The following is a 57,294-nucleotide window of genomic DNA, read 5'->3' on the forward strand; positions in this document are numbered from 1 at the left end:
AGGCCTTGCCGAAGGCCTGCAGCGAGAAGCCCCCCTCCGGCCCGGTAAAGGCCGAGATCAGCGAGAAACTGAGCGGGTAGATGAACAGCGCGGCCACGAGCGCGAGGCCGGGCGCGATCAGCAGCAGGGCGAGATTGCGTTGGGAAAGGGACATTCTTTGGTTCCGGCTAAACCAATCGCGGCGGCGGAAAATGCCGTCATGGTCGGGCTTGACCCGACCATCTCGGAAACCAGAGCGAACTGGTCATGAGATCCTCGGGTCAAGCCCGAGGATGACGGAGGATGAGGCCCGGGACGACGTGGTTTCCCACGCCGCCCCAGCAGGCGAATCTCAGTTCGCGACCTTCTTCTCGTAGCCCTCGAGGATGTCGTTGAAGTAGGGCGCGATCGGGAAGGGCTTAGCGTTCTTGGACAGGTCGGCCGGGGTGATGTCGGTGAACAGCTTGTCCCAGGCGGCTTTGTCGAGCTTGCCTTCGAGGTTCTTGGCGTCGATGCCCGGATACCAGTTGAACTTCTTGACGATGCCGTCGGCCTGGACCTGCGGGCTGGTGGCGAGCGCGATGAACTCCTCGGCCAGCTTCTTCTGAGCCGACTTCTCCGGAACCGAATAATACATCGGCTGGCCGGGCATGCCGGGCGAGGCGAGCTTCAGCTTCATGCTCGGCGGCAGCTTGCCGTCGGCCTGCCAGGAATAGAACATGTCGACCCAGACCGGTCCCATCGCGATCTCGCCGCGGTTGAGCATGTCGAGCGTGCCGGCATTGCCGGGGGTGATCACGGCGTTCTTGTTGAACTCCTTGAGCTCTCCGAAGGCGGCGTCCCACTTGGCTTTCTCGGCCGCGTCATAAGGGCCCTGGATCAGCTTGTTGGCGTCGCCGCCGAAGGCGTAGACCCAGCCGGCGACGAAAGCGACGCCGGACATGCCGCCCTTGATGCCGTTATAGCCGAACTGCTTCGGGTTCTTCTTCACCCACTCCTTCAGCTCGGTGAAGTTGGCGGGCGGGTTCTTCAGCATGTCGGCGTTGTAGGCGAGCGCCGTCTGCGACTGGAACATCGGCATGACATAGCCGGAGACGTCGGAGCCGAGCGAGTTCTTCGCCGTCTCGCTGGAAACGAGCTTCGAAGTGTCGACATTGGCCGTGTACTTGGCGAGCAGGCCTTCCTTGACCATCTGGCCGGCGGCCTTCTGGTGGATCACGACGACGTCGAAATCGGTCGTGGCCGAACCCTTCTGGGCGTCGAGCTTCTCGTAGATCTTCTGCGAGCCGGCATCGCCGGGGCCGGTGCCGACAGAGACGACCTTCACGCCCGGATGGGCCTTCTCGAACATCGGCCCGAGATAGTCCTTGACGTAATCGACCATGTTCTGGTCGCCCGCGGAGGCGACGTTGAGGGTCTGCGCGGATAGCGGCGATGCCACAATCAGCGCAGCGAGTGAGCAGGCAAGCGTGATAATGCGCATGTGTCTGACTCCCTGTCAGGCGGCAATCCCGGCCTCGGTCGCCGGGAAGATGTGAAGGCGCTGCAGCGGAATGCGCAGACCGACCTTCGTTCCGAGTTCGTGACGGCCGACATCGTCGACCGTGATCTGGCGACCGGCGGCTTCCACCTTGTAGCGGTAGATGCCGCCGGGATAGGCGCGTGCGGCGATGGTGCCGGGGACGACGAGATCGCCCCCCGAAGCCGGCGCATCGAGGTTGCCCAGGCTTGCGACATCGTCGCGGAAATAGGCGAGCGCCTCGCCGGCCGGCAGTGCGGCGGCGGCTTCGCCGGCAAGCGTCGCACGGGCGTCGCCGGCAGCGATGGCAGCCTGCCCCTCGCCGCGCTCCACATGGAGCGGCAATACGTTCTCGGCGCCCATAAAATTGGCGACGAAGGCACTGGCCGGGCGGTCATAGACCTCCTCGGGCGTGCCGACCTGCGCGATATGACCCGCCTGCATGATCACCAGCCGGTCGGCCATGGTCATGGCCTCCTCGCGATCATGGGTGACATGGACGGCGGTGAGGCCGAGCCGCTGCTGGATGGCCCTGATCTCATGGCGCATCGTCATGCGGATCTTGGCGTCGAGATTGGAAAGCGGCTCGTCGAGCAGCAGGATGCCGGGGTCGATCGCAAGCGCGCGGCCCAGCGCGACGCGCTGGCGCTGGCCGCCCGACAGCGCCGTGACCTTGCGCTCCTCGTAGCCGGACAAGCCGAGGAAACTCAGCACCTCGGCGACCCGGGCGGCGATCTCCGCCTTCGACTTGCCGCGCAGCTTGAGGCCGTAGCCGATGTTCTGCAGCACGGTCATATGCGGCCAGAGCGCATAGGATTGGAAGACCATCGCCATACCCCGCTTCTCAGGCGGCAGGCCGGCGATATCCTTGCCGCCGACGACGATGGAGCCGGCCTCGACCGGAACGAAGCCGGAGAGGGAGCGCAACAGCGTGGTCTTGCCGCAGCCGGAGGAGCCGAGCAGCGCCGTGAAACTGCCGGGCGCGAAGTCGAGATCGATGCCATGCAGCACCCGCGTGCCGCTATAGGCGACCTCGAGACCGCGCACGCTGATCGCCGCGCCGCTGCCGGTTTTGGGCTGCGTTTCCACCTGCAAGACAGCTACTCCCTGGCCCTTCCCCGGCCGCCGGCGAACTGGAATATTTCTTCCATTGCCGATCCTTTTGAAATAAATGTTACGTACGGGGCGCAGTCTATGCAAGAGCTTTGTGAAACTTGGATGACAGCTAAAATTCATTCCCTCTGGCTTCTGCCGGCCGCCGATGACGAGGCGATGATGGCGGCTCTCGTCGGCGAATTGTCGGGCCGTTTCGGCACGCCCATCTTCGCCCCGCATCTGACGCTGCGCGGCGACACGCCCACGCCCCCTGCCGCCCTGGAACGCGCGGTGGCGGAGGCCGCGGCGACGGTCGAAGCCTTTGCGGAACCGGTCGCCGTCGTCGAGGGAAGCGACGCCTTCTTCCGCTCATTCTACGCGCGTTTCGCGGTCTCGTCGCCGCTGGCGAAGCTCAAGCGCGCGCTCGATCCCGACAGCCTCGACAGCTTCATGCCGCATGTCTCGCTGCTCTACGGCCCGGTCGTGGCAGCGGCGAAGGCCGAAGCCATCCGGGAGGTGAATGCGCGGCTCGCCGGACGCAGCATCCGCTTCGACCGGATCGGCGTCGTCACCTCGGGGCAGGATGTCCCGATCGCGGAATGGCGTGTGGTTGCGCAGGCAAGCCTGCGCTCGGCCTGAGCCGGCGGCTTCTCAGATCATCGGCGGAAAAGGGAAGGCAGGCTACTCGCCCGTCAGCTCGCGGTTGCGGCGGCTGACCTCTTCGCTGTAGCGCTTGATCGCATGCGCCTCGCTGAGGATGCCGACGAGGCGCCGGCTCTCGCGATCGGCCACCACCGGCAGCGCCTCGCTCTCCGCCTCGTCGAACAGCTTCAGCGTGTCGCGCACCGACATGTTGGCGAGGAGCATCTTGTCGCCGTTGCGCAGGAGATGGCGCACGGTGCGCGGCGCCGGCTCGGCCGCGGCCTGCTCGTCGAGCGCGGGGTCGGGCTCGTAGAGCGCGCCCGGCGGGATCATGCCGGCATAGGCGTCGTTCTGGCCGACGGCGACGAGATAGTTGATTGAACCGGGCGGATATTTCAGCCGGGCCTCGGCGATCGGCGCGTCCGCCTCGATCTTCGGCACTTCGAGACGCATCATGCTGCCGGCGGTGAGATCGCGGATCCAGCCGACATCATAGGCGCCGCGGATGCTTTCGCCGCGCAGATGGAAGCGCCAGGTGGCGAAGGAGTAGCCGAAGAGCCGGCGTGTCACCAGCGAGGCGGCGCCGGCCGCGCCCATCACCGCCAAGGTGAGCTTGAGATTGCCCGTCATCTCCAGCGCCAGGAGCGCCATCGTCATCGGCCCGCCGACGATCGAGACGGCAAGCGAGCTCATCCCCACCAGCGCGAACAAGGTCTCGTGGCCGACGAGATTGGGGAAGAATGGGGTGAGCAGGCCGATGAAGAGCCGGCCGGTCAGGACCCCGAGCAGCAGCGAGGCGAAGAACAGGCCGCCGCGGAAGCCGGAGCCGATCGAGACCGAGGAGGCCAGCGCCTTGGCGACCAGCACCAGCGCCAGCAGGCCGAGGCTCGCATCCATGCCGAGATAGAGGTTGATGGCGCCGTGACCGGCGGAGAAGACCGAGGGAATCCAGATGGCGAGCGCGCCGACGACGAGGCCGCCGAAGGCCGGTCGCAGATAGGTCGGGATGCGCGAGCGGCGGAAGGCCGCCTCGACGAAGGCGGCGGCGCGCATCACGACGATGCCGACGAGGCCGCAGGCCGAGCCGAGCAGGACGACCAGCGGCAGGTCCGAGATGGTGATCGAGCCGATCGCCGGCACCTCGACCGAGAGCAGGGCCGGCGAGAGCAGATCATGCGTGACGGTCGCCATGAAGGTCGCGGCCATGACCGGCACGAAGACCGCGATCGAATAGCTGCCGAGGATGAGCTCGAAGGCGTAGAAGGCGCCGGTCAGCGGCGCGTCGAAGGCGGCGCCGATCGCACCGCCGGCAGCGCAGCCGACGATGAGCCGCATATCCGCCCGGCGCAGGCGCAACCGGCGTCCGATATGGGAGGCGAGCCCGCTGGCGGCCTGCGTGTAGCCGGCTTCAAGCCCGACCGAGGCACCGGAACCGCTCGAGCCGATGGTCTGGAGCGCGACGATGATGCTGTCGCGCATCGACATGCGCCCGCCATGCAGCGCGTTGGCCTCGATCGGGTCGACCGGCTGGCTGCGACGGCGGAAGAAGAACCAGGAGGCGAAACCGACGACGAGGCCGCCGGCCACCGGCCCGGCAATGGCCCGCCAGGGCGGAATGCCGCTCGCGATCGAAAGCCGCTGGCCGCTGGCGATCCCGAAGATCAGCTCGTGCAGGAACTGCGTCGCCAGCGACATCGCGACGACGACGATGCCGGCCAGGACGCCAACCACCGACGCCAGGACGACGATCCCGATTTCGCTGGACCGGATCAGCGCGCGCAGCCCCTGCGGCGTATCGGGAGACGACGTGTCGGGAGGGGTGGCTTTGACGGTGATCAAGGCAGCGGCCCGTGAGGCGGGTTTGCGTTGGCCGGCGGTCGCATATTGCCGTGGCGATAACAAGGGCCGGGCGGTCGCCCGATGCGATCATCATGCTTTCGGGTGAAGTGGTTTCAAAAAGATGTCCGTTTGCATGCCCTCGACGCATGACGGCCGCGCTCGATGCGCGGTTGATTGTCATCGTTCTAAAGTGAAGTTTCGGCGATGTGGTCCGCGGCGCTTCGCCGCAGAAGACCAGCCCAGCGAGGCCCGTCTATGCCGTCCCTCTCTCCCAGTCGGCGCCAGTTTCTTTCCTCCACCAGTATGTTGCTGCTGATCGCCTCGGCTCCCGGGGCGCGCGCCGCGGAGCATTCCGGTTCGCTGCCGTGGAAGCCCTTCGCGGCCCTGCCTCCCGCGACGCTGCCCGGCGGGCGCTGGTACGTCTTCACCCCGGAGGAAGCCCGCACCGTCGAGGCGATCGTCGACCGGCTGATCCCGGCCGACGAGCTCAGCATCGGCGGCAGGGAGGCCGGCTGCGCAGGCTTCATCGACCGGCAGCTCGCCGGCAGCTACGGCTCCTCGGAACGACTCTACACGCAAGGCCCCTTTGCCGCCGGGCTGCCGACGCAGGGCTATCAGGGCAGCGCGGCGCCGACCCGGCGCTATCGGGAAGGGCTCGACGCACTCAACAAGCACACAAGGGCGAACTTCGGCGGCAAAGCATTCTTCGATCTCGGCGCCGCCGAGCAGGACCAGGTGCTGAAGGACTTCGAGACCGGCAAGGTCGACTACAAGCCCGCCGCCGGCTTCTTCAACCTCGTGCTGCAGAACACCATGGAAGGCTTCTTCGCCGACCCGATCTATGGCGGCAACAAGGACATGGCGGGCTGGAAGTTCATCGGCTTCCCCGGCGCCCGCTACGATTATCGCGATTACATCACGGCCCATAACCAGCCCTTCCCCCTGCCGCCGCTGTCGATTGCGGGCCGGCCGGAATGGAAGACGGGCGACAAGTAGGCGGGAAGCTGACAGATGGCACGCAAACTCCCCCGCAAGGATGTCGTCATCGTCGGGCTCGGCTGGACCGGCTCGATCCTGGCGCATGAGCTGACGGATGCCGGCCTCGACGTCGTCGCGATCGAGCGCGGCCCCTGGCGCGACACCGCGACCGACTTCAACGTCGCCTACGCCCCCGACGAATTGCGCTATGCCGTGCGCAAGGACCTGTTCCTGCAGCCGGCGCAGGAAGCGATGACGATGCGTAACAACGTCACGCAGACGGCGCTGCCGATGCGCGACTACGGCTCCTTCCTGCCCGGCACCGGCGTCGGCGGCGCGGGCACGCACTGGAACGGCCATACCTGGCGCTTCTTTCCGAGCGATTTCACGCTCAAGACGCATCTGACCGAGCGCTACGGCGCGGACCGGCTCTCCGAGCTTCAGATCCAGGACTGGGGCGTGAGCTATGACGAGCTCGAAAGCGCCTTCGACCGCTTCGAATATCTCGCCGGCATTTCCGGCAAGGCCGGGAACCTCAACGGCACGATCCAGCCGGGCGGCAACCCCTTCGAGGGGCCGCGCAAGCGCGAATACCCGCTGCCGGCGATGCAGATGACCTATGCGCCGACGCTGTTCGCGGAAGCCGCGCGGTCCAGGGGGCTGCACCCCTTCCCGACGCCCTCGGCCAACCTGTCCAAGGCCTATGTCAACCCGCTCGGCATCGCCATGGGGCAATGCACCGCCTGCGGCTTCTGCGAGCGCTTCGGCTGCGCCAATTATTCGAAGTCGAGCGCGCATACGACCGTGCTGCCCGTCCTGATGCGCAAGTCGAATTTCGAGGCGCGCACCGAATGCGAGGTGCTCAAGATCAACCTGGCGCCCGACGGCAAGACCGCGACGGGCGTCACCTATATCGACGTCAACGGCGAAACTTTCGAGCAGCCGGCCGATATCGTGCTGCTCAACGCCTACGGGCTGCACAATGTCCGGCTGATGCTGCTCTCGGGCATCGGCAAGCCCTACGATCCCGCAACCGGCGAAGGCGTGGTCGGGCGCAACTACTGCTACCAGACCAATGCCTCGGCGCAGGTCTTCTTCGAGGGCAAGTCGATGAACCCGTTCATCGCGGCCGGCGCGCTCGGCCAGACGGTGGACGACTACAATGGCGATGCCTTCGACCATGGCGCGCTGAACTTCGTCGGCGGCGCCGGCATCAACTGCATCCCGACGAATGGCCGCCCGATCCAGTACCGGCCCGTGCCGCCCGGCACGCCGCGCTGGGGCTCGGCCTGGAAGAAGGCGACCAAGCAGTATTACAACAACACCCTGACCTTCTCGTCGCAGGGCTCCTCCTATGCGACGCGCGGCAACTATCTCGACCTCGACCCGACCTATAAGGACCGCTTCGGCCGGCCGCTGCTGCGCGTCACCTTCGACTTCCCGGACAACGACATCCGCATGTCGAACTGGGTGAGCGACCGGATGCAGGAAATCGCCACCGCGCTCGGCGGCAAGCAGGCGGTCGTCGGCAAGCAGCAGAAGGGCTGGAACTCCGTGCCCTATCAGAGCACGCACAACACCGGCGGCGCGATCATGGGCACGGACCCGAGGACCAGCGCGGTCAACCGGCACCTGCAGAGCTGGGACGTGCCGAACGTCTTCGCCATCGGCGCCTCGGCCTTCCCGCAGAATGCCGGCAAGAACCCGACCGGGCCGGTCGGCGCGCTTGCCTTCTGGGCCGCGGATTCGATCCGCAACCACTATCTGAAAAACCCCGGCAAGCTGGTGGAAGCATGAAGAAGGCAGCGCTCCTCGCCGGCCTCGCGGCCGCCACGCTCTTCGGGGCGAAAGTCCTCGCCTCCGACCTGTTCGACCGCATCAATGCCGGCCGCTACCAGGCGATCCTGGCCGATTGCGCGGCCTGCCACACCAAGCCCGGCGGCAAGCCCTTCGCCGGGGGCGCACCGCTGCAGACGCCCTTCGGCGCGCTGGTGCCGTCCAACATCACGCCAGACCTCGAGACCGGCATCGGAAGCTGGACCTATGCGGATTTCCGCAGCGCGGTGAAGACCGGCGTCGGCAAGGACGGCAAGCGTCTCTATCCGGCGATGCCCTACCCGGCCTATGCGACGATGAAGGATTCCGACGTCGCCGATCTCTGGGCCTATTTCCAGAAGGTCGAGCCGGTCTCGAACCGCGTCGTCTCGAACCAGCTCCCCTTCCCGTTCAATATCCGGGCCTCGCTGATCGGCTGGAACCTCCTCAATTTCTCGCCGAAGGAGTTCCAGCCCGACGCCAGCAAATCGGCCGAGTGGAACCGGGGCGCCTATCTGGTCAACGGCGCCGGCCATTGCGGCACCTGCCATACGCCCAAGAGCCTGACCGGCGCCGACAAGGGCGACGAATTCCTGCGCGGCGGCAATCTGCAGAGCTGGTTTGCGCCGAACATCACCAGCGATCCGCATAAGGGCATCGGAAGCTGGTCGAGCGACGACATCGTCGCCTATCTCAAGACCGGAGCGAACCGCTTCGATATCGCGTCGGGCCCGATGGCCGAGGCCATCAGTCACTCGACGCGCCTGTGGGACGACGCCGACCTCACAGCCGTCGCGACCTATCTCAAGGACGTCAAGGGCGACGGCGCGCCCGCACCTACCCCGGTCGCGGCGACCGATGCCGCCATGACCGCGGGCAAGGCGATCTATCTCGACCGCTGCTCGGCCTGCCACATCTCCTCCGGCGCGGGCCAGCCCTCTCTGTTCCCGACGCTGGCCAAGACTCCGACGGTCAACGGCACCGACCCGACATCGCTGATCCGCGTCGTGCTGGAAGGCAGCCAGGCGGCCAGCACCGCCGCCAAGCCGACGACGCCGGCGATGCCCTCCTTCGGCTGGAACCTGAGCGACGCCGATGTCGCCAATGTGCTGACCTATGTCCGCAACAGCTGGGGCAATGCCGCCCCGCCCGTGACAGCCGGGCAGGTCAAGGATCTGCGGGCGGCGCTGACGCGATAGGGACCGCACGGCATTCCCTCGCGCGGTCATCCCGGGCGGAGCGCAGCGCAGACCCGGGATCCATGCCTGAACCTTCAGCGGATTCGCTCCGGCATGGATCCCGGGTCGGCGCCGCCAGAGGCGGCTTGTCCGGGATGACCGGCTAGGGCTCGAGAGCGATACCTAGACCGGAACAGTCAGCCCCGTCTTGACCCGGTCCATGGCGACGAATGAGCGGAACTTGCGGATATTGGGGTTGGCGAAGAAGAGCCGGCGGGTCAGCGCCTCATAGGCCGCCATGCTCGGCACCAGCACGACCAGCATGAAGTCGACCTCGCCGGTGACGTAGTAGCATTGCTGCACCTCCGGCGCGGCGAGGAAGGCGGTCTTGGCGGCGTCGATGTCGACGGCCGTCTCGCTGACGAGCTCGATCTCGACGAAGAGCGTGATCGGATGACCGAGCGCGGCGGGATCGACCACCGCGACATTGGCCCGGATGATCCCTTGAGCCTCCATGCGGCGGATGCGGCGCTGCACCGCCGGCGCCGAGAGATGGACCCGCTCGCCGATCACCCGCTGCGGCGTGGTGTTGTCCTGCTGGAGGATGGCGAGGATCGCGCGGTCGAAAGCGTCGAGTTGCATATCCGGCTCGGCCACGCCCTGCTCCGCGAAATAAACTTGCATCCGAAGAGCTGGATTGCAGCACCTTTTTCGCCTGCGTTGCAATATCCATTCGCTATCCGGTGGAATGGCGAGGCGATCCATGTTCCTGCTCAACACGCATCACGACTATGGACGCGATCTCGACCCGGCCGATGTCGCGATGCTCGGGCCGTCTGGGGCGCAAGCCATCGCGCGACATCTCGCCCAGCGCGCCGGCCATGCGCCGACGCCGCTCCATGCCCTGCCCGGCCTCGCGGCGGCGCTGGGAATCGGCGGGCTGTTCATCAAGGATGAAGGCCGGCGCCTCGGGCTCGGCAGCTTCAAGGCGCTGGGGGGCGCCTATGCGGTGATCCGGCTCGCGCTGGAGGAAGCGTCGGCCAGGCTCGGCCGGAGGTTGGACGACACCGAGATCAACGACCCCGCCATGCGGGCGATCGCCGCCGGCATGACCTTCGCCTGCGCCACCGACGGCAATCACGGGCGCTCGGTCGCTCAGGGCGCGCAGCTCGTCGGGGCCAAGGCCGTGATCTTCGTGCATGGCGGCGTCAGCGAGGAGCGCGTCGCCGCCATCGCGCGCTTCGGTGCTGAGATGGTGCGGGTCGCCGGTACCTATGACGATTCGGTCGTCGAAGCCGCGCGGGTCGCGGCCGAACGGGGCTGGACCGTCGTTTCGGATACCTCCTGGGACGGCTATGAGCGCATTCCGGGCCTGGTGATGCAGGGCTATACGGCCATCGCGAGCGAGGCCTTCGCTCAGCTCCCGGAGCGTCCGACACATGTCTTCGTGCAGGCCGGCGTCGGCGGCATCGCAGCCGCGCTGGCGGCACAGATGCAGACGCAGTTCGGCGCCAACCGCCCGTTCTTCACCGTGGTCGAGCCGGAACTTGCGGCTTGCGTCTTCGCGGCCGCGCAGCAGGGCCGCCCGGTCAAGATCGCCCATGGCGCCCCGACGGTGATGGCGATGCTCGAATGCTACGATCCCTCGCCCCTGGCGCTGCGCGTGCTCTACCGCGCCGCCGATGCCTTCCTCACGGCAGCGGATTCCGACGCCGTGGAGGCGATGAACCGGATCGCCCGCCCGGTCGCGGGCGATCCCGCGATCGTCACTGGCGAAAGCGGTGCCGCAGGGCTTGCGGGACTGCTGGCGGCACTGCGCAATCGCGATACGCGCGCGGCGCTGAAGCTCGACGGGACCTCGCGCGTCTTCCTCGTCAACACCGAGGGCGCGACCGACCCGGCGCGCTACGCCGAGCTGGTCGGGCTTTCGCCCGGCGCGGTGGCGCCATGACCCCGCCGGCGGCGAGCACCGGCGCGCGCCTGCCGCTCTATTCGCAGAGCCACTCACCCTATGCCCGCAAGGTCATCGTCTTCGCCCATGAGGCGGGGCTCGCCGAACGGCTCGCGGTGATCGACCATGAGACCAGCCCGACCAACCGGAACAACGCCGTCTTCGCGGTCAACCCACTCGGCAAGGTGCCGGTTCTGATCACGCCGGAAGTTGGCGCGATCTTCGATTCGCTGGTGATCTGCGACTATCTCGACCGGCTTCATGCCGGCCGGCGGCTGATCCCGCCCGGCGGGCCGACGCGCTGGGAGGCGCTGCGTCTGCACGCCGTCGCTCAGGGCCTCTGCGATGCCGGCATCGCGCTGCGCTGGGAGATCGAGCGCCGCCCCGCGCATCTGCGCCATCCGCCGTTGGCCGAGGGGCAGGCCGCCAAGCTCGTCGAATCCTACGACCTCATCGAGCGGCAGAATGGACTCGAAGGGCCCCTGCATCTCGGCCATGTCGCACTGGCGACCGCGCTCGCCTGGCTGGAATTCCGCGCGCTGCCGGATTTCCGCACCGGCCGCCCCCGGCTGACCCGGTGGTACGAGGCTTTTTCCGAGCGCCCGTCGATGCGGGTGACGGACTATTCCGGTGAGACGCAGGATGCTCCGCCGGCCACGACCATTGCCGGATGACCGGCTGACGTCGTAGCAGGGGCGCGCGGCCCGCGATCCGGCCGTGTGCCGGAGACCCGCGATGAAGCTTCGTCCCGATACGCTGGCGATGACGGCCGTCCTCGCCATGCTGACGGCGCTGGGTCCGCTCTCGACCGATTTCTACCTGCCCTCGCTGCCCGACATCGTGCGCGTGATGGGGACCGACGTCGCCGGCGCGCAGGCGACGCTCTCCTCCTTCCTCTTCGGCTTCGCCGCCGGGCAGATCCTGTGGGGGCCACTCTCGGACCGGCTCGGACGCAAGCCCGTCCTGCTCGCCGGGCTCGGCCTCTTCACCGTGGCGACGCTGGCCTGTGCCTTCTCGCCCTCGATCGAGGCCTTGACCGCGGCGCGGGCGCTGCAGGCGCTCGGCGCCTCCGGGCCGATCGTGCTCGGCCGCGCCATGGTGCGCGACCTCTACGAGGGCGCACGCGCCGGCAAGGAACTGGCCCGGATGGGCATGATCATGGGGCTGGTGCCGGCGGTGGCGCCCGTCATCGGCGGCGTGCTGCAGGTCGCCTTCGGCTGGCGCTCGACCTTCATCGCCTCGCTCGTCTTCGCGCTCGGGCTGGCGGCGGTGATCGTCGCCGTGATGCCGGAGACGCTGCGCAAGCGCTCCCCGCAGCCGCTCTCGCTCGTCACGATCTTCAAAGGCTTCGGCACTTTGCTGGAGAACCGCGCCTTCCGCGTCTATGTCGCGCTGACGGCGCTGGCCTATGCCGGGCTCTTCGCCTTCATCTCCGGCTCTTCCTTCGTGCTGACCGGCGTCTACGGGCTGACGCCGGTGCAATACGGGCTTTCCTTCTCTTTCGGCGTCGTCGGCTTCATTGGCGGCACCATTCTGGCGCAGCGGCTCGTCGGGTCCCGCGGCATGGACGGGATCATCGGGCTCGGCGTGCTCTGCCTGGCGCTCGGCGGGCTGATGATGCTGGGCGCCGTCGCGACGGGCGCGGGCGGGGCCTTCGGGGTGGTGCTGTCCTGGGCGGTCTATGCCTGCGGTGTCGGGCTCACCATGCCGCAGGCGCAGGCCTCGGCGATGATGCCGTTTCCGGACCGTGCCGGCGCGGCCTCGTCCTTCAACGGGCTGTGCCAGATGCTGCTCTCGGCCTGCGTCGGGCTGCTCGTCGGCCACCTGCTGAAGGGGGCGGCGCTGCCCCTGCCGCTGGTGATGTCGGCGCTCGGCGTCGCGGCCTTCGTGCTGTTCAAGCTCAGCGGCCGGGTCAGGGCCGCGAAACACTGAAGGGGGGCTCTAGGCGTCACGCATCGGCTTGCTCAGAAAAGTGCACTCCACTTTTCGGACCGATGCTAGCCCCCGAACAGCCGCTCCAGGAAGTTCTTCTCCTGCGGCGGTGGCGGCACCCAGGCGCGGTCACCCTCGAGCGGCATCGGGCCGCCCTGTTGCGGCGCGGCCTGGGCGATCGGCGCCTCCACCGGCGTCGGCGCGCCCTGCCAGAAGCCGCCGGGCAGCGGGATCGGCTGCGCACCGGCATGGGCCAGCTTCATGTACTTGCCCCAGATCTCGCCGGGCAGGCCACTGCCGGTGACGCGCTTCATCTTCGAATTATCGTCGTTGCCGACCCAGACGGCGGTGACGAGCTTGGCCGTGAAGCCGACGAACCAGGCGTCGCCGTAATCCTGCGTCGTGCCCGACTTGCCGCCGACCTCCCAGCCCGGAATGTTGAACTTGCTGCCGGTGCCGCCATTCATGACGCCATTGAACATCGTGTCCATCATCGCCAGCGGCTGCGGCTGGATGACGGGGCCGAAGCTGTTGGCCTTGCGGGCATAGACGACCTTGCCGCTGGTCTGGCGGACCTCGCGGATGACATAGGGCAGCACCGACTGGCCGCCATTGGCGAAAGTGGCATAGGCCGCCGTCATCTCGAGCGGCGTCACCTCGGAGGTGCCGAGCGCCAGCGACATATTGGGTTGGAGCGCCGAGCTGATGCCGAGGCGCTGGGCCGTGCGGACCACCTCCTTGGGCGTCACCTCCTGGATCAGCCGGGCGGCGACCGTGTTGAGCGAATGTTGCATCGCGGTCCGCAGCGTCACCGGGCCGCGATAGGTCCGCGAATAGTTCTCCGGTTCCCAGCCCTTGATCGAGACTGGCGCATCGTCGCGGATCGTGTCGGGGGTGAGCCCCTTCTCCATCGCCGTCAGATAGACGAAGGGCTTGAAGGAGGAGCCCGGCTGGCGGCGCGCCGCGGTCGCGCGGTTGAACTGGCTCTTGGTGTAGTCGCGCCCGCCGATCAGCGCGCGGATGGCGCCGTCGGGCGCCAGCGAGACGACCGCGCCCTGCGAGGCGTGCAGCTTGGCGCCCTGCGCCGAGAGCGCATCGACGAGGATGGTCTCGGCCGAGCCCTGCAGCTTGGTGTCGATCGTGGTCAGCACGGTGACGTCGCCCTCGACCGCACCGATGAAGTCGTCGAGCACGTCCATGACATAGTCGGCGGCATAGTTGACCGAGCCGGCGCCGGTGCGTTCGGGCACTTCGGCCGGGGCGGTCATCGCGGTCTTGGCCGCGTCCTGCGAGATGAAGCCCTGATCGGCCATGGCAGCGATGACGAGCTGCGCCCGCTTCTCGGCCAGATCGGGGTTGCGGTTCGGCGCCAGCCGCGACGGCGCCTGGACGAGGCCGGCCAGCATCGCCGCCTCGGCGATCGTCACCGAGCGGGCCGATTTGTTGAAATAGCGCTGCGCCGCCGCCTCGACGCCATAGGCGCCGGAGCCGAAATAGACGCGGTTCAGATAGAGCTCGAGGATCTGGTCCTTGCTGTAGGTGCGCTCCAGCCAGAGCGCCAGGATCGCTTCCTGGATCTTGCGGGCGGCGGTGCGCTCCTGCGTCAGGAAGAGGTTCTTGGCGAGCTGCTGGGTCAGCGTCGAGCCGCCCTGCACGCCGTTGCGGCCGCGCAGATTGTTGACCACGGCGCGGGAGATGCCGACCGGATCGACACCGAAATGGTCGTAGAAGCGCTTGTCCTCGATGGCGACGAAGGCTTTCGGCAGATAAGGCGGTATCTCGCCCAGCGTGACGGTGCGCCCGCCCGTCTCGCCACGATTGGCGAGCAGCGAACCGTCGGCGGCGAGGATCGCGATGTTCGGCGGCCGGCGCGGCACGGTGAGCTGATCGATCGGCGGCAATTGCGAGGCGTAATAGGCCACGACGCCGCCGACGCCGATGACGCACCAGAGGCCGAGCACCATCGTCCAGTAGATCAGCCCGCCGAAGAGGGAACGCCGCCGGCGCCTGCCGCGTTTCTTACCGCCACCACCGCCGCTGCCATTGCGCTTGTCGCGGCGTGGCGGATTGCGCAGTTGCCGCTCGGGTTCGGTCCGGGCCGGAGCCCGCTGGAATCGAGTCGGGCGATCGTCTGGAGAAAGGCGCATGTCACCGTCGTCGCGGCTTTCGCCGCGCCCAGAATCAAAGGAGGGCTCGCGCCGCTCGCCTCGTGAAAGCCGGTCGTTCATCCTGTCCCGTTCGGCCGCTAGCCCGCCCTTCAAGGCGGTCAGGCCAATCAGAATTCAAACATGGCGCTTTTAAGGGTTCGTAAAGCGTGCAGTGCGGCAAGGATAACACAGTCGTCGCGGGAACGTGATTATTTTGCAAATGCGCAAACGAGGATGAGCCCGTTCGGGATGTTGCGCAAAGTCGGAAGCCCTGCCTAAAAGCCGAGCAGGAAACGCGCAGGAACCCGCCGCCCACCACCGCTTCTTCGACAGAGGATCCAGATGACTTCCCTCAATCGCTATGCGCCTCATATGCTTGGCCTGCTGCGTATCGTCACCGCGCTGATCTTCATCGTGCACGGCGCGCAGAAGCTCTTCGGCTTCCCGGCCCCTCCCGGCCCCAGCCTGCCTGCGGTCTTCACGCTCTACTGGTTCGCGGGCGTGCTCGAATTCGTCGGCGGCTTGCTTGTGCTGGTCGGCTTCCAGACCCGGATCGTCGCCTTCATCCTCTCCGGCCAGATGGCCTTCGCCTACTGGATGGCGCATGCGCCGAAGAGCCTCTATCCGGCCCTGAACGGCGGCGATGCGGCGATCCTCTACTGCTTCGTCTTCCTCTACTTCGTCTTCGCCGGCGCCGGCGCCTTCGCGATCGACAAGGACAGCCGCGCCTGAAGCCGCTGTAGTCCCCCGAATCGAAAAGGCCCGCCTCCTCATGGAAGCGGGCCTTTTTTTGATGCGATCGTTGAAAGCGGATCAGACGGCCGCGGAGATCCAGCGCGAGAGATCGCTCTTGGGAGCGGCGCCGACCTTCTGGGAGGCGAGCTTGCCGTCCTTGAACAGCATCAGCGTCGGGATCGAGCGGATGCCGAACTGAGCCGGGATCTGCTGATTCTCGTCGACATTCATCTTGACGATCTTGACCTTGCCGTTGAGCTCGGTCGCGATCTCCTCGAGCGCCGGGCCGATCATGCGGCAGGGGCCGCACCATTCCGCCCAGAAATCCACAACCACCGGCTCGGAGGACTTGAGGACATCGGCCTCGAAGCTCTGGTCGGTTACCTTGCTCGTTGCCATGACTGGCCGCCTTTCGGTTTCAGTGGGAGGCAATGCCACCCTTCGCAGCGAAGCTATGAACGACCGCCCCTTCGGTCAAGACGCGTGCATCGCAGGGCAGAGGCGAGGCTGACGCGTCACGATCCCCCCGAAACCAGGCTTGCCCCGACATTGATCGCCATCGCCAGGATCGACGTATTGAAGATGAAGGTCAGGACGGAGTGCAGCAGCACGACGGCCCGCGCCTCGCGCGTGGTCACGCCGACATCGGAGGTCTGCGAGGTGCAGCCGATCGTGTAGGAGAAATACAGGAAATCGATGTAGTCCGGGTCGCCCTTGCCCGGGAAGCCGAGGCAGGGCGTGGTCTTGCCGCCGCGATAATAGATGCTGGCATAGTGCAGGGCGAAGAACGCATGCAGCAGCGTCCACGAACACAGGATCGTGGCCCCGCCGAGCGCCAGATGCAGGCCGCGATCCGGCGCCGGCACCGCCCCGATGCCGGTGAGCTGAAGCACGATGGCGACCAGGCTCGCGCTCGCCGCAAGGCAGGCGATGATGAGAATCGCGAAGGCGCCCTCGTCCTGCCGCTCGGCCCGCGCCCGGATTTCATCGACGCTCTCGGTGAACATGGTCGAGGCGAGCAGAACGAGATAGAGGACCGTACCGACATCCCAGGCGATCAGCAATCGCGTCGCCCAGCGCCAGTCGCCGGGCAGCAGGACGGTGAGCCCGGCCCCCGCGGCCAATGCCACCAGAAGTCGTGGACGCAGGAGCAGCGACGGCAGGAGTTTCATGGGCGGGATCCAGCAGGGAACTCGACCGTAGCGTCCGGCGCCGCCCCGGCCAAGGTCGCGAGCGCCGCCGCGAGGCGCTCAGCGGAAAACTCGAAGCAGGCGAGGTTCGCCGTATAGACCACCAGCGCCCGCACCTGCCGGCCGGGATAGATATCCGCCAACAGCGCGGCATAGGCAGCAAGCTGGGCCAGCGTGCCGGCCGGAATCGCCTCGGTGCCGCGCGGCGGGTTCGCCGTCGTCTTGAAATCGGCGACGATCACGCTGTCGGGCGTTATCGCCAGCCGGTCGATCCGGCCCGAAACGACCCGCTCGATCCCGCCCGGAAGCCGGATCATGCCGGCGACCGGAACCTCCGCCAGCGCCCCCTCGGTGAAGAGCGCAGCGAGGTCGGGCACCGCCAGCAGGCGCAAGGCGTCGGCGGCGAGACGGGCGCGGCGCTCGGGCGGCAGCGCGCCGCCGCGCGCCTGCGCCAGCGCTTCGGCTGTTGCAGCGCGGCGCTCGGCCGGGACATCGGGCAGGAGTTGGAGCAGGAGATGCGCCAGCCGGCCGGCCGCAGCGGCCTCGGCCAGGAACGGCCCATCGCCCGGACGCTCCTCGCGATCGGCGGCGGCGAGCGCGCCGGACGGCTTCAGCGGCGGGGCCGGCTCGGCCTCCCGCACGACCGGGCGCGCCAGCCAATCGGGGGGCGCAAGCCCTGCCGGAGCGGGGGGCGGTTCGGGTTCATCCTCCGGAAGCGCCGGCGGCGTCACGGTGAAGCGCAGGATCGCCTCATCCCCCTCCCCGATCTCGCGCAGGCCGGCCTCGGAGGCTGCGAGCCCCTCAGAGATCATCGCATACCAGCTTCCCTCCGGCGCCTCGCCCTTGGCTTGCGCGGCACAGACGATCAGCCGGTCCTCGGCGCGGGTCATCGCGACATAGAGCAGGCGGTGATGCTCCTCGACCATCTGCGCCACCACGACCGCCTTGGCGCCAGCCGTCGCGGCGATGTCCTCGGCGCTGGCCGGCGGCCAGATCGGCACGAGAGAGCCGCCCGGTGCCGGAACGGCCATGATCTTCGGCAGGCGCTTGGCGCCGGGCTCGGGACCGAGATCGGCGAGGATGACGATCTTCGCCTCCAGCCCCTTCGAGCCGTGCACGGTCATGACGCGCACCTCGCCGGCGCTGGCCGAGAGGTCGCGCTTCACATCGGCGGCGCTGCCGCTGACATGCTGGAGGAAGCCCGCGAGCGAGGGGCCGTAGCGCCGCTCATGGTCGAGCGCGGCGTTGAGGAAGGCATCGAGCGCATCGCCGGCCTCGGCGCCCAGTCGCGCCAGAGCGAGATTGCGCCCGCCGCCGGGGCCGAGCAGATCGGCGAAGAAGCGGAAGGGGCCACAACGCCCGGCCTCACGGGTCCAGTGGATCAGCTTCGCTTCCACGGCGGCATAGCGCGGCTCGGTTCCGGCGGCCTCCTGCAAGGCGGCGCGCAAGGAACCCTTGCGGCCGGGGGCGAGGCGCAGGAGATCGTCGTCGTTCAGATCGATCAGCGGCGTCTTGAGCGCGGTCGCCAGAGTGAGGTCGTCGTCCGGCAGCAACAAAGCGCGGCCGAGGACGACGAGATCCTCTACCGCCGGATGCTCGGCCAGCGTCAGCCGGTCGCGGCCCGCGACAGGAACATCGGCATCCTTCAGCGCCTTGACGATCGCCTCGAACAAGGCGCCGCGCTGGCGCAGCAGGATCATCACGTCGCCGGCCTTGAACGGGTTGCCGCGATCGTCGCGGCGGTCGCGATGCCAGCGCTGCAAGGTGCGGGCGATGCGCTCGGCGAGCTTGACCGTGCCGCTGCGGCGCTCGGGCGCATCGACCGGGGTGGTCCAGGCGTCGGGCGGCTCGCCCGTATCGTTGGCGGCGAGCGGCCAGATATCGACCGTGCCGGGCGCGCTGCGGCGCACCGTGTCATGCGTTTCCGGCCGCGCCGCGCCGTCGAAGACGAGGCCGCGCGCATGCTCGGGCACGGCGAAGACGGCATCGACCGCCTGCATGATGTCCGGCGCCGAGCGGAAGGAGGTGTTGAGGCTGATCGCCTCGAAATCCAGCTGCGCGGCCTCGATCCGCCTTTCCAATGCGCGCCTCTCCTCACCGAAGGCGGCGGGCGCGGCTCCCTGGAAGCCGTAGATCGACTGCTTCTCGTCGCCGACGACGAAGATGGTGCGCGGCTTCAGCCGGAGATCGCCGCCGCTGGTGAACTCCTCGGCGAGCTTGCGCAGGATCGCCCATTGCGCCTCGCCGGTGTCCTGCGCCTCGTCGAGCAGGATGTGGTCGATGCCGGCATCGAGCTTGTAGAGCACCCAGGCGGCCTCGACCCGCTCCAGCAGCGAGCGCGTCCGCGCGATCAGGTCGTCATAGTCGAGCAGCGAGCGCAGGCTTTTCTGGCGTTGGTAGGAAGCCAGCATGCGCGTCACCAGCAAGGCGAGCGCCGCGCTGCGGTCGCGGATGGCGATCGCGTTCAGCCGGTCGGACGCCGTCAGCAGACAATCCGCCAGCGCATCGAGCGTCGCGAGCAAGGCGCCGTCGAAGGCGGAGTTGCCCCGCCCACGCACATTGCTGTTGATCGTCCCTTCCGCGGTGATGAAGCCGCGCCGGCAAAAGGCGACAGGGTCGCCATCATCCTGCCCGGCGAGCAGCGCGCGCAAGGTCGCGGCGAAATCCTGCCGGGTCTTGCTGCCGGCGGCGAGCGCCTCGATCAGCGCCTGCAGGCCGGGCAGCGCGGTGAATTCCGAGCGAAAAGCGGCCTTGACCGCATCGGCTGTGAGATCGGGCGCGATGCCGAGGAAGGCGGCGATGCCGGCGCGCATCTCCTGCGGATCACGGGCACGGCCGTTCGCATCGCTGAACAAAGCGCGCTGGCGCAGCGCCTCCTGTACCATGCTCTCGAATGAGTCCTGCGCCGCGAGCCGCGCCAGCAGGTCGAGCGCCGTCGCCTCCGGCCCTTGCGGATTGGCCGCGACGAGCGCGAGCAATTCGCGCCGCGCCTCGCGCAGCATCTGCGCCTGGGCGAGATCATCCGCGACCTCGAAGCGCGGCGGCACGTTCGCCTCGAAAGGCGCCGCCTGGAGCACGCGGGTGCAGAAGGCGTGGATCGTCTCGATCCGCAAGCCCCCCGGCGTCTCCAGCGACTCGGCGAAAAGGCGGCGCGCCTTGGCCTGCTCGGCCATGGCCGGCATGCGCCCGGTCAGTCGCGTCAGCTCCCGGCGCAAGGCTTCCGGGTCGAGCGTCGCCCAGTTGCCGAGCGCCTTGAAGATGCGGTTCGCCATGTTGGCGGCCGCCGCCTTGGTATAGGTGATGCACAGCATCCGGCCGGGCGGGACGCCGTCGAGCAGCAAGCGCAGCACCCGGTTGACCAGCACATGGGTCTTGCCGGAGCCGGCATTGGCCGAGACCCAGGCGGAGAGGCCGGGATCGGCGGCCCGCGCCTGCCTCTGATTGGTCAGCGGCGGAACGATCCAGCCCGGCTTCATGGTTCGCCCCCTTCGTCTCCGCCGGGAGCGGCCGACCATTCCTTGACCCGGGCGAGATGATCGTAGGGGCTGGCGTAGCGGATATAGTCCGGCGCGCGGCGCGAGACATAGGCCTCGCGGCCGGAGCGCAGCGCGTCGAGATGCTTCAGCAGGTTGTCGAGGTGCCGGGCTGCGACATCCGCCAGCGGCTCGCCGTCGAAATCGAGCGGCTTGTCCTTGGCCCAGCCCTTCGGATCGTGATGCAGCTTCATGTAGAGCAGGCCTGAGACCGGCGTCGGGCCGGCCAACCCCTTGAAGCCGGCGCGGGCGGCAAGTTCGGCTTCGAGCGTGAGCTGGGGGGCGAAGCCCTTTTCCACCTGCGCCTTGCTCGGCGGTGCGCCGGTCTTGAAATCGACGATGCGCAGGCTCGGCTCGCGGGTCAATTCGATACGGTCGGCGCGGCCATGCAGGCGGAACTCGCTGCCATCGGCCAGCGAAAAGCTCGCGCCGGTGCCGAGTTCGACCCCGATGCGGGCGATCTCGCCGCGGCGGCGCTCCTCCCAGCGGACGAAGTGGCCTGCCGTCAGCAGGAAGCGCGGCCACCAGAAGGCGCGCACCTCGGGCACGTCGTCATAAGCCTGGAACAGGCGGTTGCCGATGGCGACGACCTGCCCCAAGGCATCGGCCGGCAATTGCTCGGGATAGGTCCTGGTGAAGTCCTCGACGATGCCGTGCAGCAGCTTGCCGCGATCCTGCGCGGTCGGGTCCTCGATCAGCTGATCGAGCGCATCGAGCTTCAGGATCTTGCGGGCATGGATCTGATAGGGGTCGCGATAGAGCGTCTCGACTTCGGTGACGCTGAGCGACAGCGGCTGCCATTCGCGCGGCGGGCGCGGCGCCGGGCGCGCCACGGGCTTCGCAGCCGCCGGCGCGCTGAGCAGGGCAGCGAAGCCGCGCAACCGATCGCCTCGCTCAACGGCGGCTTTCCAGATCTCCGCCGGCGCCACGGCCTGCAGGCGCTGCCAAAAGCGCGAGGCGATGGTTTCCGCCTCCCCTGCCTTGCGCGGGCGCGTCAGCGTGACGGTCGGCGCCATCAGCGCCTGGATGAAGTCATGCGCCGTCTGGCCGATGCGGCGCTCCGGCGGCGTCAGGCCGAGCTCGGCGCGCATCGGGCGGTTGATGAAGGAATCGGTCGTGGTCTGCGGCGGCCAGACCGTCTCGTTCAGCCCACCCAGCACGATATGGTCGGCTTCGAGCAGGCGCGCCTCGAGCAAGCCCCAGATGGCGACGCGCGGATGGCCCGGCGCCTTGCGCGCGACTGCGCGCTCGCCCAGCAAGCCGTCGAGGATCGCGACGAAATCCTGGGCCCGGCCGCCCGGCGGCATCACGGTTTCGGCAGCAACCAGCTCGTCGAACAGCCCGGAGAGCGCCTCGCCATCCGGCCCGACAAAGGCGAGCGGTTGACCGGCTTCGCCCGCACTGAAGGCGGTGACGGCCTCGCGGGCCGCCCGAACCACGCGGGCAAGCGACGGCTCTTCGAGAAACAGGGCTTCGAGCAGGGGCGCGCTCGCCCGCTCGACGGCGTGCAGCAGCGTGGCGGCAGCGGCACGATCCTCCACCGTCAGCCGCGCCTGCGGGCCGGGCACGTGCCGGTCCTTGCGCAATTCGTCCCATTGGTCGAGCGCGACATTGAGGCCGGCGAGCCCCTTGCCGACCGCATTGCCGCGCCAGGTGCCGATCTCCAGCGCCGCCGCGCCACGCGCGACCGCCTCGCGGCTCAAGCCCAACCGACAGAGCGGGTGGGCGAGCAAGGGCACCAGCGTCGCCGGCGTCATCTGCGCCAGCGCCGCCTCCAGGATCTGCCGCAGCAGCGCGCCCGCGGGCCAGCGGCCGAGCGGCAGGCCGGCGGAATCGTCGACCTCGACGCCCCAGCGCCTCAGCTCGACCGCGACGCGCTCGGCAAGGCCCCGGTCCGGCGTCACCAGTGCCGCATGGCTCCCCGGCTGCTCCAATGTCTCGCGCAGCGCCAGCGCCACGGCCAGCGCCTCCTCGCGCTCATCCGCCGCCTCGACGATGCGCAGGCCATCGAAGGCAGCCTCGGCCATATCCTGCGGCACGCGTCGGCCGAGATCGGACCAGAGCTCGGTGACCGAGGCGGGCAACGTCGCCTCACCTACGAGGTCGGCACGGGCGCTGCGGGCGGCATCGGGCACGGCGAGCTCGCGCACATCGGCGCGCGTCGCCTGAAGCACCTCCATCAGGCGGTGCAGCGCGGCTTGCGGGTGGGATGGGGCCGGCTCGGCCTCGATCGCCGTCCAGCTCCGCTCGTCGAGCCCGAGGTCGATGCCGGGCAGCACCACGGCCCCGTTCGGCAGCCGGGCAATGGCCGTGAGCAGTTCCGCCGTCGCGGGCACGGTGCCGGTCGAACCGGCGGCGATGATCGGCCCCTTCGCTTCGCCCGCGAGAAGCCGCTCGCGTTCGGCCGCCAGCATCCGGTTGCGGAAGTCGGCGGGATCGCAAGCGTCCAGTTCGGCAAGGATCTGCGGCCAGGCCTCGCCGAGAATGCCGAGGAAGCCGGCATTGAGCTGCCAGACCTTGTCGAAGCGCGCGGCATCGAGCTTGCCCAGCCGTTCGACAGGCACGCCCTCGGTCTGCATCTGGTCGAGCAGGGCGGCGAGATCGCCGGCCAGCCCATAGGCCTCGGCCAGCGTCGCCGGCACCAATGACGGCTCGGACGGGTCGAGCCGGAGATGGCTGCGATTGGCGCTGCGGCCCCAGGCATCGACCAGCCTGGTCAGCAGCATGCGGCGCGTCAGCGGCTCGATCGGCGCGACGCGCTCGCCCGCCCAGGCGCCGGAGCCGATCAGCGCCGTCTCGGCCTCGTCGACATCGCCGAGCGGGACGATGCGGGGCAGGAGCAACGGCCTGCCGCCGAGCCTGCCCGCCAGGATCGCGGTGAAGGCGCGGGCGGCGCGGCGCGTCGGCAGATAGAGCGTCGCGCGCGCCATGGCGGCGGGATCGGCCGGGTCGTAGACCGGGCCGAAGCGGCCCTCGACCATCGCCCCGGCCAGCACCTCCAGAAACGGCGCGCCGGCCGGGATGTTGAACAGGTTGAGCTCAGGCATCGACAGGCTGGGCGGCGAGCGCGGCCTCGGCCGGCGCGATCGCGTCGGGCGTGCCGACATGGAGCCAGCGGCCTTCCAGCACCTCGCCGAAGAGGCGGCCCTGCGCGATGGCACGGTCGAAGAGCAGGTTGAGCGAGAACGGACCATCGGGCGTGTCGGCAAAGAGCCCGGGCTTCAGAATGGCGACGCCGGCATAGACCCATGGCGCGCGCGCGGCCGAACCACGGCGTGTCAGGCGCCCGTCCGCGCCGCGGAAGAAGTCGCCCGCACCGTCGAAGCCGAGACTGGTTTCGAGATCGGCGAGCAGCAGCAGGATGTCCATGCGCTCCGGGTCCCAGCTCCGCGCCATCGCCGGGAGCGCCGGCCGGCCCGTCTCGCGCCAGAGCGCATCGGAATTGGTGTGGAAGAACGGCGTCGTGCCGAACAGGGGTAGCGCCTTCTTCACGCCGCCGCCGGTCTCGAGCAGTTCGGCGCGCTCGTCGGAGATGGTGATGCGCGGCTGCTGCCGGGCGGCGAGATGCGCCTCGACCTGGCCGGCGAGGTGGTGGACGTTGACCACCGCGTCCTCGACGCCCGCATCGGCCAGCCGGTCGAGCATATGGTCCAGCATGGCTCGCCCGCCGATCCTCACCAGCGGCTTCGGCAGCGTATCGGTGATCGGGCGCATGCGCTGGCCGAGGCCCGCTGCGAGCACCATGGCCCGGCGGATCGGCGGCGTAGCGGGTTTGGTCACGCGAATCTCTCCCTGTTCGTCGACCGAAGCTAGCAGACAAGGCCGCAGACCACACCGTCCCTGCCGCGGGTCCCGGCCCGGCGGCGCTCGCTCCTGCCGGCACCGCGGAACCATGCCGGCCATGCGCGGCGCGGGATTGTCAGCGCCGGTTTCTGCGGTCAAAGCCTTGCCCGAAACGAGGATGCCGGAATCGGCACCGGGAACGGATGGAGCGGGATATGAGCTGGGGCAATCGCGATTTCATGGTGCCGGGCCGTTCGGTGGCGGTCGGCGAGCGCGGCATGGCGGCGACCTCGCATCCGGCGGCGACGCTCGCGGCCGTCGACATCCTGCGCGCCGGCGGCAACGCCGTCGACGCGGCCATCGCGGCGGTCGCGGTGCAGGCGGTGGTCGATCCGCATATGACCGGCATCGGCGGCGACTGCTTCGCGATCTATGCCCCGGCCGGCGGCAAGATGGTCGCCATCAACGGCTCGGGCCGCGCGCCCGCCAAGGCCGAGCTCGGCTGGTTCCTCGGCCAGGGCCTGACCGCGATCGCGCCGGATTCGCCTCATGCCGTCACCGTGCCGGGCGCGATCGACGCCTGGTGCCGCCTCAACGCCGATCACGGCAGCAAGAGCCTCGACGAGATCTTCGCTGCGGCGATCCGCGCCGCCGAGGAGGGCTTCGTGGTGACGCCGCGCGTCTCGCTCGACTGGAACCGCTATCGCGGCCGCATCGAGAAGCACGGCCTCGGCAATGCCGTCTACCTGCCCGGCGGCAAAGCGCCGATGACGGGCGACAAGATGGTCCACCCCGCTCTCGGCAGGATGCTGCGCCGCATCGCCCGCGAAGGCCGTGCCGCCTTCTATGAGGGCGAGGCCGCCGAGGAGATGGTCGCCGTGCTGAACCAGGCCGGCAGCCTGATGGCGGTCGAGGATTTCGCCACCGCGAAGCCGGACTATGTCGATCCGATCGGCGCCGCTTATCGCGACCACCATCTCTGGGAGTGCCCGCCGAACGGCCAGGGCATCGCGGCGCTGCTGATCGCGCGCATCCTCGACGGCTTCGATCTCAAGGACGGCAAGCTCGGCGAGGCCGATCGCATCCATCTCCTCGCGGAGGCCAGCAAGGCGGCCTATCGCCAGCGCGACGCGCTGGTCGCCGATCCGGCTGCGAGCCCCTTCGACACCGAGGCGTTCCTGTCCGACGCATTCGTCGGCCGGCTGCGGGCGCAGATCAGCCTGGAGAAGGCGGCGAAGCCTGAAGCCTTCGACATGCCCTTGCACAAGGACACGATCTATCTCTGCGTCGTCGACGGCGACGGCAACATGATCTCCTTCATCAACTCGCTGTTCTCGGCTTTCGGCAGCGGCATCTATGCGGAAAAATCCGGCGTCATGCTGCAGAACCGCGGCTCGGGCTTCCGCCTGATCGAGGGCCATCCCAACGCCATCGCGCCGCGCAAGCGCCCCTTCCACACCATCATCCCCGGCATGCTCGCCAAGGGTGGTCGTGCGGTGATGCCTTTCGGCGTGATGGGCGGTCAGTACCAGTCGACCGGCCACGCCCATTTCATCTCCGGCATTCTCGATCGCGGCCTCGATCCGCAGCAGGCATCCGATGCGGCCCGCAGCTTCGCCTATGACGGCAAGCTCTCGCTGGAGCCGACGATCCCCGAAAGCGTCGCGGCCGATCTCAAGGCACGCGGCCATGACGTGGTCTGGGCCGAGGAGCCGCTCGGCGGCTGCCAGGCGATCTGGGTCGATCACGCCCGCGGCGTGATGTTCGGCGCCTCCGACCACCGCAAGGACGGCATGGCGCTGGCGGTCTGAGGAACGCACCCTTAACCGCGCGCCCGCTATCGCTGGCGACAGCGACGGAGGGGCGCGTGGCGCAGGAACGGTCATTCGGCTGGGGAATCATGGGCACCGGCGCCATCGCCGGGCTCTTCGCCGCCGATCTCGGCCTGCTGCCGCAGGCACGCATCGCGGCCGTTCATTCGCGCTCGCAGGACAAGGCGCAAGCCTTCGCCGACCGCCTCAGTGCGACGGCCTATGACGACGAAACAGCCTTTCTCGCCGATCCGGCCGTCGCAGCGGTCTATATCGCGACGCCGAACCATCTCCATGCCGCGCAGGCGCTGAAGGTCATCGCCGCCGGCAAGCCGGTGCTGATCGAGAAGCCGATCGCGCTGAAGAGCGGCGATGTCGAGGCGATCGCGCAGGCTTCACGCGAGCGCGGCGTCTTCGCCATGGAGGCGCTGTGGAGCCGCTTCCTGCCGGCGGTGCGCGCGGTCCGCGAACAGCTCGCGGCAGGGCGGATCGGAGACGTCAGGCGCATTCGCGCGGATCTCTCCTATGCCCATCCGCAGGAGCCGGGCAGCCGCTTCTTCGATCCGGTCCTAGGCGGCGGCGCGGCCTTCGATCTCGGCGTCTATCCCCTGTCGCTGGTGCTGCATCTGCTCGGCGAGCCGCAGGCCGTCAGCGGGCGCTGGCTTGCGGCGGCGAGCGGCGTCGATCTGCGCAGCGAATTCAGGCTCGACTATCCGCAGGCCGTGGCCGAGCTCTCCTGCGGCTTCGACCGCAACGGCACCAATCGTTTCCTGATCGAAGGCACGCGAGGGGCGCTGCTGATCGAAACCCCGTTTCTGAAGGCGCAGCGCCTGAGCTTCGTCAGCGATCCCGTTCGGGCTTCAGCGGTCTATGAGCGCGGACAAGGCCTCGCGACGCGCTTCCTCGACCGCATTCCGAAGGCCGGACGCCGCAGCGAGGTTTTCGCCTTTCCCGGTCACGGCCTGCAATTCCAGGCGGAGGCGGTGATGGCTGCGGTTCGGGCCGGGGAGACGCGTTGCGCGACGATGCCGCTCTCGGAAAGCGCGGCGGTGCTGCGCATCATCGAAACCGTGCTGGCCCAGCCGCCGGCAGGGCGCGGCTGATCAGAAACGCGATCTCACCCGATAAGGCTGCGGCAGGTCGCGCGCACTGTTCAGGGCCAGCGCGAGTTCCGTGATGTGCAGCGCCAGAGCGCCGGAGAAGCGTGGCGCCTCTCCGCGAGCGATCGCCTCGGCCTGGTCGGCGATGCCGCGCATGAAATCGATCTGCGAGGGGAAGTTCGGCAGGGCCTTGCTCGCTGCCTGCGCCGGATAGGGCAGGCGCCGGCCGGGCGTCGGCTTCCAGGGCAAGGCGCGCCCGAGCTTCGCCTCGGCGCGGGTCAAGAGGCGGCCGAGCAGCGGGCGCGGCGCGTCGGTTTCCTCGACATGGACGGTGGAGCGGTTGTCCCAGAGGTCGCGCACCGTGAGCGAGCCCTTTTCCGCGAAGATCTGCAATGACCGGTCGCGCGGCGCGGCGAGCCCGTTCGTCAGCCTCGCCACGACGCCGGAATGGAAGCTCAGGCAGCCGACCGAGAAATCCGGCGCCATCGCGATATGCCCGGTGCCCGGCCCCTTGTCCGGAAATGTCACGGCGGAGAAGGCGGTCAGGCTCTCGACCGGGCCGAACAACGTGACCAGCCAGGAGAGCGCGTAGCCGGCATGCTCCAGCGTGCAGCCGATCTCGAACTCGTGCAGCCCCGGCCAGGGCGCACCCGAGCGCGAGCGCCAGCGAGCCCAATTGTCGCGGAAGACCGGCCCGTCCTCCATGGCGGCATAGACCAGCCGGGGCGCGCCGATACGCCCCGCACGCAGCGTCTCATCGACAAGGCGATGCGCGTCGCTGAGCCCGTTGGCAGGGGCCGTCGCCAGTGTCAGCCCGGAGCCTTGCGCCTGCGAGATCAGCGCCTCGGCTTGCGCCAGCTCCATGGCGAGCGGCTTCTCGCAATAGACATGCTTGCCGGCAGCCAGCGCGCGATGGGTGATCTCGTAATGGCTTTCGGGCGTCGTCAGGTTGACGACGATGCCGACCGAGGGGTCGGCCAGCAGCGCGTCGAGATCGGGATAGGCCGGGACATTGTGGAAGCTGCGGAAGGCTTCGAGACGCGCGCCGTCGCGATCCCAGACGCCGGCAAGCGACAGTGCCGGGTGGTTCGCAAGCGTCGTCATGTAATAGTCGGCGACGAAGCCCGTGCCGACGAGCGCGATCTTCATGATGCAGTCCCGTTCCGCCAGCCTCGCAGCCGGCGGAACAGGCTATGCCATCCAAGAATGAAGATCGGCTTTCGCGAAAGCGCGACTTCAGGCCGCGCCGATCGCGTTGGACGGCGTCTGGCGGTCGGTGATCTGCTGGCCGAACAGGCTGCCCGCCAGCTCGACGGCGAGACGCGCCGTCTGGCCGCGATCGTCGAGGAAGGGGTTGAGCTCGACGATGTCCATCGAGCGCACCAGCCCGGAATCGTGAAGCAGCTCCATCACCAGATGCGCCTCGCGATAGGTCGCCCCGCCCGGCACGGTGGTGCCGACGCCCGGCGCCAGCGGCGGGTCGATGAAATCGACGTCGAAGGAGACGTGCAGCACGCCGTTGGCCGCGCGCACCTTCTCGATGACCTGGCGGATCAGCACGCCCACGCCATGCTCGTCGATGGCGCGCATGTCGGCGACATCGACGCCGCGTGCCTTCACGGCCGCCTTCTCGAGCGGATCGACCGAGCGGATGCCGAACAGGCTGAGCTGGGCCGGGGTGATCGAGGCGCGGGGTTCCGTGCCGAGCAGATCGTCGAGGCCGGCCTCGCCGCAGAGAAAGGCCGAGGACATGCCGTGCATGTTTCCGGAGGGCGAGATCGCCGGCATGTTGAAATCGGCATGGGCGTCGAGCCAGAGCACGAAGAGCTTGCGGCCCTGCTCCTGCCAGTGCCGCGCGACGCCATTGACCGAGCCCATCGACAGGCTGTGGTCGCCGCCGAGGAAGATCGGCGTGGCGCCGGTCCGCGCCAGCTCATAGGCGCGGGCGCTGAGCGCGCGCATCCAGGCGGCGATCTCAGGGTAGAAGCGGGCGTTCTCTGGCGCCGGACCGTCGACGGGCGTCAGGTCGCGCGGCAGGATGTCGCCATGATCCTCGACGGTGTAGCCGAGCTCTTCCAGCACGCGCGTGAGCCCGGCGGTGCGCAGTCCGGCGGGGCCCATCAGCGCGCCGCGACGGGAGGCACCGACCTCGATCGGCGCGCCGAGCAGGGCGATGCGGCCCTGGGAAGCGGGTGCGTTCGCGGAAGAGGCGGTCATGCTGGCGGTCCGTTGATGGTGGCTTGAAAGGCGATGACGCCGATGTGCCGTCATTGGCGCATCGGCTTCCACCTGTCGAGTGCCGCGCCAGCGTGACCGCTCTGTGTCGGGGGCGCTCAGCCGAGGCCGAGCACGCCCTTGAGCTTGGCGAGGTCTTCCGCGAGCGTGGTGATCGTCGCGGCGAGCGCCTTGCGGTCGGCCTCACTCAGCTTGTCATAGGTCTCGAAGCCGCCGTCCTGGAGCTTGTATTTGGCCAGCGTCCTGTCGACCGTGGCGAAATTGGCGTCGATCTTCTCGGACAGCGCCTTGTCGTCCTTGACGACGAGCGGGCGCAGCAGGTCGACGATCGTCTTGGCGCCGTCGACATTGGCCTGGAAGTCCCAGAGATCGGTGTGGCTGTAGCGATCCTCCTCGCCGGAGACCTTGGTCGCGGCAACCTCCTCGATCAGTGCCGCCGCGCCCCCGACCATCTTGTCCGGCGGAACGGTCAGCCCCTTGATGCGGCCCTGCAACTCGGTGACGTCGGCCATGAGCGTGTCGGCGAAGGGGCCAAGCCCCTCGGTGCTGTTCTTGGCGAAGAGCCCGTATTCGATGCGGTGGAAGCCGGTGAACTCCGGGTCCTCCTCCTTCTTCTCGTGATCGTCGGCGCGCGAATCGATCTTGCCATCGAGATCGCTGAACAATTCCGCGACCGGCTCGATCATCTCGTAGGAGACGCGGGTGGGCGCATAGAGGGCCTTGGCCTTGGCGAGGTCGCCGGCCTTGACCGCGTCGGTGAAGGCTTTGGTGTCCTTCACCAGCTTGTCGACGCCTTGCGAGACATAGAGCTTGTACGCGGCGACGGGTGCGACGAGATCGAGCGGCGAGGCGGCCTGCGCCGATCCGGCGGTCACAGCGGCGATCAGGCTGGCGCCGGCCAGCCATGCGAAGCGCAAGCTCATATCAATCTCCTGTCTTGCGGGGGGAAGTCGAAGCCGCGGCGGGAACGATGCCGCGCGCGGCCCGGATCAGGCCTGCGCCGAGATAGCTGCCAGCGTCAGGCACGCCGGGCAGCGCGAAGAAGTAGCCGCCGCCGACGGGCTTGATGTATTCCTCGAGCGGCTCGCCATCGAGGCGCTTCTGCACGGCGATGAAACTGCGCTCCAGATCTTGCTGGAACGAGATGAAGAGCAGCCCCATGTCGAGCTGGCCGGCGCGGGTGACGCCGTTGGAATAGTTGAACGGCCGGCGCAGCATGCGGCTCGGTTCCGTCTCCGGCCGGCGCGGATTGGCCAGCCGGATATGGGCGTCGAGCCTGGTGCGCTTGCCTTCGGGATCGTCGGCATAGGCGGGCTCGTCATATTCGCGGCTGCCGCCCATCGGCGCGCCCGATGCCTTCATGCGGCCCATGATGTCCTGCTGCTCGCTGAGCGCGGTGCGGTCCCAGCGCTCGACGAAATTGCGGATGATACGCACGACCTGATAGCTGCCATGCGCTGCCCAGCCCGGCTCGTCGGAGCCTTCCTGCACCCAGACGAGATGGTCCATCAGCGCCTTCTCGGTGGTGTCGGGATTGGCCGTGCCGTCGCGGAAGCCGAGCAGGTTGCGCGCGCTTTCGGGCGGTTCGCCCGGCCTCGCATCGGTCGATCTGGCCTGGCGCACCGGCACGCTGCCTTCCTGCTTCCAGCGCAGCAGCAACAGATCGGGCGTGTTCTTCAGGATGTCGCGCAGCGCGTGGATATTGGTGTCGGCGGTGTTCGAGCAGATCTGCAGCAGGAGATCGCCATGGCAGAGCGCGCCGTCGAGCGCGTCGTTCGGAAAGCGCTTCATCCGCTGCAGGCGCTTCGGCTTCAGCGGGCTCAAGCCGAAGCGTTCGTCGAAGAGCGAGGCGCCGAGCGCGACGGTGACGGTGAGATTGTCGGGCGCGATCACCGGGCCGAGGATGCCGCTGTCCGGCGGCGGAAAGCCGGGATCGGCGGTAGGCGCCGGGCCGCCCTGCATCAGGAAGGCGATGCGCTCGGTCAGAATGCGCAGGAGCCGGTCGAGCTCGTCGAGCGAGGTGGCCGCGACATCGAAGGCGGCGACGAGACCGGTCGCGGGACGCGGCGTCACGATGCCGGATTGGTGCAGGCCGTGGAAGGGCTGGCGTTGGGCGGTCGCGTCGCTCTCGGGCGCTGCGGCCGGGTTTTGGGCCGGTTGAGGCGCCGCCTGCGCCAGCGTGGCGCCGCCGATGGTTGCCGCGCCGCCGGTCAGCAGCGAACGCCGCGAGGGGGCGAAGCCCTTGCCCGGTTTCGTCACGATCTGCGCTCCGTCTCGGGCAGGGCGAGCGCCTTGCGCATGGCCGCGAGGTCCTCGGCCAGCGCCCGCGTCGCGCCGCCCGGCTTGGCGTCGCGCGGCAGGCCGGCAAGATCGGCCCCGGTCCGCGCCGCCAGATCGGGGTCGATGCGCGCCGTCAGCGGCAGCAGCAGCCGCGCGATGGCACTCGCGGCGGCGACATCCTCGGGCGCGCTCGTCTCGCCATCCTGCGGCGACAACAGCGTGATCGCCCCGGCCAGCATGGTATCGGGCAGCACGGTGCGCTGGCTGAGCGCCGTGCGGAAAGCCTCGCCTGCCTGCCGGATCTCGGCGGGGACGGCCGCTGTATCGCCGGCAAGGGCGGTTTGCACCCTGGCGAAGAGCGTATCGAGCTCCGCGTCGCCCGCCGTCGCGGGACGCAGCACCGGAAGGAGCGCCATGGCGTCACGGCGAGCCTCGCGCGCGGCCTGTGCGTCTCCCGCCGCCTGTGCCTGCTCGAAGGCATCGAGCGCGCTGCCGAACGCGGCCGTGCGCTCGCTCAGGACAGCGCGGTATTCGGCGGCCGGGCCGACCATGTCCATCAGCGTGAGCGCCGGCCGCGGCTGCGCCGTCGAAGCCTGGACGATCAGGCGGCCGCGCGGGGCGCTGAGCAGGCCGCAGGTGATGCTGTACTCGCCGGGATGGAGCTGCGTGGTCAGACGCCGCGACTGGCCGGGCGCGATGTTCTCGCGCTCCTCCAGCACCATGACGCCGTCGAGGATTTCCCATTCCAGCACGCGTTCGCCGCGATTGGTCACGACGAAGCTCAGCCTGCCGGCGGGGACCGTCAGCGTTGCCGGCTCGCAGCTCTTGTCGGTGATGGCGACGGCGATCTCGTTCCTGTCCGGCGTGGCGGCGCGCCGGTTGCCGGCGGCATAGACGAAGGCACTGATGCCGCCGCAGATCAGCAGCAGCGTGGCGACGCCGGCAAGCTTCAGGCGCGGCGAATGGCGGGTTCCGGCGCGCGCCACCGTGGTGGCCTGGTCCTGGCCGCCCGCCCTGAGGAAAAGCACGAGCGCCGGCACCAGGAAGGCGAGATAGGCGATGACCTCGCCGAGCGCGGCCCGCTCCTGATAGCCGAAGAAGCCGGAGAGGATTGCGCCCAGCGGACCATCGGCCGGCAAGGTCGTGCCGAGATCGTAGACGTTCTGCTGGAGATGGTTCCAGAGCCCGGCCTCGTGCAGCGAGCGCACGGCATTCGCGACCAGCCCGGCCGCGACGAACAGGATCAGGATGCCGGTCCAGCGGAAGAAGACGCGCAGATTGAGCTTCACGCCAAGCGCATAGATGGCGTAGCCGGCCGCGACAGCGAGCAGGATGCCGAGCCCGGCGCCGAGCGCAGGTCCCCAGCCTCCGTTCTGCTGGAAGATGGCGAGCAGGAAGAAGACCGATTCCAGCCCCTCGCGCACCACGGCGAGGAAGGCGAGGCCGACCAGCGCGAAGCCCTGATGCTCGCCGGAAAGCGCCGCATCGACGCCGGCCTGCAATTCGCCCTTGATCGAACGCGCCGCCTTGCGCATCCAGAACACCATCGAAACGAGCATGGCGGCGGCGATCAGGCCGATGACGGCCTCGAACAGCTCCTGCCCGCGCTGCGGCAATTCCCCCGCGACGATGTCGAGCGCCGCGCCGGCCACCAGGCTCGCGGCGCAGGCGAGGCCGACGCCGACCCACAGCGCCGGCAGCCATTCGCGCCGCCCGGTCCTGACCAGATAGCTCGCGACGATGCCGACGATCAGCGCGGCCTCGATGCCTTCGCGAAGCATGATGAGAAACGGTACGATCACGGCGAACCAGGCCCGGTTGCGCGTCGCGGCCGATGCCGTTCGCGGCGCAGATGCCCTGTTGCCTAGGCATCCCGCACCGGCCGGTCAACCAAAACCGTTCAGTTTAGAAGCATAATAAACTACTGATATCACTGCATTATTGCCACAATCGACAGCTTGGCGTCGCAGCCGTGGCGGCCTCCCCGGCAGGCATGCCCGCCGCGTGGTCGCGACGCCGCGGAGCCGCGGCGGCCGGGCCCCGGGGCCCCTCAGCGCCGCTTCATCAGGATCATCTTCTCCTGCGTCATGTCGTGCATGGTGAAGGGGATGCCGCCCGTGCCGTAGCCCGAGACGCGCCGGCCGGCGAAAGGCATCCAGTCGGTGCGGAAGGTGGTGGGGTCGTTGATCATCACCGCCGAGGCGTCGAGCCGGTTGGCGGCCCGGAGCGCAACATCGATATCCTGCGCGAAGATGCTGGACTGGAACGAGACCGGCAGCGAATTGGCCCGGGCGATGGCGTCGTCGAGATCGCGGAAACGATAGATCGCGACGGCCGGCCCGAAGATTTCCTCGCGCGAGATGCGCGCTTCCGGCGCCGGATCGACCAGCACCGTCGGCTCCAGCGTCGTCTCGGAGAGCCGCTTGCCGCCGGCGAGCAGCTTGGCGCCGCCCTTCACCGCCTCGTCGATCCAGTCGGCGACGCGGTCCGCCTCCTTCGGCGTGATCAGCGGGCCGACCTCGGTGTCCCCGAGCGTCGGATCGCCGGTACGCAGCTTCTTGACCCGCGCGACGAGGCGCTCGGTGAAATCGTTGACGATGGAATCATGGACATAGATGCGCTGCGTCGAGACGCAGACCTGGCCGGCATGATAGTAGCCGCCCTTCACGATCGGCTCGATGATCGCCTCGAGATTGGCGCTCCTGTCGACGATCGCCGGCGCGACGCCGCCATGCTCCAGCGCCGAGCGCGCGCCGGGCGCGAGCTTCGAATGCAGGTACCAGCCGACCTTGGCCGAGCCGATGAAGCTGAGGAAGGCGATGCGCGGATCGGTCGCGAGCTTTTCCGCCAGCGCGGTCTCGGCCGGCACGAAGGTCTGGCACCAGGCTTCGGGCAGCCCGGCCTCATGCACCAGCCTGACGAAGTCGATGCAGGAAAGTGGCGTCGTGCCGGCCGGCTTGACGATGACCGGGCAGCCGGTCGCGATCGCCGGCGCGACCTGATGGACGATCAGGTTGAGCGGATGGTTGAAGGCCGAGATCGCCGCGACGATGCCGATCGGCTCCTTGGTGGTGAAGGCCCAGCGGCCATCGGCCGCGGCGGACAGCCCCATCGGGATCTCGCGGCCGGCGAAATTGCGCAATTCGTCGGCGGCATTGTTCACGCCGTCGACAGCGCGATTGGCCTCGACGATGGCGTCCGGCAGCGGCTTGCCGCCCTCGCGGGCGATCTGCATCGCGAAATGGTCGCGCTTCGCCTCGAGCAGCCCGGCGAGCTTGCGCAGGATCGCCATGCGCTGATGCGGCTTCAGCCAGTTGTCGCGGTCCTTGAAGACGGCCTGCGCGGCCTGGAGCTTGCGTTCCAGAGCGGCTGCGTCGTCGGTCTCGATCTCGGTGATCGGCGCGCGGTCATAAACCTGAACAACCTGAAGCATGGTCGTCTCCTTCAAAAAACGCGATGAATGTGAAAGCTCAGGCCAGATCGACGTCGGGCACGCGGTTGCGCAGTTCTTCGACGAGGACGCGGGTGTTCTCCGAATAGTCGATCGGGCAGTCGACGAGATGGACGCCGCCGCCCTTGAACGCGGCTTCGAGCGTCGGCACCAGCGCTTCCGCCGAGGTCACGCGCGAGCCCTTGGCGCCATAGGCCTGTGCGTAACGCACGAAATCGGGATTGCCGAAGGTCATGCCGTAGTCGGGGAATTTGTCGACGGCCTGCTTCCAGCGGATCATGCCATAGGCGCCGTCATTGAGAACGAGCACGACGAGGTTGAGCTTGAGCCTCACCGCCGTCTCCATCTCCTGCGAATTCATCATGAAGCCGCCATCGCCGCAGACGGCCATGACGCGCCGGCGCGGATGCAGCATCGCCGCCATCATCGCCGAGGGCAGGCCGGCGCCCATCGTCGCCAGCGCATTGTCGAGCAGCAGCGTGTTGGCGACATGGGTGCGGTAGTTCCGCGCGAACCAGATCTTGTACATGCCGTTGTCGAGGCAGACGATGCCGTCCTCCGGCATCACCGCGCGCACGTCATGGACGAGCCGCTGCGGCGTGACCGGGAAGCGGTCCTCCTCGGCCCGGTCGTTGATCTTCGTCAGGATGCGCTGGCGCAGCTCGAGCATTTTGGCCTGCTCCGGAAGCTTGCCGCCGAGCCTGTCGCCGAGCGCCGTGACGCTCGCGCCGATGTCGCCGATCACCTCCGCATCGGGATGGTAGACCTGCTCGACATTGGCCGATTGGTAGCCGACATGGATGACCTTCGGCCCGCCAGCGCTGCGCATCAGGAAGGGCGGCTTCTCGACCGTGTCGTGGCCGACCGCGATGATGAGGTCCGCCGCGGCGACGGCCTCATGGACATAATCGCCCTCGGACAGGGCAGCGGTGCCCAGATAGAGGTTGGAGCCGCCGGTGACGGCGCCCTTACCCATCTGCGTGTTGAAGAACGGCACGCCGATCTTGCGCACGAAGGCCGAGAGCGGCTCGACTAGGCGCGGCCGGTTGCCGGCGGCACCGATCATCACCAGCGGGCGCTTGGCCGCGAGGATCATCTGCGCCGCGCGGTCGAGCGCGACGGCCGGGGCGACGGGCTGGTCGAGTGGATGGACGGGGATGAGCGGGATGTCGTCGATCTCCTCGGCGGCCACATCCTCCGGCAGTTCGAGATGGACCGGGCCCGGCCGCTCCTCCATCGCGACGCGGAAGGCATCGCGCACCACGGAGGGGATGCTGGCCGGGCTGACGATCTGGCGCGTCATCTTGGTCAGCGGGCGCATCGAGGCGACGACGTCGACGATCTGGAAGCGCGCCTGCTTGGCGGTCATGATCGCCTTCTGCCCGGTGATCAGGATCATCGGCATGGCGCCGAGATGGGCATAGGCCGCGCCGGTCGAGAAGTTGAGCGCACCAGGACCGAGCGTCGCGATGCAGACGCCGGGCTTGCCGGTGAGCCTGCCATGGGTCGCGGCCATGAAGGCCGCCGCCTGTTCGTGCCGCGTCAGAACCAGCTCGATCTTGGATTTGCGCAGGGACTCGACGACATCGAGATTCTCCTCGCCCGGAACGCCGAAAACGCGGTCGACGCCTTCATTCTCCAAAGCCGCAACCAGAAGATCGGAACCCTTCTTCATCGTCGTCGCCTTTCCGTCGAGCTGCCCTGCCAGGTCAGCAACGCTAGGCTCCCGACGTAGGAAGGCAACCACGGAGTTACGAGCGCGCCTCGCGCATGGCGGCTTCCGCCTGGGCGCCGTGGCCCCGACCAGGCACTCGCGCGGCCCGGAGGCCGCCGCCTGACAGAGGAAGAAAAGTAAATGCGGCAAGTCGTCGCTTGTATTCATGCCGACGACGGCCATTCACGGTGACGTGAATGCTAGTGAAATCGCGGAGGCATTGGAAATCAGGTTCCGACAATTAGCTGGGTGCTTGTGGGCGTAAGAACAGGAGATTGTCATGATTTCGCGCAAGACTATTGCCGTCGCCGCCGCGCTTCTGCTGTCCGCAGCCGGTTCTACGGCCTATGCCGCCGAGCTCGGGGCGGAAAGCATCGTACATGAGCAGGCGCAAAATAACCGCGCCCTGGCCGAGCAGAGCCAGTATCTCGCCTATCACGAGCACTTCAAGGGGCAGCCGACCCGGGCCTTCGTTCCGGCCGGAACGTTGCCGCACCACAACTGAGCGCTCGTCGAGCAGAACAGAAGAGGGGCCGTCCCGCACGGTCCCTTTTCGATTCCGCGACGCGTGGACGGCCCTGCATCAGGCCGCCTGGCGTAGCGCGATCTCGAAGGGAGTGAGGCTGACCGTGCCACCCCGCACCGTGGCCAGCGTGTTGCAGGGCAGCGCCTGCCAGCATTCGCGCGCCGCATCGACGGGCTCGGAGGCGATGACGACGCTGTCGGCCTTCTGGCAGACATAGAGGCTCGGCGGCCGGTCGTCGGAAGACCAGCGCACGGCATGGATGGTCTCGCCATCGGCGAGGGCCGCCGCGCAGCGCAGCGGCTCGCGCGTGCCGGCCTCCTCCATCAAGGACAGCGCCGTCGAAAGCGCCGCAGCCAGCGCCTCGCCGGCGGCGAGCCCGCGCGCCATCTGCCCCATCGCCAGCAGGAAGATCGCTTCGGAATCGGTGGTGCCGGCGCGCACGCCGTAGAGCGCGTCCGGAATCAGGTTCTCGAGCTTGCGACGGATCGCGCCATAACCGCCGATCTGGCCGTTATGCATGAAGAGATGGCGGCCATGGACGAAGGGGTGGCAGTTGGCGCGCGTCGTCGCCGTGCCGGTCGCGGCCCTGACATGGGCGAAGAACAGATGCGAGCGCACCTGCCGCGCGATCGAGAGCAGGTTCTCGTCCGACCAGGCCGGCCTGACCTCGCGATACTGCCCGGGTTCGGAGCGTTCCCCGTACCAGCCGACGCCGAAGCCGTCGCCATTCGTGCCGGTCTTGGCCTCCTCGGCATGGAGCGACTGGTGGATCAGCGAGTGGCAGGGCGAGGCGATGAAGTCCTCGAGAAAGACGGGCACGCCGGAATAGGCAAGGAAGCGGCACATGAAGGGCTCGAATCGGCCGGGGCGGATGGTCGAGAATAATATTCCTCAAAAATGAATGGCGACATAATGATCATTCTCCGCCATGGCGCCGCGACCGTGAGGACGGCAGCTGGGCGCCTTGCAGAACCCTCTCGCAGCCCGCCCGGACACGTGCTTCTTTCGTCTAATGGATAAGGCGTCCCCCGTCTTGCGCCGCTGCATGTGCTCCTATACCCAGCACGTAAACGGCGCATAACCGGCAGACGGGCGAAGCATGACCGGGCCTGCGCGCATCTCGATGGGAGCGGGGACGTGAAGGGCCTTCTTGCAGTCAGCCGCGTGATCGACGCGGTCAACGGCTTCATCGGCCGGAAAATCGCGTGGCTGATCCTTGCGGCGGTGATCGTCGCGACCGTCAACGCCATCATCCGCAAAGTCTTCAACGTCTCGTCGAATGCCTGGCTCGAACTGCAATGGATGCTGTTCGGCGCGGTCTTCCTGATGTGCGCTTCCTGGACGATGCAGGTGAAGGAGCACATCCGCATCGACATCGTGAACAGCATGCTGCCGAAGCGCGTGCGGCAATGGATCGAGCTGCTCGGCCATCTCTTCTTCCTGATGCCGTTCTGCCTGCTGATCGTCTACCATTCCTGGCCGTTCTTCCTGCGCTCCTACGAGATCAACGAGCAGTCGCTCTCGGCCGGCGGCCTGCCGCAATGGCCGGCGAAGGGCCTCGTCATCGTCGGCTTCCTGATGCTGACGATCCAGGGCGTCTCCGAGATCATCAAGCAGATCGCGATCATGCGCGGCGATCTCGAGGATCAGGAGGTGGCTGCCGGTCACGCCGCCGCGGCGGAGGCGGAAGCCCAGCGCCTGCTCGATCAAGCCAAGGAACAGGGCCTCGCTTCGTGAGCGGCCCGCAAGAAGTCCGGAAACTCGCCATGCACGCACTTCGCCTTCCGCGCGCCGCCGGCCTGCTGCTCGCGCTCACAGTCCTCGCCTTCTTCAGCCTGCACACCGGCGACGCCTTCGCGGCGGGCGGCGGCATCGGCGATTTCCTGCGCGTCAACATGGCGCCGGTGATGTTCGCCACCCTCGTCGTCTTCCTGCTGCTGGGCTATCCCGTCGCCTTCGCGCTCGCGGCCAACGGCCTGCTCTTCGCGCTGATCGGCATCGATCTCGGCCTGTTCCAGGAGAATTTCCTGCAGGCTCTGCCGGAGCGCATCTACGGCACGATGAACAACGACGTGCTGCTGGCGATCCCGTTCTTCACCTTCATGGGCCTCATCCTCGAGCGCTCCGGCATGGCCGAAGACCTGCTCGACACGATCGGCCAGCTCTTCGGCCCGGTCCGTGGCGGCCTCGCCTATGCGGTGATCTTCGTCGGCGCGCTGCTTGCGGCCACCACCGGCGTCGTCGCGGCCTCGGTGATCTCGATGGGCCTGATCTCGCTGCCGATCATGCTGCGCTACGGCTATGACCGGCGCCTCGCCTCGGGCGTCATCGCGGCCTCGGGCACGCTGGCCCAGATCATCCCGCCCTCGCTGGTGCTGATCGTGCTCGCCGACCAGCTCGGCCGTTCGGTCGGCGACATGTATGAGGGCGCCTTCATTCCCGGCCTCGTCCTGGCCGGCCTCTACGCGCTCTACGTCTTCCTCGTCACCATCGTCTATCCGAAGCGCGCCCCGGGCCTGCCGCCGGAAGCGCAGACGCTGCGCGACGCCGACGGCAAGACCCGGCGCTTCTCGCTGCTCGTCGTCACCGTCATCTCCTTCGCCATCGCCTACGCCTATATGAAGCTCTTCACCAAGGTGACGGCGGGGTCGGACTTCGTCGTGCTGACGATGTCGATCGCAGTCGGCGTGTCCTTCGTGATCGCGCTTATCAACAAGGCGCTGGGCCTCAACCTGCTCTCGCGCATGGCCGAGCAGGTCGTGTTCGTGATGGTGCCGCCGCTGGCGCTGATCTTCCTGGTGCTGGGCACGATCTTCATCGGCGTCGCCACGCCGACGGAGGGCGGCGCCATGGGCGCGGCCGGCGCGATCCTGCTCGCCTGGGGCAAGAAGCGCATGAATTTCGAGCTGCTCCGGCAGGCGACGGAGTCGACCGCCAAGCTCTCGGCCTTCGTGCTCTTCATCCTGGTCGGCGCACGCGTCTTCTCTCTCACCTTCTACGGCGTCAACGGCCATGTCTGGGTCGAGCACCTGCTGGTCGGCCTGCCGGGCGGCGCGACGGGCTTCCTGATCGTCGTCAACGTGATGGTGTTCCTGCTCGCCTTCTTCCTCGACTTCTTCGAGCTGGCCTTCATCATCGTGCCGCTGCTCGGCCCTGCGGCGGACAAGCTCGGCATCGACCTGATCTGGTTCGGCGTCATCCTGGGCGTGAACATGCAGACCTCGTTCATGCACCCGCCCTTCGGATTCGCGCTGTTCTTCCTGCGCTCGGTTGCGCCGAAGAACCCCTACAAGGACAAGATCACCGGCAGGATGATGCAGCCCGTCACCACCGGGCAGATCTACTGGGGCGCCGTGCCCTTCGTCGTGATCCAGTGCATCATGGTCGCACTCGTCGTGCTCTTCCCGCAGATGGTGATGCACTACAAGGCCTCGGCCGTGCAGCTCGACCAGAAGGCGATCGACAAGCAGTTCGACTCGATCCAGGTTCCGACCATCGGCGGTCCGGGCGGCTTCGACTTCACCGCGCCGCCGGCGATCGATCCACCCAAGCCCTGAGCAAGGAGACAGCATGGCGAAATGGTGGAAGGCGCTGGCCGGCGCCGGTGTGATCAGCCTATTGCCAGGAGCCGCGCTCGCGGCCGGGGATATCGGCGGCGCGACGATGGGGCCGCTCTGGGCACTGCCCTTCGCCGGCATGCTGCTCTCGATCGCGCTCGGGCCGATCCTGTTCCACCATCTCTGGGAATTGCACTACGGCAAATTCGCCGCCTTCTGGGCGCTCCTGCTGCTGGTGCCGCTCGTCACCCTGCGCGGCTTCGACGCCTCGCTCGGCGCCGTGCTCCATACGGCCCTGCTCGAATATTTGCCCTTCATCATCCTGCTCTTCGCGCTCTTCACCATCGCGGGCGGCATCCTGATCACCGGCAACCTGCACGGCTCGCCGGCGACCAACACCGTCATCCTCGCGATCGGCACGGTGATGGCCAGCATCGTCGGCACGACCGGCGCCTCGATGATCCTGATCCGGCCCCTGCTGCGGGCGAACGACAACCGGCGCCACAACGTCCATGTCGTGGTCTTCTTCATCTTCCTGGTCTCGAATATCGGTGGATCGCTGACGCCGCTCGGCGACCCGCCGCTCTTCCTCGGCTTCCTGCGCGGGGTCGACTTCTTCTGGACGACCTGGCACCTGCTGCCGGAGACCGGCTTCGCCGTCGTGGTCCTGCTGCCGCTGTTCTACGCGCTCGACAGCTATCTCTACAGCAAGGACGACAGCCTGCCGTCGCTGAAGGACCCGACGCCGGACCGCAACCTGAAGCTCTGGGGCAAGGTCAACATCCCCCTGCTCGCCGGCGTCATCGCCGCGATCCTGCTCTCGGCCAACTGGAAGCCGGGCATCGTCTTCGATATCCACGGCGTGCATGTCGAGCTGCAGAACCTCGTCCGAGACGTCATTCTGCTCGGGCTCGCCGGGCTCTCGCTGGTGCTGACCCCGAAGCAGGTGCGCGCCGGCAACGAGTTCTCCTGGGGCCCGATCCTCGAGGTCGCGAAGCTTTTCGCCGGGATCTTCATCTGCATCATTCCGGTGCTGGCGATGCTGCAGGCCGGACGCGAGGGCGCCTTCTCGTCGCTGGTCGCGCTGGTCAACCATCCCGATGGCAGCCACAACACCGTCGCCTATTTCTGGCTGACCGGGCTGCTCTCCTCCTTCCTCGACAACGCCCCGACCTATCTCGTCTTCTTCGAGCTGGCCGGCGGCAATGCCAAGGAGCTGATGACGACGGGTGCGCTGACGCTGGCGGCGATCTCGGGCGGCGCGGTCTTCATGGGCGCCAACACCTATATCGGCAACGCGCCGAACTTCATGGTCTACGCCATCGCCAAGGACCGTAAGGTCGCGATGCCCAGCTTCTTCGGCTACATGCTCTGGTCCGGCGCGATCCTGATCCCGGTGTTCATCCTGCAGACCTTCCTGTTCTTCCGGTAACGCCGGACATCCAATCGTCATTCTCGGGCGCAGACCCGAGAAGCGCTGGACGAGAGGACACTGGTTTCCGAGATGGTCGGGTCAAGCCCGACCATGACGGGAGAGCGCTGCTACGGCCGCCCCGTCGGCACGCCTTCCCTGATCTTCGCCGAGAAATCCGGATCGTCGAGCGAGAGCGCTCGCGCCTTGTCGCCGATGCGCGCGAGGCGGACCAGCTCGTCGAGAGGCACATCCTGCCGGATCGCGCCGATCCGCTGGAGATAGCCCGGCAGGTAGCCCGAGAGCAGCACGCGCGGATCGAGCGGCAGCGAGAACTTCCATTCGGGCGCCACCGTGCCGACGAGGTGGTAGACCACGGTGGTGCAGTTCGTGGTCAGCGTATTGTACCAGCGCGGCCTGGCGGCAAGGTCGTTCACGTCCTTGGCATAGGCCAGCAGCAGGTCGCGCGCCTGGGCCGGCGAGGCGCTCAGCCGGAAGAGGCGCGCATCCTCCTTGCGGGCGTTGGTGCGCAGGCCGACGATATCGCGCTCGTCGGCGGCGACATAGGCCATCTCGTAGCTGCGGAAGAAGCCGGCGATGGCCGAATACTCCTCGCCCTTTTCGCGCCTGATCTCGACCGAGAAGGTCAGGGGCGGCTGGTCGGAGAAGGTGAAGCTGACCAGCAGATGCGCGATGGCCTCGCCCGACCAGTAGCTCAGGAAGATGTCGGCGCCGCTGATCGCGGCGAGGTCGTAGCGCCGCGTTTCCCAGCGCTGGTCGTAGTCCTGCTCGCTGCGCCAGCGAAAGTTCCTGACATTCGAAACCGTGAGCACCTCGCCTTCGCGAGCGATGCTCGGCAGGCGGGCGAGCTCGGGAATCCAATCGCGCTGGTGCGATGGCAGGAAGCTGCTCCACCAGGACAGAAGGCCAATGAAGAGGGCGGCGAAGCCCAGCGGCAGCCGCGCCTCGCTCGTCCAGATGCCGACGAGCCCGGCCAGCGCGGCGATGCCGAAGCCGATGGCCGCGATGCCGGCCGTCGCACCGGACAGGCGAAAATAAAGGAAGCCCGCGCCCCAGAGCGCGGCACCGAGGATCACGAGGGTCAGGACGAGCTTCAGCACAATGAGAAAGAGGCGGCGCATGGCCGCCTCTCCTAGCATAGCCGCAGCCGCTTGACGTCAGGCTGCGAGCGAATTGCTCGGCGCCGCCGCCTTCACCGCGTCGTCGACATGGGCCTCGAACTTCGCGAAGTTCTTGGCGAACATGCCGACGAGGTTCTTCGCCGTCTCGGCGAAGGCGGCTTTGTCGGCCCAGGTCTTCACCGGATAGAGGATATGCGGCTCGACGCCGGGCACCGACGTGGGGACGGCGAAACCGAAATAGGGATCCCGGCGGAAATCGGCGCGGTTGAGCGAGCCGTCGAGCGCGGACGAGAGCAGCCGGCGCGTCACGCGGATCGGCATGCGCCGGCCGGTGCCGTACTGCCCGCCGGTCCAGCCGGTATTGACCAGCCAGCAATCGACATGGTGCTTGGCGATGAAGTCGCGCAGCAGATTGGCGTATTCCGACGGGTGCCGCGGCAGGAAGGGCGAGCCGAAGCAGGTCGAGAACTCCGGCTGCACGCCGGTCAGCCCGCGCTCCGTGCCGGCAACCTTGGCGGTGTAGCCGGAGAGGAAGTGGTACATCGCCTCGGCCGGGGTCAGCTTGGCGATCGGCGGCATCACGCCGAAGGCGTCGGCGGTCAGCATCACGATGTTCTTCGGGATGCCGGCGCGGCCGGTGCGCGAGGCGTTGGGGATGAAGTCGAGCGGATAGGCCGAGCGGGTGTTCTCGGTCTTGCTCTCATTGTCGAAATCGACCTCGCGGGTCAGCTCGTCCATCACGGTGTTCTCGAGCACCGTGCCGAAGCGCAGCGAGGCGGCGAAGATCTCGGGCTCGGCCTCGGCCGAGAGACGGATCGTCTTGGCGTAGCAGCCGCCCTCGAAGTTGAAGATGCCCTCCTTCGACCAGCCATGCTCGTCGTCGCCGATCAGCGTGCGCGCGGGGTCGGCCGAGAGCGTGGTCTTGCCGGTGCCCGACAGGCCGAAGAAGATCGCCGGGTCGTCCTTGGGGCCGACATTGGCCGAGCAGTGCATCGGCACCACACCCTTGGTCGGCAGCACGTAGTTCAGATAGGTGAAGACCGATTTCTTCATCTCGCCGGCATAGGCCGAGCCGCCGATCAGCACGATCTTGCGGGTGAAATCGATCGCGACGACGGTCTCGCTGCGGCAGCCATGCCGGGCCGGGTCGGCCTTGAAGCTCGGCAGGTCGACGATCGTCATCTGCGGGACGTAATCGTCCAATTCCCCGCGCGCCGGGCGGATCAGCAGGTTGCGGATGAAGAGCGAGTGCCAGGCCATCTCGGTATAGACCCGGGCCTTGACGCGATGGGCCGGGTCGGCACCGCCATAGAGATCCTGCGCGAACAGCTCCTTGCCTTCGGCATGCGCCAGGAAATCGGCGAGCAGCGTCTCGAAATGCTCAGGGCTCATCGCCTGGTTGTTGTCCCACCAGACCGTGTTCTCGGTCAGCGCGTCGCGCACCGTGAACTTGTCCTTAGGCGAGCGGCCGGTATGGCTGCCGGTATCGGCGCAGAGCGCGCCGCCGCGCGCGAGCTGGGATTCGCCCCGGCGCAGCGACTCCTCGTAAAGCTGTGGCGCCTCCAGGTTCCAGTACACGGCCTTGAGCTTGCGGAAGCCGAAGCCCTCGGCACCCTGGGCGGCGTTGAACTGACCGATCGTGTTCACTGAAATCCTCCGGCAGCCGCCGCATCGTGGCAGCCTGTTGTCGAACGCGTACGCTCGGACCTTGAAGAAGATCCAGCGCCGGGCGGAGACCTTGCGGCCGTGTCCGGTCTTTAAGCCTCGGCGGCACGGCGCTCAAGTCACGGAAATCGCAAAAAACTTCGCAACTTCGGCTAAATCGTTTGAATTCGCGGGGGATGGTGAGCGAGGATGGTGAATATCCCCCGCCCCCGATCATCCGCGCGCCCGTGCCTCCTGAGCGAGCGCGACGAGGACATGCCGCAGCCCGGCCGGCTCGGTGACGCGGTCGGGGAAGACGAGCCGCCCGTTCTCGTCGCCGCAGACGAGATCGAGCCCTTCCGGGTCGAGGCCGGTCGCCTTCCAGCGTCCCTCGGGCAGGCCCAGAAGCTTCGTCGCATAGAGGCTCAGCGCCTCGGCATGGTCTTCGTTCATATGGGCGATCGCGTCGTCCTCGGCCGCGATCAGCGCCTCGCAGCCGGCAAGGTCGAGCAGCACCGCACCGACCGCGATCTCGCCGGCACGGGCGAAGCCGCCATTGGGGTGGAACCCCTGGACGGAGAGGCGGAACAGCGAGAAATCCGGGAAGTCGGCATAGAGCTTCGCCTTGGGGTGGCGCGCGAGGAAGCGGCGCCTGGCGTTCTCGTCGGTGCAGCGCTCGGCTCGCCCGACGACGCTGAGCCGGGCGGAATTGGCGAGCGGATCCCCCTTGCCCAGCGACGAGACGAGAACGGAAACGCGCGGATCGGCCTCGATGTTGCGGGTGTGGAGCGAAAGCTTCGAGGCGAGGAACAGCGGCGAACCATCGACATCGGTGGCGATGTTCGTCAGCGTCGCGAGCGGGAAGCCGCTCATCGGGTCGAGCGTCGCCAGCGCCGCGATCCGCGCCTTGCGCAATGTCGCGCGAGCCATGGCGACGGCGTCGAAATCATCCGGCGCGGAGCCGCCGAGTTCGAGGCCGCGCGGCGTGATGGCGGAGGGGGCGACGGCCTCGGTCATCTCCGTTTGCTTCCTGCCGGTCCGATTTCTTCTGCAAAAACATGAACGCTTGGGGCGTTCGAGCGTTGCGCCATAGCGAATCCGCCTCCGAGGCGCTAGATTGCTGCCATGCTTTGGCCGCTCTCGCAGGGGAGTGGACCCCTTTATTGCAACAAGAGCAAGAGATGAAACCCTTATGCCAACGATTGCGCTGGTCGATGACGACCGCAACATCCTGACGTCGGTATCCATCGCGCTCGAGGCCGAGGGCTACCGCATCATGACCTATACCGACGGTGCCTCGGCCCTCGACGGGCTGAAGCAGAACCCGCCGGACCTCGCGATCTTCGACATCAAGATGCCGCGCATGGACGGCATGGAACTGCTGCGCCGGCTGCGCCAGAAATCCGACCTGCCCGTCATCTTCCTGACCTCGAAGGACGAGGAGATCGACGAGCTCTTCGGGCTCAAGATGGGCGCCGACGATTTCATCCGGAAGCCGTTCTCGCAGCGCCTCCTGGTCGAGCGCGTCAAGGCGATCCTGCGCCGCGCCGGCGCCAAGGACCCCACCGCCGTTCCCCGTTCCGAGGATGCCAAGGCGCTGGAGCGCGGCCTGCTGCGCATGGACCCCGAGCGCCACACCTGTACCTGGAAGGGCGAGCCGGTGACGCTGACCGTCACGGAATTCCTGATCCTGCAGTCGCTGGCGCAGCGTCCCGGTGTGGTCAAAAGCCGCAACGCCCTGATGGATGCGGCCTATGACGATGAGGTGTATGTCGATGACCGCACCATCGACAGCCACATCAAGCGGCTGCGCAAGAAGTTCAATCAGGTCGATCCCGAGTTCGACATGATCGAGACGCTCTACGGCGTGGGCTATCGCTTCAAGGAAACCTGAGGCGAGCCTGCCGGATATCGATGCTGGGATCCCGCGTGCCGGATCGGGCTGGGGCGCGGCTGGAGCGAGTACAGACCCAAGGCATGGCAACGGTCGACAACGAAGCACCTGCGTCATCGGCGGGAAGCCGCTGGAGCGCGGCTCTGCGGCGCCGTCTCGGCCTGATCTGGCGCCGCATGGCGCGTGCGGTCTCGTCGCGCGCGGCGTCCAGCCTGACCCGGCGCATCGTGGTGCTGAATCTCGGCGGCCTCTTCGCGCTGCTGCTCGGCTTCCTCTATCTCAACCAGTTCCGCGAAGGGCTGATCGAGGCGCGCGTGCAGAGCCTGCTGACGCAGGGCGAGATCATCGCCGGAGCGATCGCGGCCTCGGCCACGGTCGAGACCGATACGATCACCATCGATCCGGACAAGCTGCTGCAGCTCCAGGCCGGCGAAAGCGCGGGGATCGCCGATGATCCGCTCGACTTCTCCATCAATCCCGAGAAGGTCGCGCCCCTCCTGCGCCGCCTGGTGACGCCGACGAAGACGCGGGCACGGGTCTACGACAAGGAGGGCTTCCTCACCATCGACTCGCGCGGCCTCTATTCGCGCGGCGACGTGCTGCGCCTCGACCTGCCGCGCGTCGGCGAGCCCGACGAGCCGCCGCTGCTGGAACGCACCTGGAACATGCTGCGCAACCGGCTCGGCCGGGCCGACGTGCCGACCTATGACGATTTCGAGAATGCCAACGGCAAGTCCTATCCGGAGGTCGCGCGCGCCCTGAACGGGGCGCCGGCGAGCGTCGTGCGCGTCAACACGCGCGGCCAGACCATCGTCTCGGTCGCGGTGCCGGTGCAGCGCTTCCGGGCGGTGAAGGGCGCGCTGCTGCTCTCGACGCAAGGAGGCGACATCGACGCGGTGATCGCCGCCGAGCGCTTCGCCATCTTCCAGGTCTTCGCCGTGGCGGCGGGCGTGATGATCGTGCTCTCGGTCCTGCTCGCCGGCACCATCGCCGAGCCGATCCGCAAGCTCGCCGACGCAGCCCAGCGCGTGCGGCGCGGGGTCAAGTCGCGCGAGCAGATCCCTGATTTCGGCAGCCGCCATGACGAGATCGGCCATTTGTCCGGCTCGCTGCGCGACATGACCAAGGCGCTCTACAGCCGCATCGAGGCGATCGAGAGCTTCGCCGCCGATGTCGCCCATGAGCTCAAGAATCCGCTGACCTCGCTGCGCAGCGCCGTCGAGACGCTGCCGCGGGCCAAGACGGAGGATTCGCGCGGGCGGCTGCTCTCGGTCATCCAGCACGACGTGCGCCGTCTCGACCGGCTGATCTCCGACATCTCCGACGCCTCCCGCCTCGATGCCGAACTCGCCCGCAACGATTCCGCTCCGGTCGATGTCGCGCAGGTGCTGGAGGCCGTGGTGACGATCCAGAACGAGACGCGGCGCGAGGGGCAGGCGAAGATCGAGCTCTCGGCTGAGCGGCGCAGCCAGCGCCCCGGCGCCGACGCCTTCCTCGTCATGGGGCACGATTCGCGGATCGGACAGGTCATGGTCAATCTCATCGACAACGCCCGCTCCTTCTCGCCGGCGGACGGGACCGTGCGCGTCATGCTCTCGCGTGTCGCCAACGACGTGCTCGTCACCGTCGAGGACGAAGGGCCGGGCATCGAGCCGCATGCGCTGGAGCGCATCTTCGAGCGCTTCTACACCGACCGTCCGAATGAGGGCTTCGGCCAGAATTCGGGGCTGGGCCTGTCGATTTCGCGCCAGATCGTCGAGGCGCATCGCGGCTCGATCCGGGCGGAGAACCGGCTCGGCCCGGCGGAGCCGGGCGGCGAGACGCCGCGGCTCGGCGCCCGCTTCATCGTCCGGCTGCCGGCCGCCTATCAGCATGCTTCCTGATCCGGGGGGGAAACCGGTCCCGCACCGGGCCGGCGAGACGCGCGTCCATGCGACCACCGTCGCCATCGGCGAGGCCGGCATCCTGCTGCGCGGCCCTGCCGGCAGCGGCAAGTCGACGCTGGCGCTCGCGCTGATCGCGCTGGCCGGCCAGGCCGGCCGCTTCGGCCGGCTCGTGGCCGATGATCGCACCGCCCTGACGGCAAGAGGCGACCGGCTGGTGGCCCGGGCGGTCGCGCCGCTGGAAGGCATCGTCGAGCGCCGCGGCCTCGGCCTGACGCCGGAGCCGGCAACGCCGGCCGTCGTCGTCAGGCTGCTCGTCGATCTGATCGGCGAGGAGCCGGCGCGCATGCCGGAACCGGAAGAGCTGGTGGACAACCTGTGCGGGATCGACCTGCCGCGGTTGCGCGTGGTGGGACGTGTCGGCGACGAGCGGCTGGTGCTCACCGCGCTCGACTTGTTCACAGGCCAGGCGTGAAGGCCATGATTTCGGCGTTTTCGGCGGCGAGTCCCTTGCGATTGTCTCGCACCTGCCGCATAAACCGCCACCTTGTCCGGGCGCCGATGGGCGCTCTCCGGTGCTGGATTGAATGATCGGACTGGTCCTCGTGACTCATGGGCATCTGGCGACGGAGTTCCGCGCGGCCCTCGAACATGTCGTCGGCCCCCAGGCGAACCTGGCGACCATCGCCATCGCCCCCGATGACGACATGGAAAGTCGCCGCCGCGACATCATCGCCGCCGTCGAGCAGGTCGAGGGCGGTCGCGGCGTCGTCATCCTCACCGATATGTTCGGAGGCACACCTTCCAACCTCGCCATTTCGGTGATGGAGCCGGGTCGCGTCGATGTTGTCGCCGGCGTCAACCTGCCGATGCTGATCAAGCTCGCCAGCGTGCGCGAGGAGAAGAGCCTCGACGAAGCGGTGACGAGCGCGCAGGATGCGGGCCGCAAATACATCACCGTCGCCAGCCGGGTTCTTGCCGGCAAATAAGGGCGAGCAGGAAGGGCGGAATGGAAGAAGACTGCGACTGCCCCGAGACCGAGATTCCCGCCGGCGCCCGCTACGGCGAATTCCAGATCATCAACAAGAAGGGGCTGCACGCCCGCGCCACGGCGAAATTCGTGCAATGCGCCGCCCGCTTCGAGGCCGACATCACGGTCAGCCGCTGCGGCGAGACGGTCGGCGCGACCTCGATCATGGGCGTGCTGACGCTCGGCGCCGGCATCGGCTCGACCATCACCATCGTCGCCCAGGGACCGGAGGCAGGCGAGGCGCTGCAGGCGCTGAGCGAGCTGATCGCCGACCGCTTCGGCGAGGGCGAGTGAGGCGCTGAACGGGCTCTGCCCGGTTCGCGCCGCCATGCTCGGGCTCGACCCGAGCATCTCCTGCCGCAGAAGGCTCCCTGCCCGGTTTCCAGAGATTCTCGGGTCAAGCCCGAGAATGACGCCCTGTCACGGGGACCGGACCCCGACCTTCAGACAGCTTCGCCCGGCTCCTCGAACAGCCTCGGCATATGCGCCTGGTACCAGCCCTTGAGCTCCTCGAGGGCCGGGTGCTCGAGATTGCGGCGCAGATAGGCCTCGATCCGCGGCAGGTGCTTGAGATAGCCCGGCTTGCCGTCGCGCTTGTCGAGGCGGGCGAAGATGCCGGCGATCTTGGTGTTGCGCTGCGCGCCGAGGATCGCATAGGCGCGGGCGAAGCCGGCGAGGTCGAAATCGGGCACGTCCGCCCGGCGGGCCGAGCCATAGGCCGCGAGCAGCCTGAGTTCGAGCGCAGCCGGCACGTCGACGCGCGCATCCTGCCCGAGCGCGGCGAGATCATAGGCGGGATGGCCCAGCACCGCGTCCTGGAAATCGATCAGGCCGAGCTTCGCCAGCCCCTCGCGCTCGTCCAGCCAGATCAGGTTGGGGGAATGGACGTCGCGCAGCGTCCAGGTCGCGGGTGCGGCGAGGATCTCGTCGAAGAGCTTGTTCCAGATGCGGCCGAACTCAGCCTGCGTCACGGCCGGCAGCGTCACCCCGGCGATATGCGGAGCATACCATTCGAGGATCAGCTCGGTCTCGATCGCCAGCGCCTGCCGGTCGTATTCGGGGATGATGTGGTCGTGGCCCTCGGCCACCGGCAGGATCGTCGGCAGGGTGTGGCGGTGCAGGTCGGCGAGCAGCCGGGCCGTGGCCTCGTAGCGCTCGGGGATCGGCCGGCCTTCCGCGTCGAGCACGCCCTCCGCGCCGAGATCCTCGATCAGCAGCAGCCCACCGGCCAGATCCTCGGCCAGGATCTCGGGGGCGGAATAGCCGAGCGAGCGCAGGCCGCGATCCATCGCGACGAAGGCGTCGATGGTCTCGGCCAGATGCGCGATCGCGCTATAGGGCTTGCCCATGCGGATCGGCGGCCCGTCCGGGCGCGGCGGCGAGATCATCAGCACGGCGGTCTCGCCGCCCGGCCGTGTCAGGCGCTCATAGGCGCGCGTCGAGGCGTCGCCGAGCATGAAGTCGCGCCGTGCCTCGCCCCAGCCGGCGCCGTCGATGAGCTTGCGCGCCGCGACCGCGATGGCGAGGCGCTGCTTCCAGAGCACGCCGCCGGACAGATCGGCGATGCGGCCGGTTTCCGGATTGTCGGGATCGATGTCGAGCAGGATGTCGAGGCGCCGCCCGGCCGGCAGGCGCCCGCCCGCGCGGTCGGGCCATTCGACCAGCATCACCGCCTGGTCGACATCCTCGACCAGGCCGAGATCGTCGAGCTCGTCCGGCGAGCGCACGCGATAGAGATCGGCATGCAGGACCGGGCCGCGCGGCGTCTCGTAGCTCTGCACGAGGGTGAAGGTCGGGCTCGGCGCCTCCAGCGCGAGGTCGCCGGCGAGCTCGCGCAGGATGGCGCGCGCCATCAGCGACTTGCCCGAGCCGAGATGGCCGGAGAGCGCGACGATGTCGCCGGGCTTGACGATGGCGGCGATGTCGGCGGCGAGGCGTATCGTCGCCGCCTCATTCGCCAGCAGGAGCCGGTGCGTGCCGGCCGCGCGGGCTTCCTCGGTCATTCGGCAGCGTCCGAGAGCGGCAGGCCCTGAGCCGGGAAGATCGCGGTGACGCGCGTGCCCTGCCCCGGCGTGGAGTCAAGTTCGACATGGCCGCCATGGAGCTCGACGATCGAGCGCACGATCGAGAGCCCCAGGCCGACGCCGCGATGGGTCGAGCCGAGAGAATGGCTTTCGAAGCGCTCGAACACCTTCTCCTTGACCTCGGCAGGGATGCCGCGGCCCTGATCGGTGACGGTGAGGCGGATGTCGCCGCCCTGCCGCGTCGCCCTGACGCCGATGGTCTGGCCGGGCGAGGAGAAGCCGATCGCGTTGGAGAGCAAGTTGAACAGCACCTGCCGCAGGCGCTTGCCATCCGCCCGCAGCGGCCCGGTGCGCGGATCTATCTCGACCTTGAGCGACAATTTGCTGTCGGTCAGCCGGTCCTGAAGCCCGGCCGCCGCCTGCGCGATGGTGTCGGCGACATCGACATCCTGCATGTCGAGCGTCAGCGCACCATTGTCGATGGTGGCGAGGTCGAGGATGTCGTTGATGATGGCGAGCAGCGCGCCCGAGGAGCGCACGATATGGGAGGTGTAGTCGCGCTGCTTCTCGTTGAGCGCGCCGACGGTCTCGGTGCCAAGGAGCTGGGCGAAGCCGATGATGTTGGTCAGCGGCGAACGCAATTCGTAGGAGACGTGGTGGACGAAGTCCTCGCGCAGCCGCGAGACCTTCTCCAGCGCGTCGTTCTTCTCGGTCAGCGCCCGTTCGACATTCACGCTGGCGGTGACGTCGGCGAAGGAGATCAGCGTCGCGCCGTCGGGCAGCGGCGCGGCCGCCATATCGAGCACGGTGCCGTCGCGGCGCTCGATCCGGCAGCGATAATCCTCGCGCGCATCGCGCACGCCGGTGACGGTGCTGAGCAATTCGCGCCAGACCTCGTCCTGCGGGAAGAGCGGCCGGCAAAGCCCGACCACCTCGTCGATATGCGGGCCGCTGGCGAGCAGGTCGGCGTCGATGCGCCAGGATTGGGCGAAGGCGGGGTTCGAGAGCTTGAGGCGCCCGTCGGAACCGAACACGGCGACGCCCTCGCGCAGCGAATCCAGCGTCTCGCGCTGGGTGCGGGTCAGCGCGTTGAAGCGCGATTCCAGCGTGAAGCGTTCGGTGACGTCGTCATAGAGATAGGTGACGCCACCTTGCGGGTTGGGGCTGGAGACGACGTGTATGGTGCGCCCATCGGGCAGGTACCACCAATCCTCGTTCGCGCGCGTGGCGGTATAGGCGGCGTGAACGCCCGTTTTCCAGCTCCGGTAGTCGCCGAGTTCGGGCAAGCGGCGCTCGGCGCGCAGGCGGTCGAGGATCTCGCCATCGGTCGGCTGGCCGTCGAGGAAGGCCGGATCGAGCGACCAGAGCGCGTCGAAGCCGGCATTGCGGTAGAGCAGCCGCTGCGTGCCGTCGAAGGCCGCCACCGCCGTCTTCAGCCGGTCGAGCGTGCGGACATGGGCGTCCATCTGGCGCTGCAGATCGTTGCGCACCGCTTCCAGCTCGCTCATATCCGTGGCCAGGCCAGCGAAGCCGGTCGCGGTCGGCAATTCGACGACGTCGAGCGTCCGGCGCTGGCCAGCGACGATGGCCGGGGTGCGGATCGCGAAGGGGTTGCCCTCGCGGCGCGCACGCGCCGCCGCCTCGCGCTCGTTGCGATCGAGCAGCTCCATCCCGCTCTTGGCGGCTGTCGCTGCATCGCCGGCCTCGACCGCCCCTGCATAGGCGGCGTTGACCCAGAGCAGACGCCCGTCGGCATCGCGCATCCAGGCGGGGTGAGGCAGCCCGGCGAGCAGGCTCGACAGCGCCGCATGGTCTCCCGTGACCCGCTCCAGCTCGCTGCGCAGCGTCATCACCTGCGCCCGCTCGCCGGTGACCTCGCGGAAGCGGATGACGGCGCGCCCGGCGACGGGCCGGCCCTCGATATCGACGAAAGGCCCGGCCTTGCTGCGGATCGTGAAGCTGAAGGCCTCGCCGCGCTCCTTCAGCGCGTCGGTGGCCAGTTCCAGCCGCTTGGCGTCGGTCGGCGTCGCCCAACTGCCATAGGCCAGCGCCAGCGCCGCCCCGGGTGCGCCGAGGAAGCCGCTATCGCCCTCGAAGACCGGCTGTGCGTCGCGCCCGTTCCAGCTCGCGACCACCTGCGGATCGGCGGCGAGCAGGATGGAAAGCCGCTCCTGATGGCCGCGCGCCGCCTCCAGCTCGCTCGCGAGCCTGGCCTCGCGCCGCTGCCAGCGCGTGCGCTCGCGGACATAGACGAGGGATGTCGTCGTGGCGAAGACGGCAAGACCCGCCAGGATGATGGAGAGCGCGCCGGTGCTCACCGTATCGAGCTTGGCCGGCGACAGCAGGTCGCTCTGGGCCATGGCAGGCACGGGAAGCAGGGCCAATGCGGGCAGAAGCCCGTGTGGACGCCAGCCGCCACCTCGTCCCTGTCGCCTCGCACGTCTCATTCCGCGTCTGTCGCCTCTTGGGCGGCCGGGCGGCCGCCAACATCGCCGGTCTCGTCGGAATCGGTATCGCGGAGCCGGGCGTTACACCCTCCCCGGCGGCCGATCCACGCGCGCCACCACGCCAATCACTATAGAGCTTGAACCGGGAGCCGCGCCGTCGCAGCACCCCGAATCAGCCCCACTGTAATCGTCGCCTGACTCCGTCAGGAAGTGCTTAATCGCAGGTAAACGGAGAGTTTTTCGAGGCGCACTCGAAGGAGGCGCACCCGCATCAAGGTCTAGATATTCTATGCCCAGAAACCACTATTAGTTGTGTTCTTGTTTTATTCCGAAGGCATCGTCAGACCGAAAAAAGGCCCGGCTTGCGCCGGGCCTCGTCGTTCTTGCCGCTGCGCGGCTGTCAGTAGCGGTAGAGCTCGGGCTTGAACGGCCCGGCCTGCGGCACGCCGATGTACTTCGCCTGGGCGTCATTGAGCTTGGTGAGCTTGGCGCCGACCTTGGCGAGATGGAGCGCCGCGACCTTCTCGTCGAGATGCTTCGGCAGGGTGTAGACGTTGTTCTGGTAGTTGGCGTGGTGGTTCCAGAGCTCGATCTGGGCGAGCGTCTGGTTCGAAAACGAGCAGGACATCACGAAGGACGGGTGGCCCGTGGCGTTGCCGAGGTTCACCAGGCGGCCTTCCGAGAGCAGGATGATGCGCTTGCCGTCGGGGAACTCGACCTCGTCGACCTGCGGCTTGACGTTGTCCCACTTGAAGTTCTTCAGGCCGGCGACCTGAATCTCCGAGTCGAAATGGCCGATATTGCAGACGATGGCGCGGTGCTTCATCGCGCGCATGTGGTCGACGGTGATGACGTCGAGATTGCCGGTCGCCGTGCAGAAGATGTCGCCGCGCGGGGCAGCGTCTTCCATCGTCACGACCTCATAGCCTTCCATCGCCGCCTGCAGGGCGCAGATCGGGTCGATCTCGGTGACGAGCACGCGGCAGCCGGCCTGGCGCAGCGAGGCGGCCGAGCCCTTGCCGACGTCGCCATAACCGGCGACGACCGCGACCTTGCCCGACATCATCACGTCGGTGCCGCGGCGGATGGCATCGACCAGCGACTCGCGGCAGCCATAGAGGTTGTCGAATTTCGACTTGGTGACGCTGTCGTTGACGTTGATCGCCGGGAACGGCAGGCGATTGGCCTTGGCCAGTTCGTAGAGGCGGTGCACGCCGGTGGTGGTCTCCTCGGAGACGCCCTTGATCGCGGCGCGGGTCTTGGTGAACCAGCCCGGATTGGCCTTAAGCTGGCGCTTGATCAGCGCGAAGAAGATCGTCTCTTCCTCATTGCCCGGCTTGTCGAGGAAATCGGCCTTGCCGGCCTCGGCCTCGGCGCCGAGGATGATCAGCATGGTCAGGTCGCCGCCATCGTCGAGGATCATGTTCGGCGTGCCGCCGTCGCCCCAGGTCGCGGTCTTCAGCACGTACTCCCAGTACTCCTCCAGCGTCTCGCCCTTGATGGCGAAGACGGGGGTGCCGGTCGCGGCGATCGCGGCGGCGGCGTGGTCCTGGGTCGAGAAGATGTTGCAGGACGACCAGCGGACATCGGCGCCGAGTTCCTTCAGCGTCTCGATCAGCACGGCGGTCTGGATGGTCATGTGCAGGCAGCCGGCGATGCGCGCGCCCTTGAGCGGGGCCTTGCCCTTGTGCTCGGCGCGGATCGCCATCAGGCCCGGCATCTCGTCCTGGGCCATGTTGATTTCCTTGCGGCCGTAATCCGCAAGCGAGATGTCCTTGACGATGTAGTCCTGCGACACGGGGAAGCTCCAATCGCTCGCTGAATGATGGCGGCTCTCTAGCAGTGCCAGCGGCGGAAGGCAATCAAAGATATAAAGATGTCTTTATATGATCGTTTTCGACATCGATCCTCGCGACCCATCCTGAGAGGCTGAGTTTTTTCGATCGGGCTGTAAGATCGGCTGATGACGCTCGAACAGCTCCGCATCTTCGTCGCCGTCGCCGAACGGGAGCATCTGACGCAAGGCGCCCGCGCCCTCAACCTGACGCAATCGGCGGTCAGCTCGGCGATCGCCGCGCTGGAAGCGCGCTACGCCACCAAGCTGTTCGACCGGATCGGCCGGCGGATCGCCCTCACCGATGCCGGGCGGCTCTTCCTCGCCGAGGCACGCGCCGTGCTGGCGCGAGCCGCCGCTGCCGAGGCCGTGCTCATCGACCTCGCCGGGCTGTCGCGCGGCGCGCTCTCGCTGATGGCGAGCCAGACCGTGGCGAATTACTGGCTGCCGCCGCTGATCCAGCGCTACCGTGCCGTCCATCCCGGCATCACTGTGAGCCTGGGCATCGACAATACCGAGACCGTCACGGCCGCGATCCATGACGGCGCGGCCGATCTCGGCTTCATCGAAGGCGCGATCGACGATCCGACGCTCGCCGTGACCGCCGTGGCGGAGGACGAGCTGGTGATCGTCGTGCCGGCCGGACATTCCTGGGCAGGGCAGCCACCCGCCTCCGAGGCCTTGCAGCAAGGGCCATGGGTGCTGCGTGAGCCCGGCTCCGGCACGCGCGCCATGTTCGAGGCGGCGCTGCCGGGGCTCGGCCTCGCGCCGGATGATCTTACTGTCGCGCTGGAGCTGCCCTCGAACGAAGCCATCTGCTCCGCCGTCGCGGCCGGCGCCGGCGCGACGGCGATTTCGCGGCTCGTCGCGGCCAATGCCATCGCCGCCGGCCGGCTCGCCACCGTCGCCATCGCGCTGCCCAAACGGCATTTCTTCGTGCTGCGCCACAAGGAACGCTATCTCTCCAAGGCGGCGAAAGCCTTCTTCGACCTCGC

The 57,294-nt window shown here is 68.0% G+C and carries 45 protein-coding genes and 1 pseudogene (2 of these 46 cut by a window edge); 20 read left to right on the forward strand and 26 right to left on the reverse strand.

Annotated features, from left to right (window positions below; all coding sequences use genetic code 11):
* The 3 genes from IED13_RS18335 to IED13_RS18345 all read right to left on the reverse strand — a co-directional run.
* Positions 1-154, reverse strand: partial view of an ABC transporter permease gene (locus IED13_RS18335; RefSeq protein ID WP_191125023.1) — the 5' portion only. The gene continues 683 nt to the left of window position 1, outside the view; 154 of the gene's 837 nt are visible here — the first part of the coding sequence; it begins with the start codon at positions 152-154; the stop codon falls past the left edge of the window.
* A 177-nt stretch (positions 155-331) separates the two neighbouring features.
* Entirely contained in the window at positions 332-1,462 is a 1,131-nt protein-coding gene (locus tag IED13_RS18340; RefSeq protein WP_112763833.1) for an ABC transporter substrate-binding protein, read from the reverse strand.
* A 15-nt stretch (positions 1,463-1,477) separates the two neighbouring features.
* A complete protein-coding gene (locus IED13_RS18345) occupies positions 1,478-2,587 on the reverse strand; it encodes an ABC transporter ATP-binding protein (protein ID WP_260368385.1) in 1,110 nt (369 codons plus the stop codon).
* Between the two features lie 129 nt (positions 2,588-2,716).
* Here IED13_RS18345 and IED13_RS18350 point away from each other — a divergent pair, with 129 nt between their 5' ends.
* On the forward strand, positions 2,717-3,232 hold the full coding sequence (locus tag IED13_RS18350) for a 2'-5' RNA ligase family protein (RefSeq protein WP_191125025.1): 516 nt from the start codon (positions 2,717-2,719) through the stop codon (positions 3,230-3,232).
* 42 nt (positions 3,233-3,274) lie between these two features.
* On the opposite strand, the gene IED13_RS18355 is transcribed toward IED13_RS18350, so the two are convergent.
* Positions 3,275-5,074, reverse strand: coding sequence for a chloride channel protein (locus IED13_RS18355; RefSeq protein WP_191125026.1), 1,800 nt, complete (start codon positions 5,072-5,074; stop codon positions 3,275-3,277).
* A gap of 303 nt (positions 5,075-5,377) precedes the next feature.
* Between IED13_RS18355 and IED13_RS18360 the strand changes: the two genes are divergently transcribed.
* From IED13_RS18360 to IED13_RS18370, 3 genes are read left to right on the forward strand one after another with little or no spacing between them, the layout of a single operon-like run.
* On the forward strand, positions 5,378-6,070 hold the full coding sequence (locus IED13_RS18360) for a gluconate 2-dehydrogenase subunit 3 family protein (RefSeq protein ID WP_248312658.1): 693 nt from the start codon (positions 5,378-5,380) through the stop codon (positions 6,068-6,070).
* 15 nt (positions 6,071-6,085) lie between these two features.
* The gene (locus tag IED13_RS18365; protein WP_133565967.1) at positions 6,086-7,849 is read left to right on the forward strand and encodes a GMC family oxidoreductase; all 1,764 of its coding nucleotides are present in this window, start codon (positions 6,086-6,088) and stop codon (positions 7,847-7,849) included.
* On the forward strand, positions 7,846-9,066 hold the full coding sequence (locus IED13_RS18370) for a c-type cytochrome (protein ID WP_191125028.1): 1,221 nt from the start codon (positions 7,846-7,848) through the stop codon (positions 9,064-9,066). The genes IED13_RS18365 and IED13_RS18370 overlap by 4 nt, the downstream gene beginning before the upstream one ends.
* Before the next feature lie 162 nt (positions 9,067-9,228).
* Here IED13_RS18370 and IED13_RS18375 read toward each other — a convergent pair whose 3' ends face one another.
* A complete protein-coding gene (locus IED13_RS18375; RefSeq protein WP_112763913.1) occupies positions 9,229-9,687 on the reverse strand; it encodes an Lrp/AsnC family transcriptional regulator in 459 nt (152 codons plus the stop codon).
* A 121-nt stretch (positions 9,688-9,808) separates the two neighbouring features.
* Here IED13_RS18375 and IED13_RS18380 point away from each other — a divergent pair, with 121 nt between their 5' ends.
* The 3 genes from IED13_RS18380 to IED13_RS18390 all read left to right on the forward strand — a co-directional run bounded on the left by IED13_RS18380 (position 9,809) and on the right by IED13_RS18390 (position 12,928).
* Entirely contained in the window at positions 9,809-10,996 is a 1,188-nt protein-coding gene (locus tag IED13_RS18380; protein ID WP_191125029.1) for a diaminopropionate ammonia-lyase, read from the forward strand.
* The gene (locus IED13_RS18385) at positions 10,993-11,670 is read left to right on the forward strand and encodes a glutathione S-transferase family protein (RefSeq protein WP_404801899.1); all 678 of its coding nucleotides are present in this window, start codon (positions 10,993-10,995) and stop codon (positions 11,668-11,670) included. Before IED13_RS18380 ends, IED13_RS18385 begins: the two co-directional genes overlap by 4 nt.
* A gap of 61 nt (positions 11,671-11,731) precedes the next feature.
* Positions 11,732-12,928: a multidrug effflux MFS transporter gene (locus IED13_RS18390; protein ID WP_191125030.1), complete on the forward strand. Its 1,197-nt coding sequence runs from the start codon at positions 11,732-11,734 to the stop codon at positions 12,926-12,928.
* Between the two features lie 65 nt (positions 12,929-12,993).
* On the opposite strand, the gene IED13_RS18395 is transcribed toward IED13_RS18390, so the two are convergent.
* Positions 12,994-15,156 (reverse strand): transglycosylase domain-containing protein, encoded by a 2,163-nt coding sequence (locus IED13_RS18395; protein WP_404801900.1) that lies wholly within the window; start codon positions 15,154-15,156, stop codon positions 12,994-12,996.
* 261 nt (positions 15,157-15,417) lie between these two features.
* Between IED13_RS18395 and IED13_RS18400 the strand changes: the two genes are divergently transcribed.
* The gene (locus IED13_RS18400; protein WP_038366781.1) at positions 15,418-15,807 is read left to right on the forward strand and encodes a DoxX family protein; all 390 of its coding nucleotides are present in this window, start codon (positions 15,418-15,420) and stop codon (positions 15,805-15,807) included.
* 81 nt (positions 15,808-15,888) lie between these two features.
* Here IED13_RS18400 and trxA read toward each other — a convergent pair whose 3' ends face one another.
* The 5 genes from trxA to IED13_RS18425 all read right to left on the reverse strand — a co-directional run bounded on the left by trxA (position 15,889) and on the right by IED13_RS18425 (position 24,313).
* On the reverse strand, positions 15,889-16,209 hold the full coding sequence (trxA, locus tag IED13_RS18405) for a thioredoxin (RefSeq protein WP_038366779.1): 321 nt from the start codon (positions 16,207-16,209) through the stop codon (positions 15,889-15,891).
* A gap of 116 nt (positions 16,210-16,325) precedes the next feature.
* A complete protein-coding gene (locus tag IED13_RS18410; protein ID WP_112763841.1) occupies positions 16,326-16,982 on the reverse strand; it encodes a DUF1345 domain-containing protein in 657 nt (218 codons plus the stop codon).
* Complete coding sequence (gene addA, locus IED13_RS18415) at positions 16,979-20,476, reverse strand: double-strand break repair helicase AddA (RefSeq protein WP_191125032.1); 3,498 nt, start codon at positions 20,474-20,476, stop codon at positions 16,979-16,981. The genes IED13_RS18410 and addA overlap by 4 nt, the downstream gene beginning before the upstream one ends.
* Complete coding sequence (gene addB, locus IED13_RS18420; protein WP_191125033.1) at positions 20,473-23,580, reverse strand: double-strand break repair protein AddB; 3,108 nt, start codon at positions 23,578-23,580, stop codon at positions 20,473-20,475. Before addB ends, addA begins: the two co-directional genes overlap by 4 nt.
* On the reverse strand, positions 23,573-24,313 hold the full coding sequence (locus tag IED13_RS18425) for a nucleotidyltransferase family protein (RefSeq protein WP_260368368.1): 741 nt from the start codon (positions 24,311-24,313) through the stop codon (positions 23,573-23,575). Before IED13_RS18425 ends, addB begins: the two co-directional genes overlap by 8 nt.
* Before the next feature lie 218 nt (positions 24,314-24,531).
* On the opposite strand from IED13_RS18425, the gene ggt reads away from it, so the two are divergent.
* Positions 24,532-26,127: a gamma-glutamyltransferase gene (ggt, locus tag IED13_RS18430; RefSeq protein ID WP_191125034.1), complete on the forward strand. Its 1,596-nt coding sequence runs from the start codon at positions 24,532-24,534 to the stop codon at positions 26,125-26,127.
* Between the two features lie 89 nt (positions 26,128-26,216).
* The gene (locus IED13_RS18435; protein ID WP_191125079.1) at positions 26,217-27,230 is read left to right on the forward strand and encodes a Gfo/Idh/MocA family protein; all 1,014 of its coding nucleotides are present in this window, start codon (positions 26,217-26,219) and stop codon (positions 27,228-27,230) included.
* On the opposite strand, the gene IED13_RS18440 is transcribed toward IED13_RS18435, so the two are convergent.
* From IED13_RS18440 to IED13_RS18470, 8 genes and pseudogenes are all read right to left on the reverse strand, one after another.
* Positions 27,231-28,376 (reverse strand): Gfo/Idh/MocA family protein, encoded by a 1,146-nt coding sequence (locus tag IED13_RS18440; protein ID WP_191125035.1) that lies wholly within the window; start codon positions 28,374-28,376, stop codon positions 27,231-27,233.
* An 87-nt stretch (positions 28,377-28,463) separates the two neighbouring features.
* On the reverse strand, positions 28,464-29,444 hold the full coding sequence (rocF, locus tag IED13_RS18445) for an arginase (RefSeq protein ID WP_038366767.1): 981 nt from the start codon (positions 29,442-29,444) through the stop codon (positions 28,464-28,466).
* A 116-nt stretch (positions 29,445-29,560) separates the two neighbouring features.
* Positions 29,561-30,385, reverse strand: a complete 825-nt coding sequence (efeO, locus tag IED13_RS18450; RefSeq protein ID WP_133565959.1) for an iron uptake system protein EfeO — start codon at positions 30,383-30,385, stop codon at positions 29,561-29,563.
* Between the two features lies 1 nt (position 30,386).
* Entirely contained in the window at positions 30,387-31,721 is a 1,335-nt protein-coding gene (gene efeB, locus IED13_RS18455; RefSeq protein WP_260368370.1) for an iron uptake transporter deferrochelatase/peroxidase subunit, read from the reverse strand.
* Positions 31,718-32,782, reverse strand: a complete 1,065-nt coding sequence (locus tag IED13_RS28920; protein WP_260368386.1) for a cupredoxin domain-containing protein — start codon at positions 32,780-32,782, stop codon at positions 31,718-31,720. Before IED13_RS28920 ends, efeB begins: the two co-directional genes overlap by 4 nt.
* Positions 32,756-33,544, reverse strand: a pseudogene (efeU, locus tag IED13_RS28925) (iron uptake transporter permease EfeU); the annotation flags it as partial. The pseudogene efeU and the gene IED13_RS28920, both read right to left, overlap by 27 nt.
* Positions 33,545-33,792: 248 nt before the next feature.
* Positions 33,793-35,175 (reverse strand): aldehyde dehydrogenase family protein, encoded by a 1,383-nt coding sequence (locus IED13_RS18465; protein ID WP_191125037.1) that lies wholly within the window; start codon positions 35,173-35,175, stop codon positions 33,793-33,795.
* 37 nt (positions 35,176-35,212) lie between these two features.
* Positions 35,213-36,868 (reverse strand): acetolactate synthase large subunit, encoded by a 1,656-nt coding sequence (locus IED13_RS18470; RefSeq protein WP_191125038.1) that lies wholly within the window; start codon positions 36,866-36,868, stop codon positions 35,213-35,215.
* A gap of 319 nt (positions 36,869-37,187) precedes the next feature.
* On the opposite strand from IED13_RS18470, the gene IED13_RS18475 reads away from it, so the two are divergent.
* Positions 37,188-37,412: a hypothetical protein gene (locus IED13_RS18475; protein WP_191125039.1), complete on the forward strand. Its 225-nt coding sequence runs from the start codon at positions 37,188-37,190 to the stop codon at positions 37,410-37,412.
* A 78-nt stretch (positions 37,413-37,490) separates the two neighbouring features.
* Here the strand turns inward: IED13_RS18475 and IED13_RS18480 are convergent, their stop codons facing one another.
* Entirely contained in the window at positions 37,491-38,279 is a 789-nt protein-coding gene (locus tag IED13_RS18480; RefSeq protein WP_191125040.1) for a class II glutamine amidotransferase, read from the reverse strand.
* 291 nt (positions 38,280-38,570) lie between these two features.
* Between IED13_RS18480 and IED13_RS18485 the strand changes: the two genes are divergently transcribed.
* From IED13_RS18485 to IED13_RS18495, 3 genes are all read left to right on the forward strand, one after another.
* Positions 38,571-39,170 carry a TRAP transporter small permease subunit gene (locus IED13_RS18485; protein WP_191125041.1) on the forward strand — a complete coding sequence of 200 codons (600 nt, stop codon included), beginning with the start codon at positions 38,571-38,573 and terminating at the stop codon, positions 39,168-39,170.
* 158 nt (positions 39,171-39,328) lie between these two features.
* Complete coding sequence (locus IED13_RS18490) at positions 39,329-40,990, forward strand: TRAP transporter large permease (RefSeq protein WP_038366913.1); 1,662 nt, start codon at positions 39,329-39,331, stop codon at positions 40,988-40,990.
* Between the two features lie 13 nt (positions 40,991-41,003).
* Positions 41,004-42,422 carry a sodium:proton antiporter gene (locus IED13_RS18495; protein ID WP_191125042.1) on the forward strand — a complete coding sequence of 473 codons (1,419 nt, stop codon included), beginning with the start codon at positions 41,004-41,006 and terminating at the stop codon, positions 42,420-42,422.
* 110 nt (positions 42,423-42,532) lie between these two features.
* On the opposite strand, the gene IED13_RS18500 is transcribed toward IED13_RS18495, so the two are convergent.
* The 3 genes from IED13_RS18500 to IED13_RS18510 all read right to left on the reverse strand — a co-directional run bounded on the left by IED13_RS18500 (position 42,533) and on the right by IED13_RS18510 (position 46,204).
* Positions 42,533-43,543: an Lnb N-terminal periplasmic domain-containing protein gene (locus tag IED13_RS18500; RefSeq protein WP_191125043.1), complete on the reverse strand. Its 1,011-nt coding sequence runs from the start codon at positions 43,541-43,543 to the stop codon at positions 42,533-42,535.
* A gap of 36 nt (positions 43,544-43,579) precedes the next feature.
* Positions 43,580-45,190, reverse strand: a complete 1,611-nt coding sequence (locus IED13_RS18505) for a phosphoenolpyruvate carboxykinase (protein WP_038366744.1) — start codon at positions 45,188-45,190, stop codon at positions 43,580-43,582.
* Between the two features lie 231 nt (positions 45,191-45,421).
* Complete coding sequence (locus IED13_RS18510; RefSeq protein ID WP_191125044.1) at positions 45,422-46,204, reverse strand: HugZ family pyridoxamine 5'-phosphate oxidase; 783 nt, start codon at positions 46,202-46,204, stop codon at positions 45,422-45,424.
* A gap of 175 nt (positions 46,205-46,379) precedes the next feature.
* Here IED13_RS18510 and IED13_RS18515 point away from each other — a divergent pair, with 175 nt between their 5' ends.
* The 5 genes from IED13_RS18515 to IED13_RS18535 all read left to right on the forward strand — a co-directional run bounded on the left by IED13_RS18515 (position 46,380) and on the right by IED13_RS18535 (position 50,288).
* Entirely contained in the window at positions 46,380-47,081 is a 702-nt protein-coding gene (locus IED13_RS18515; RefSeq protein WP_038366741.1) for a response regulator transcription factor, read from the forward strand.
* Positions 47,082-47,164: 83 nt separating this feature from the next.
* On the forward strand, positions 47,165-48,964 hold the full coding sequence (locus IED13_RS18520) for a stimulus-sensing domain-containing protein (RefSeq protein WP_191125045.1): 1,800 nt from the start codon (positions 47,165-47,167) through the stop codon (positions 48,962-48,964).
* The gene (locus tag IED13_RS18525) at positions 48,954-49,439 is read left to right on the forward strand and encodes an HPr kinase/phosphorylase (protein WP_191125046.1); all 486 of its coding nucleotides are present in this window, start codon (positions 48,954-48,956) and stop codon (positions 49,437-49,439) included. The genes IED13_RS18520 and IED13_RS18525 overlap by 11 nt, the downstream gene beginning before the upstream one ends.
* A 112-nt stretch (positions 49,440-49,551) precedes the next feature.
* Positions 49,552-49,953 (forward strand): PTS sugar transporter subunit IIA, encoded by a 402-nt coding sequence (locus tag IED13_RS18530; protein ID WP_038366739.1) that lies wholly within the window; start codon positions 49,552-49,554, stop codon positions 49,951-49,953.
* Positions 49,954-49,973: 20 nt separating this feature from the next.
* A complete protein-coding gene (locus IED13_RS18535; RefSeq protein WP_038366736.1) occupies positions 49,974-50,288 on the forward strand; it encodes an HPr family phosphocarrier protein in 315 nt (104 codons plus the stop codon).
* Between the two features lie 149 nt (positions 50,289-50,437).
* Here the strand turns inward: IED13_RS18535 and tsaE are convergent, their stop codons facing one another.
* From tsaE to ahcY, 3 genes are all read right to left on the reverse strand, one after another.
* Positions 50,438-51,997: a tRNA (adenosine(37)-N6)-threonylcarbamoyltransferase complex ATPase subunit type 1 TsaE gene (gene tsaE, locus IED13_RS18540; protein ID WP_191125047.1), complete on the reverse strand. Its 1,560-nt coding sequence runs from the start codon at positions 51,995-51,997 to the stop codon at positions 50,438-50,440.
* Positions 51,994-54,378: a sensor histidine kinase gene (locus IED13_RS18545; protein ID WP_248311247.1), complete on the reverse strand. Its 2,385-nt coding sequence runs from the start codon at positions 54,376-54,378 to the stop codon at positions 51,994-51,996. Before IED13_RS18545 ends, tsaE begins: the two co-directional genes overlap by 4 nt.
* 487 nt (positions 54,379-54,865) lie before the next feature.
* A complete protein-coding gene (gene ahcY, locus IED13_RS18550) occupies positions 54,866-56,263 on the reverse strand; it encodes an adenosylhomocysteinase (RefSeq protein ID WP_191125049.1) in 1,398 nt (465 codons plus the stop codon).
* 165 nt (positions 56,264-56,428) lie between these two features.
* Between ahcY and IED13_RS18555 the strand changes: the two genes are divergently transcribed.
* A protein-coding gene (locus tag IED13_RS18555; RefSeq protein ID WP_191125050.1) for a LysR family transcriptional regulator crosses the window boundary here: on the forward strand, positions 56,429-57,294 show its 5' portion. 22 nt of this gene lie beyond the right edge of the window; the window shows 866 of its 888 coding nt (coding positions 1-866); the start codon lies at positions 56,429-56,431; its stop codon lies off the right edge, out of view.

The organism is Allobosea spartocytisi (assembly GCF_014764685.1).
Lineage (GTDB): Bacteria > Pseudomonadota > Alphaproteobacteria > Rhizobiales > Beijerinckiaceae > Allobosea > Allobosea spartocytisi.

Excerpts from the sequence above, each read along its gene's own strand:
- rocF (WP_038366767.1), bottom strand. The coding sequence starts at position 29,444 with ATGACCGCCTCTTCCGCGAACGCACCCGCTTCCCAGGGCCGCATCGCC.
- addB (WP_191125033.1), bottom strand. The coding sequence starts at position 23,580 with ATGCCTGAGCTCAACCTGTTCAACATCCCGGCCGGCGCGCCGTTTCTG.
- IED13_RS18410 (WP_112763841.1), bottom strand. The coding sequence starts at position 16,982 with ATGAAACTCCTGCCGTCGCTGCTCCTGCGTCCACGACTTCTGGTGGCA.
- IED13_RS18535 (WP_038366736.1), top strand. The coding sequence starts at position 49,974 with ATGGAAGAAGACTGCGACTGCCCCGAGACCGAGATTCCCGCCGGCGCC.
- IED13_RS18395 (WP_404801900.1), bottom strand. The coding sequence starts at position 15,156 with ATGAACGACCGGCTTTCACGAGGCGAGCGGCGCGAGCCCTCCTTTGAT.
- IED13_RS18510 (WP_191125044.1), bottom strand. The coding sequence starts at position 46,204 with ATGACCGAGGCCGTCGCCCCCTCCGCCATCACGCCGCGCGGCCTCGAA.
- tsaE (WP_191125047.1), bottom strand. The coding sequence starts at position 51,997 with ATGACCGAGGAAGCCCGCGCGGCCGGCACGCACCGGCTCCTGCTGGCG.
- IED13_RS18525 (WP_191125046.1), top strand. The coding sequence starts at position 48,954 with ATGCTTCCTGATCCGGGGGGGAAACCGGTCCCGCACCGGGCCGGCGAG.
- IED13_RS18365 (WP_133565967.1), top strand. The coding sequence starts at position 6,086 with ATGGCACGCAAACTCCCCCGCAAGGATGTCGTCATCGTCGGGCTCGGC.
- IED13_RS18340 (WP_112763833.1), bottom strand. The coding sequence starts at position 1,462 with ATGCGCATTATCACGCTTGCCTGCTCACTCGCTGCGCTGATTGTGGCA.
- IED13_RS18480 (WP_191125040.1), bottom strand. The coding sequence starts at position 38,279 with ATGTGCCGCTTCCTTGCCTATTCCGGCGTGCCCGTCTTTCTCGAGGAC.
- IED13_RS18530 (WP_038366739.1), top strand. The coding sequence starts at position 49,552 with ATGATCGGACTGGTCCTCGTGACTCATGGGCATCTGGCGACGGAGTTC.
- IED13_RS18375 (WP_112763913.1), bottom strand. The coding sequence starts at position 9,687 with ATGCAACTCGACGCTTTCGACCGCGCGATCCTCGCCATCCTCCAGCAG.
- IED13_RS18385 (WP_404801899.1), top strand. The coding sequence starts at position 10,993 with ATGACCCCGCCGGCGGCGAGCACCGGCGCGCGCCTGCCGCTCTATTCG.
- IED13_RS18380 (WP_191125029.1), top strand. The coding sequence starts at position 9,809 with ATGTTCCTGCTCAACACGCATCACGACTATGGACGCGATCTCGACCCG.
- ggt (WP_191125034.1), top strand. The coding sequence starts at position 24,532 with ATGAGCTGGGGCAATCGCGATTTCATGGTGCCGGGCCGTTCGGTGGCG.
- IED13_RS18470 (WP_191125038.1), bottom strand. The coding sequence starts at position 36,868 with ATGAAGAAGGGTTCCGATCTTCTGGTTGCGGCTTTGGAGAATGAAGGC.
- IED13_RS18520 (WP_191125045.1), top strand. The coding sequence starts at position 47,165 with ATGGCAACGGTCGACAACGAAGCACCTGCGTCATCGGCGGGAAGCCGC.
- IED13_RS18435 (WP_191125079.1), top strand. The coding sequence starts at position 26,217 with ATGGGCACCGGCGCCATCGCCGGGCTCTTCGCCGCCGATCTCGGCCTG.
- efeO (WP_133565959.1), bottom strand. The coding sequence starts at position 30,385 with ATGAGCTTGCGCTTCGCATGGCTGGCCGGCGCCAGCCTGATCGCCGCT.
- IED13_RS18495 (WP_191125042.1), top strand. The coding sequence starts at position 41,004 with ATGGCGAAATGGTGGAAGGCGCTGGCCGGCGCCGGTGTGATCAGCCTA.
- IED13_RS18490 (WP_038366913.1), top strand. The coding sequence starts at position 39,329 with ATGGCGCCGGTGATGTTCGCCACCCTCGTCGTCTTCCTGCTGCTGGGC.
- IED13_RS18475 (WP_191125039.1), top strand. The coding sequence starts at position 37,188 with ATGATTTCGCGCAAGACTATTGCCGTCGCCGCCGCGCTTCTGCTGTCC.
- IED13_RS18515 (WP_038366741.1), top strand. The coding sequence starts at position 46,380 with ATGCCAACGATTGCGCTGGTCGATGACGACCGCAACATCCTGACGTCG.
- IED13_RS18370 (WP_191125028.1), top strand. The coding sequence starts at position 7,846 with ATGAAGAAGGCAGCGCTCCTCGCCGGCCTCGCGGCCGCCACGCTCTTC.
- IED13_RS18465 (WP_191125037.1), bottom strand. The coding sequence starts at position 35,175 with ATGCTTCAGGTTGTTCAGGTTTATGACCGCGCGCCGATCACCGAGATC.
- IED13_RS18500 (WP_191125043.1), bottom strand. The coding sequence starts at position 43,543 with ATGCGCCGCCTCTTTCTCATTGTGCTGAAGCTCGTCCTGACCCTCGTG.
- IED13_RS18545 (WP_248311247.1), bottom strand. The coding sequence starts at position 54,378 with ATGGCCCAGAGCGACCTGCTGTCGCCGGCCAAGCTCGATACGGTGAGC.
- IED13_RS18360 (WP_248312658.1), top strand. The coding sequence starts at position 5,378 with ATGTTGCTGCTGATCGCCTCGGCTCCCGGGGCGCGCGCCGCGGAGCAT.
- IED13_RS18440 (WP_191125035.1), bottom strand. The coding sequence starts at position 28,376 with ATGAAGATCGCGCTCGTCGGCACGGGCTTCGTCGCCGACTATTACATG.
- IED13_RS18350 (WP_191125025.1), top strand. The coding sequence starts at position 2,717 with ATGACAGCTAAAATTCATTCCCTCTGGCTTCTGCCGGCCGCCGATGAC.
- IED13_RS18390 (WP_191125030.1), top strand. The coding sequence starts at position 11,732 with ATGAAGCTTCGTCCCGATACGCTGGCGATGACGGCCGTCCTCGCCATG.
- addA (WP_191125032.1), bottom strand. The coding sequence starts at position 20,476 with ATGAAGCCGGGCTGGATCGTTCCGCCGCTGACCAATCAGAGGCAGGCG.
- IED13_RS18400 (WP_038366781.1), top strand. The coding sequence starts at position 15,418 with ATGACTTCCCTCAATCGCTATGCGCCTCATATGCTTGGCCTGCTGCGT.
- trxA (WP_038366779.1), bottom strand. The coding sequence starts at position 16,209 with ATGGCAACGAGCAAGGTAACCGACCAGAGCTTCGAGGCCGATGTCCTC.